54 protein-coding genes and 1 pseudogene (2 of these 55 cut by a window edge) are annotated in these 56,307 nt (G+C 71.3%); 26 read left to right on the top strand and 29 right to left on the bottom strand.

All coding sequences use genetic code 11. From position 1 onward, the window contains the following. The 5 genes from Q0818_RS01875 to Q0818_RS01855 form a co-directional block, all read right to left on the bottom strand. Positions 1–1,356, bottom strand: partial view of an acyl-CoA dehydrogenase gene (locus Q0818_RS01875; protein ID WP_298870706.1) — the 5' portion only. It extends 747 nt beyond the left edge of the window; 1,356 of the gene's 2,103 nt are visible here — the first part of the coding sequence; it begins with the start codon at positions 1,354–1,356; the stop codon falls past the left edge of the window. Between the two features lie 324 nt (positions 1,357–1,680). Next, a complete protein-coding gene (gene recQ / locus Q0818_RS01870) occupies positions 1,681–3,717 on the bottom strand; it encodes a DNA helicase RecQ (protein WP_298870704.1) in 2,037 nt (678 codons plus the stop codon). An 86-nt stretch (positions 3,718–3,803) separates the two neighbouring features. Next, positions 3,804–7,808 (bottom strand): type VII secretion protein EccCa, encoded by a 4,005-nt coding sequence (gene eccCa / locus Q0818_RS01865; protein ID WP_298870701.1) that lies wholly within the window; start codon positions 7,806–7,808, stop codon positions 3,804–3,806. Continuing rightward, positions 7,805–8,845, bottom strand: coding sequence for an FHA domain-containing protein (locus tag Q0818_RS01860; protein ID WP_298870698.1), 1,041 nt, complete (start codon positions 8,843–8,845; stop codon positions 7,805–7,807). The genes eccCa and Q0818_RS01860 overlap by 4 nt, the downstream gene beginning before the upstream one ends. Further along, on the bottom strand, positions 8,842–10,206 hold the full coding sequence (locus Q0818_RS01855; RefSeq protein ID WP_298870695.1) for a hypothetical protein: 1,365 nt from the start codon (positions 10,204–10,206) through the stop codon (positions 8,842–8,844). Before Q0818_RS01855 ends, Q0818_RS01860 begins: the two co-directional genes overlap by 4 nt. 292 nt (positions 10,207–10,498) lie before the next feature. Between Q0818_RS01855 and Q0818_RS01850 the strand changes: the two genes are divergently transcribed. From Q0818_RS01850 to Q0818_RS01805, 10 genes are all read left to right on the top strand, one after another. After that, positions 10,499–10,810 carry a WXG100 family type VII secretion target gene (locus Q0818_RS01850; RefSeq protein WP_076673401.1) on the top strand — a complete coding sequence of 104 codons (312 nt, stop codon included), beginning with the start codon at positions 10,499–10,501 and terminating at the stop codon, positions 10,808–10,810. Between the two features lie 28 nt (positions 10,811–10,838). Further along, positions 10,839–11,126, top strand: a complete 288-nt coding sequence (locus tag Q0818_RS01845; protein ID WP_076673399.1) for a WXG100 family type VII secretion target — start codon at positions 10,839–10,841, stop codon at positions 11,124–11,126. Between the two features lie 116 nt (positions 11,127–11,242). Continuing rightward, on the top strand, positions 11,243–11,641 hold the full coding sequence (locus Q0818_RS01840) for a hypothetical protein (RefSeq protein WP_076673397.1): 399 nt from the start codon (positions 11,243–11,245) through the stop codon (positions 11,639–11,641). Continuing rightward, positions 11,638–12,939: a S8 family serine peptidase gene (locus Q0818_RS01835; RefSeq protein WP_298870687.1), complete on the top strand. Its 1,302-nt coding sequence runs from the start codon at positions 11,638–11,640 to the stop codon at positions 12,937–12,939. The genes Q0818_RS01840 and Q0818_RS01835 overlap by 4 nt, the downstream gene beginning before the upstream one ends. Further along, on the top strand, positions 12,936–14,471 hold the full coding sequence (locus Q0818_RS01830; RefSeq protein ID WP_298870685.1) for a hypothetical protein: 1,536 nt from the start codon (positions 12,936–12,938) through the stop codon (positions 14,469–14,471). Before Q0818_RS01835 ends, Q0818_RS01830 begins: the two co-directional genes overlap by 4 nt. Before the next feature lie 41 nt (positions 14,472–14,512). Next, positions 14,513–14,830, top strand: coding sequence for a WXG100 family type VII secretion target (locus tag Q0818_RS01825; RefSeq protein WP_298870683.1), 318 nt, complete (start codon positions 14,513–14,515; stop codon positions 14,828–14,830). Position 14,831: 1 nt separating this feature from the next. After that, entirely contained in the window at positions 14,832–15,119 is a 288-nt protein-coding gene (locus Q0818_RS01820) for a WXG100 family type VII secretion target (RefSeq protein WP_298870681.1), read from the top strand. Positions 15,120–15,275: 156 nt separating this feature from the next. Beyond that, positions 15,276–16,610, top strand: coding sequence for a type VII secretion integral membrane protein EccD (gene eccD, locus Q0818_RS01815; protein ID WP_298870679.1), 1,335 nt, complete (start codon positions 15,276–15,278; stop codon positions 16,608–16,610). 4 nt (positions 16,611–16,614) lie between these two features. Then, positions 16,615–17,943, top strand: coding sequence for a type VII secretion protein EccB (gene eccB / locus Q0818_RS01810; RefSeq protein ID WP_298870676.1), 1,329 nt, complete (start codon positions 16,615–16,617; stop codon positions 17,941–17,943). Then, positions 17,940–19,283, top strand: a complete 1,344-nt coding sequence (locus tag Q0818_RS01805; protein ID WP_298870673.1) for a S8 family serine peptidase — start codon at positions 17,940–17,942, stop codon at positions 19,281–19,283. Before eccB ends, Q0818_RS01805 begins: the two co-directional genes overlap by 4 nt. A gap of 189 nt (positions 19,284–19,472) precedes the next feature. Here the strand turns inward: Q0818_RS01805 and Q0818_RS01800 are convergent, their stop codons facing one another. Beyond that, complete coding sequence (locus tag Q0818_RS01800) at positions 19,473–20,735, bottom strand: FHA domain-containing protein (protein ID WP_298870671.1); 1,263 nt, start codon at positions 20,733–20,735, stop codon at positions 19,473–19,475. 114 nt (positions 20,736–20,849) lie between these two features. Beyond that, positions 20,850–21,044 carry a hypothetical protein gene (locus Q0818_RS01795; protein ID WP_298870668.1) on the bottom strand — a complete coding sequence of 65 codons (195 nt, stop codon included), beginning with the start codon at positions 21,042–21,044 and terminating at the stop codon, positions 20,850–20,852. Positions 21,045–21,069: 25 nt separating this feature from the next. Here Q0818_RS01795 and Q0818_RS01790 point away from each other — a divergent pair, with 25 nt between their 5' ends. From Q0818_RS01790 to Q0818_RS01780, 3 genes are all read left to right on the top strand, one after another. After that, on the top strand, positions 21,070–21,585 hold the full coding sequence (locus tag Q0818_RS01790) for a CGNR zinc finger domain-containing protein (protein ID WP_298870665.1): 516 nt from the start codon (positions 21,070–21,072) through the stop codon (positions 21,583–21,585). A gap of 135 nt (positions 21,586–21,720) precedes the next feature. Further along, positions 21,721–22,032 (top strand): GNAT family N-acetyltransferase, encoded by a 312-nt coding sequence (locus Q0818_RS01785; RefSeq protein WP_298870662.1) that lies wholly within the window; start codon positions 21,721–21,723, stop codon positions 22,030–22,032. Next, positions 22,029–23,051: a pirin family protein gene (locus tag Q0818_RS01780; RefSeq protein WP_298870659.1), complete on the top strand. Its 1,023-nt coding sequence runs from the start codon at positions 22,029–22,031 to the stop codon at positions 23,049–23,051. Before Q0818_RS01785 ends, Q0818_RS01780 begins: the two co-directional genes overlap by 4 nt. Here the strand turns inward: Q0818_RS01780 and Q0818_RS01775 are convergent. The 5 genes from Q0818_RS01775 to Q0818_RS01755 form a co-directional block, all read right to left on the bottom strand. Continuing rightward, positions 23,026–23,619 (bottom strand): hypothetical protein, encoded by a 594-nt coding sequence (locus tag Q0818_RS01775; protein WP_298870658.1) that lies wholly within the window; start codon positions 23,617–23,619, stop codon positions 23,026–23,028. The two genes, Q0818_RS01780 and Q0818_RS01775, sit on opposite strands and share 26 nt — an antisense overlap. Further along, positions 23,616–23,954: a hypothetical protein gene (locus Q0818_RS01770; protein WP_298870655.1), complete on the bottom strand. Its 339-nt coding sequence runs from the start codon at positions 23,952–23,954 to the stop codon at positions 23,616–23,618. The genes Q0818_RS01775 and Q0818_RS01770 overlap by 4 nt, the downstream gene beginning before the upstream one ends. Positions 23,955–23,959: 5 nt before the next feature. Beyond that, entirely contained in the window at positions 23,960–25,750 is a 1,791-nt protein-coding gene (locus Q0818_RS01765; RefSeq protein WP_298870653.1) for a TIGR03767 family metallophosphoesterase, read from the bottom strand. A 69-nt stretch (positions 25,751–25,819) separates the two neighbouring features. Beyond that, the gene (locus tag Q0818_RS01760; RefSeq protein WP_298870651.1) at positions 25,820–26,965 is read right to left on the bottom strand and encodes a M15 family metallopeptidase; all 1,146 of its coding nucleotides are present in this window, start codon (positions 26,963–26,965) and stop codon (positions 25,820–25,822) included. A gap of 128 nt (positions 26,966–27,093) precedes the next feature. After that, positions 27,094–27,786 carry a hypothetical protein gene (locus Q0818_RS01755; protein ID WP_298870649.1) on the bottom strand — a complete coding sequence of 231 codons (693 nt, stop codon included), beginning with the start codon at positions 27,784–27,786 and terminating at the stop codon, positions 27,094–27,096. Positions 27,787–27,915: 129 nt separating this feature from the next. Between Q0818_RS01755 and Q0818_RS01750 the strand changes: the two genes are divergently transcribed. Next, entirely contained in the window at positions 27,916–29,019 is a 1,104-nt protein-coding gene (locus Q0818_RS01750; protein ID WP_298870646.1) for an Rv2578c family radical SAM protein, read from the top strand. Positions 29,020–29,166: 147 nt separating this feature from the next. On the opposite strand, the gene Q0818_RS01745 is transcribed toward Q0818_RS01750, so the two are convergent. Next, the gene (locus Q0818_RS01745; protein WP_298870643.1) at positions 29,167–31,455 is read right to left on the bottom strand and encodes a DEAD/DEAH box helicase; all 2,289 of its coding nucleotides are present in this window, start codon (positions 31,453–31,455) and stop codon (positions 29,167–29,169) included. A 560-nt stretch (positions 31,456–32,015) separates the two neighbouring features. On the opposite strand from Q0818_RS01745, the gene Q0818_RS01740 reads away from it, so the two are divergent. The 3 genes and pseudogenes from Q0818_RS01740 to Q0818_RS01730 form a co-directional block, all read left to right on the top strand. Then, positions 32,016–32,639: an antibiotic biosynthesis monooxygenase gene (locus tag Q0818_RS01740; RefSeq protein ID WP_298870640.1), complete on the top strand. Its 624-nt coding sequence runs from the start codon at positions 32,016–32,018 to the stop codon at positions 32,637–32,639. Beyond that, positions 32,636–33,541: an aldose 1-epimerase family protein gene (locus Q0818_RS01735; protein ID WP_298870637.1), complete on the top strand. Its 906-nt coding sequence runs from the start codon at positions 32,636–32,638 to the stop codon at positions 33,539–33,541. Before Q0818_RS01740 ends, Q0818_RS01735 begins: the two co-directional genes overlap by 4 nt. 241 nt (positions 33,542–33,782) lie before the next feature. Continuing rightward, positions 33,783–34,406 (top strand): annotated as a pseudogene (locus Q0818_RS01730) (DUF998 domain-containing protein); the annotation flags it as partial. A gap of 565 nt (positions 34,407–34,971) precedes the next feature. On the opposite strand, the gene Q0818_RS01725 reads toward Q0818_RS01730, so the two are convergent. The 5 genes from Q0818_RS01725 to Q0818_RS01705 all read right to left on the bottom strand — a co-directional run bounded on the left by Q0818_RS01725 (position 34,972) and on the right by Q0818_RS01705 (position 40,338). Beyond that, positions 34,972–38,142, bottom strand: coding sequence for an efflux RND transporter permease subunit (locus tag Q0818_RS01725; protein WP_298870634.1), 3,171 nt, complete (start codon positions 38,140–38,142; stop codon positions 34,972–34,974). An 82-nt stretch (positions 38,143–38,224) separates the two neighbouring features. Beyond that, positions 38,225–38,590, bottom strand: a complete 366-nt coding sequence (crcB, locus tag Q0818_RS01720) for a fluoride efflux transporter CrcB (RefSeq protein WP_298870632.1) — start codon at positions 38,588–38,590, stop codon at positions 38,225–38,227. Then, positions 38,587–38,949: a CrcB family protein gene (locus Q0818_RS01715; RefSeq protein ID WP_298871682.1), complete on the bottom strand. Its 363-nt coding sequence runs from the start codon at positions 38,947–38,949 to the stop codon at positions 38,587–38,589. Before Q0818_RS01715 ends, crcB begins: the two co-directional genes overlap by 4 nt. 148 nt (positions 38,950–39,097) lie before the next feature. Next, complete coding sequence (locus Q0818_RS01710) at positions 39,098–40,063, bottom strand: DNA topoisomerase IB (RefSeq protein ID WP_298870627.1); 966 nt, start codon at positions 40,061–40,063, stop codon at positions 39,098–39,100. A 5-nt stretch (positions 40,064–40,068) separates the two neighbouring features. Beyond that, entirely contained in the window at positions 40,069–40,338 is a 270-nt protein-coding gene (locus Q0818_RS01705; RefSeq protein WP_298870625.1) for a Rho termination factor N-terminal domain-containing protein, read from the bottom strand. Positions 40,339–40,576: 238 nt separating this feature from the next. On the opposite strand from Q0818_RS01705, the gene Q0818_RS01700 reads away from it, so the two are divergent. The 3 genes from Q0818_RS01700 (at position 40,577) to Q0818_RS01690 (ending at position 42,503) form a co-directional block, all read left to right on the top strand. Further along, the gene (locus Q0818_RS01700; RefSeq protein ID WP_298870623.1) at positions 40,577–40,741 is read left to right on the top strand and encodes a hypothetical protein; all 165 of its coding nucleotides are present in this window, start codon (positions 40,577–40,579) and stop codon (positions 40,739–40,741) included. A gap of 311 nt (positions 40,742–41,052) precedes the next feature. Then, positions 41,053–41,898: a DUF4097 family beta strand repeat-containing protein gene (locus Q0818_RS01695; protein ID WP_298870621.1), complete on the top strand. Its 846-nt coding sequence runs from the start codon at positions 41,053–41,055 to the stop codon at positions 41,896–41,898. After that, a complete protein-coding gene (locus Q0818_RS01690) occupies positions 41,898–42,503 on the top strand; it encodes a PadR family transcriptional regulator (protein ID WP_298870618.1) in 606 nt (201 codons plus the stop codon). The genes Q0818_RS01695 and Q0818_RS01690 overlap by 1 nt, the downstream gene beginning before the upstream one ends. Before the next feature lie 4 nt (positions 42,504–42,507). Here Q0818_RS01690 and Q0818_RS01685 read toward each other — a convergent pair whose 3' ends face one another. Continuing rightward, the gene (locus Q0818_RS01685; RefSeq protein ID WP_298870615.1) at positions 42,508–43,023 is read right to left on the bottom strand and encodes a universal stress protein; all 516 of its coding nucleotides are present in this window, start codon (positions 43,021–43,023) and stop codon (positions 42,508–42,510) included. Between the two features lie 176 nt (positions 43,024–43,199). Here Q0818_RS01685 and Q0818_RS01680 point away from each other — a divergent pair, with 176 nt between their 5' ends. Next, entirely contained in the window at positions 43,200–43,382 is a 183-nt protein-coding gene (locus Q0818_RS01680) for a DUF3073 family protein (RefSeq protein WP_136586128.1), read from the top strand. Positions 43,383–43,513: 131 nt separating this feature from the next. On the opposite strand, the gene Q0818_RS01675 is transcribed toward Q0818_RS01680, so the two are convergent. From Q0818_RS01675 to purM, 3 genes are read right to left on the bottom strand one after another with little or no spacing between them, the layout of a single operon-like run. Continuing rightward, the gene (locus Q0818_RS01675; protein ID WP_298870608.1) at positions 43,514–44,731 is read right to left on the bottom strand and encodes a CynX/NimT family MFS transporter; all 1,218 of its coding nucleotides are present in this window, start codon (positions 44,729–44,731) and stop codon (positions 43,514–43,516) included. Next, a complete protein-coding gene (gene purF / locus Q0818_RS01670; RefSeq protein ID WP_298870605.1) occupies positions 44,728–46,203 on the bottom strand; it encodes an amidophosphoribosyltransferase in 1,476 nt (491 codons plus the stop codon). Before purF ends, Q0818_RS01675 begins: the two co-directional genes overlap by 4 nt. Before the next feature lie 6 nt (positions 46,204–46,209). Next, positions 46,210–47,352: a phosphoribosylformylglycinamidine cyclo-ligase gene (gene purM / locus Q0818_RS01665; protein WP_298870602.1), complete on the bottom strand. Its 1,143-nt coding sequence runs from the start codon at positions 47,350–47,352 to the stop codon at positions 46,210–46,212. Positions 47,353–47,444: 92 nt separating this feature from the next. Here purM and Q0818_RS01660 point away from each other — a divergent pair, with 92 nt between their 5' ends. Continuing rightward, complete coding sequence (locus Q0818_RS01660) at positions 47,445–48,056, top strand: zinc-binding alcohol dehydrogenase (RefSeq protein ID WP_298870600.1); 612 nt, start codon at positions 47,445–47,447, stop codon at positions 48,054–48,056. A 3-nt stretch (positions 48,057–48,059) separates the two neighbouring features. Here Q0818_RS01660 and Q0818_RS01655 read toward each other — a convergent pair whose 3' ends face one another. The 4 genes from Q0818_RS01655 to Q0818_RS01640 all read right to left on the bottom strand — a co-directional run bounded on the left by Q0818_RS01655 (position 48,060) and on the right by Q0818_RS01640 (position 50,915). Further along, on the bottom strand, positions 48,060–48,395 hold the full coding sequence (locus Q0818_RS01655) for a potassium transporter Trk (RefSeq protein WP_298870596.1): 336 nt from the start codon (positions 48,393–48,395) through the stop codon (positions 48,060–48,062). Positions 48,396–48,709: 314 nt separating this feature from the next. Then, on the bottom strand, positions 48,710–49,030 hold the full coding sequence (locus Q0818_RS01650; RefSeq protein ID WP_298870594.1) for a hypothetical protein: 321 nt from the start codon (positions 49,028–49,030) through the stop codon (positions 48,710–48,712). A 250-nt stretch (positions 49,031–49,280) separates the two neighbouring features. Continuing rightward, the gene (locus tag Q0818_RS01645) at positions 49,281–50,039 is read right to left on the bottom strand and encodes a hypothetical protein (RefSeq protein ID WP_298870591.1); all 759 of its coding nucleotides are present in this window, start codon (positions 50,037–50,039) and stop codon (positions 49,281–49,283) included. Between the two features lie 21 nt (positions 50,040–50,060). Beyond that, positions 50,061–50,915 carry a DUF4062 domain-containing protein gene (locus tag Q0818_RS01640; protein WP_298870588.1) on the bottom strand — a complete coding sequence of 285 codons (855 nt, stop codon included), beginning with the start codon at positions 50,913–50,915 and terminating at the stop codon, positions 50,061–50,063. 122 nt (positions 50,916–51,037) lie between these two features. Between Q0818_RS01640 and Q0818_RS01635 the strand changes: the two genes are divergently transcribed. Next, complete coding sequence (locus tag Q0818_RS01635; protein ID WP_298870586.1) at positions 51,038–52,096, top strand: DUF3800 domain-containing protein; 1,059 nt, start codon at positions 51,038–51,040, stop codon at positions 52,094–52,096. Positions 52,097–52,194: 98 nt separating this feature from the next. On the opposite strand, the gene Q0818_RS01630 is transcribed toward Q0818_RS01635, so the two are convergent. Then, the gene (locus Q0818_RS01630) at positions 52,195–52,527 is read right to left on the bottom strand and encodes a hypothetical protein (RefSeq protein ID WP_298870582.1); all 333 of its coding nucleotides are present in this window, start codon (positions 52,525–52,527) and stop codon (positions 52,195–52,197) included. Between the two features lie 45 nt (positions 52,528–52,572). Here Q0818_RS01630 and Q0818_RS01625 point away from each other — a divergent pair, with 45 nt between their 5' ends. Then, the gene (locus Q0818_RS01625) at positions 52,573–52,857 is read left to right on the top strand and encodes a hypothetical protein (protein ID WP_298870580.1); all 285 of its coding nucleotides are present in this window, start codon (positions 52,573–52,575) and stop codon (positions 52,855–52,857) included. Between the two features lie 576 nt (positions 52,858–53,433). Here Q0818_RS01625 and Q0818_RS01620 read toward each other — a convergent pair. Beyond that, on the bottom strand, positions 53,434–53,790 hold the full coding sequence (locus Q0818_RS01620; protein WP_076673345.1) for a sterol carrier family protein: 357 nt from the start codon (positions 53,788–53,790) through the stop codon (positions 53,434–53,436). A 299-nt stretch (positions 53,791–54,089) separates the two neighbouring features. Here Q0818_RS01620 and purD point away from each other — a divergent pair, with 299 nt between their 5' ends. Both purD and Q0818_RS01610 read left to right on the top strand, forming a co-directional pair. Next, positions 54,090–55,361 carry a phosphoribosylamine--glycine ligase gene (gene purD, locus Q0818_RS01615; RefSeq protein WP_298870574.1) on the top strand — a complete coding sequence of 424 codons (1,272 nt, stop codon included), beginning with the start codon at positions 54,090–54,092 and terminating at the stop codon, positions 55,359–55,361. Positions 55,362–55,372: 11 nt separating this feature from the next. Next, a complete protein-coding gene (locus Q0818_RS01610) occupies positions 55,373–55,966 on the top strand; it encodes a class I SAM-dependent methyltransferase (protein WP_298870569.1) in 594 nt (197 codons plus the stop codon). A 171-nt stretch (positions 55,967–56,137) separates the two neighbouring features. On the opposite strand, the gene Q0818_RS01605 is transcribed toward Q0818_RS01610, so the two are convergent. Then, a protein-coding gene (locus Q0818_RS01605; protein WP_298870564.1) for an MFS transporter crosses the window boundary here: on the bottom strand, positions 56,138–56,307 show its end. 1,408 nt of this gene lie beyond the right edge of the window; only the last 170 of its 1,578 coding nucleotides appear in the window; its start codon lies beyond the right edge, outside the window — the gene reads right to left on this strand; the stop codon is at positions 56,138–56,140.

The following is a 56,307-nucleotide window of genomic DNA, read 5'->3' as shown; positions in this document are numbered from 1 at the left end:
GAAGGTGACGTAGATGTCGAGATCGGCGCGCAGGCCCACCAGACGGTTCTCGAAGAGGAAGCCCTGGCCGCCGCACGCCTCTCGCGACTCCTGCAGCGTGTCGAGCGCGTGCCAGGTCGACAGGGGCTTCAGGGCGGCCGCGAGCGTCTCGAGGTCTTCGCGGTCGGCGTCGGTGTCGAGCGCGCCGCTGAAGACGCCGTCGAACTTCTGCAGGAACTCGTCGTGCGCGAAGATCTGGGCGTACGTCGTCGCCAGACGCGGCAGAAGACGTCGCTGGTGCTTGCCGTAGTCGAGCAAAGTCACCTCGGGGGAGCCGCTGCCCGAGTCGAACTGACGGCGCTGGTTGCCGTAGGTGATCGCGATCGTGAGGCCGATGGCCGACGCCCAGGCGGCCGCGCCGTCGAGCGAGACGCGCCCCTGCACGAGCGTGCCGAGCATCGTGAAGAACCGGCGGCCGGGGCTCGCGATCTCGCTCGAGTACGTGCCGTCGGCAGCGACGTCGCCGTAGCGGTTGAGGAGGTTCGTGCGGGGGACGCGCACCTGGTCGAAGTGCAGCCGCCCGTTGTCGATGCCGTTCAGACCGCCCTTGAGGCCGTCGTCCTCGCCGCCGATGCCGGGGAGGAAGTTCCCCTCGTCGTCGCGCAGCGGCACGTAGAAGCAGTGCACGCCGTGGTTGACGCCCTTCGTGATGAGCTGGGCGAACACCGTGGCGGCCTTGCCGTGCAGAGCGGCGTTGCCCAGGTAGTCCTTCCACGCGCCGCGGAACGGCGTGTGGATGACGAATTCCTCGGCCTCGGGGTCGTAGGTCGCGGTGGTGCCGATGGCCGACACGTCGGAGCCGTGCCCGGTCTCGGTCATGGCGAACGCGCCGGGGATCTCGAGGCTCATGATGCCGGGGAGCCACTTGTCGTGGTGCTCGCGCGTGCCCAACTGCAGCACGGCCGAGCCGAACAGGCCCCACTGCACGCCCGACTTGATCTGCAGGCTGGGATCGGCGGCGACGAGTTCTTCGAAGCCGGCGATGTTGGCGCCGTTGTTCTCCTCCCCGCCGAAACGCTTCGGAAAGGCCCGGTGAACGGCCTTGTTCTGCACGAGGAGGTGCAGCTGGCTGAGGGTGCGCTCGCGGTGCGCGTCCATGCCGAGGCTGTCATCGCGCCAGAGCGCGGGGTCTTTGATCATCTCGCGCGCCTCGCGGCGGATGTGGCCCCACGTACCGAGCAGCAGATCGGTGACCCGCTCGGTGTCGATGCGGGCTTCGGCGGCCTCGGCCGCGGTGTGCGCGGCGGTGGGCGCTCCCCCGACGGGCGTGCGCGTGCTCGTGGCGGGCGTGGTGGGACGGACGGCGGCGTCGGTCATTCTCGGCACCTTTCGACGTTGCAAAGGGATGCCACCCACGGTAGGTGTCCCACAACGACCGCTCAAACATCCTGTGTGATGTTCACAACGCGGCCGGCCGCCCGCGCCTGGAGTCGTTGTGGGGGGTCAACATTCCCGGGAGTGCGCTGAGCGCGAGGATGGCGCGGCGGCAGCGCGGTGGCGGGCGGCGGCGGGCGCGGCACGGACGACACGGCGCGGACGACACGGCGCGGCGCGGCGCGGACGACACGGCGCGGCGCGGCGCGGGCGACGTAGCCGGAGCCCAGAGGGTGCTCCGTGGGCGCGACCCGCCGGCGGGCCGCGTCAGTTCGCCGCGACCACCGTCAGAATGCCCTCGCCGTACGCCTCGCGCTTCTTGGCACCGATGCCGGTGATGCCGTCGAGATCGCCGACCGTGGCGGGTCGCGCCGCGGCGATCGCGCGCAGCGTGGCGTCGCCGAAGACGATGTACGCCGGCACCCCCTGCTCGCGCGCCTTCTCGGCCCGCCATGCGCGCAGCGCCTCGAAGAGATCGCGATCGTCGGGGGCGACATCGTCGGCGCTCGATTTGCGCTGACGGCTCCCCCCGCCGCCACCCGTGCGGCCGAGGGCGTCGCGACGCAGCGGCACGGGGGTCTCTCCGCGCAGCACCCCGGCAGAGGCCTCGCTCAGTGCGAGCGTGCCGTAGTCGCCCTGAGCAACGATGATGCCGCGGGCGAGCAACTGCCGGATGACGCTGCGCCAGTCCTGATCGGACAGGTCGGCTCCCAGACCGTAGGTGCTCAGACGGTCGTGGCCCTGCTGCGCGATGCGCTCCGTCTTGGCTCCGCGCAGGATGTCGATGAGGTGGCCCGCGCCGAACGCCTGCCCGCGCTCGCGCTGCAGACGCACGATCGTCGACAGCAGCTTCTGCGCGGCGATGAGGCCGTCCCAGGTGTCGGGCGGGGTGAGGCAGGTGTCGCAGTTGCCGCACGGCTCGGAGCGCTGACCGAAGTAGTCGAGCAGGTTCTGGCGTCGGCATCCGACCGTTTCGCACAGCGCGAGCATCGCGTCGAGATGCTGGCCCAGGCGCATCTTGTAGGAGCGGTCGCCCGGGGACTGATCGATCATGCGGCGCTGCTGAACGACGTCACCCAGGCCGTAGGCCATCCACACCACCGACGGGTCGCCGTCGCGGCCCGCTCGACCGGTCTCCTGGTAATAGCCCTCGACCGATTTGGGCAGATCGATGTGGGCGACGAAACGCACGTCGGGCTTGTCGATGCCCATGCCGAACGCGATCGTGGCGACCATCACCACACCGTCGTCGCGGAGGAACCGCGACTGGTGCGCCGCGCGCACGGACGCGTCGAGACCCGCGTGGTACGGGAGGGCGTCGAGACCCTGAGACGCCAGATAGGCGGCGGTCTGCTCGACGGTCTTGCGGCTGAGGGCGTAGACGATGCCCGCCGATCCCTCGGGCTGCGAGCGGATGAACTGCACCAGCTGACGACGCGGGTCGACCTTGGCGTCGATGCGGTACTGGATGTTGGGCCGGTCGAAACTCGCGACGAAGCCACGGGCGTCGCGCAGCCGCAGACGCTCCACGATCTCGCGCGCTGTCTCGGGCGTCGCCGTGGCGGTGAGCGCCATGCGCGGAACGCCGGGGAACCGGTCGGCGAGGTCGCCGAGCGCGAGGTAATCGGGGCGGAAGTCGTGACCCCACTGCGACACGCAGTGCGCCTCGTCGATCGCGATGACGCTGAGGCGGCCGCGGGCGAGCAGCCCGAGGGTCTGCGCGCCGTTCAACCGCTCGGGCGCGACGTACAGGAGGTCGAGCTCGCCCGCGAGGTACGCCTGCTCGACGGCCTGGCGCTCGGCGGGCGCCTGCGTCGAGTTGAGGTAGCCGGCGCGCACGCCGTTGGCAATGAGCGCCTCGACCTGGTCGTGCATGAGGGCGATCAGGGGGCTGACGACCAGGCCCGTTCCGGGCCGCACGAGAGCGGGCACCTGGTAGGTGACGCTCTTTCCTCCACCGGTGGGCATGAGCACCACCGCGTCGCCGCCGTCGATCACGTGCTGGACGATCTCGGCCTGGTCGCCCCGGAACGCGTCGTAGCCGTAGACCTCGTGCAGCACCGCGCGCGGGTCGTGACCGGTGAAGTCGCGGACGGCCGGCAGCTCGCGGGCCGTTCCCGCGGCGGCGGCCGCGCGGGCGAAGGCCGACGCGGGGTCGACCGGCGGCGGCGGCGCGTCGAGATCGTCGGGCGGCGCGAACTGATCGGGGTCCCACTGCGCGCCGGCGTACGGATCGTCGGGGACGTCGTACGACTCGGGCGGCGCGTCGGCGTACGACTCGGGGGCGGCGCCGGGATATGTCACGCCTCCACGGTAACCCGGGCCGCCGACACCGACACCGCCCCGCCATCTGCTGGGGATGACGGGGCGGCTGGGGAGGAGCGGCTCGATCAGTGCGTCGGCGGCGAGAACACGAGCTGGGATGCCACGAGCCCGTGCTCGCGGCTGACGATCTGCGCGCGGCCGGGAGCGGCGCGCTCCGGCTTGACGCGGCCGATCAGCGCCCCCTCTTCGGGGTTGCCGCCGAGCAGGATGCCGGTGACGCCGAGGTCGGTGAACCGCTGGATGATCGGGTCGTACGCCGCGCGGCTCGCGCCGCCGGAGCGTCGGGTGAGGATCACGTGCAGGCCGAGGTCGCCCGCCTGGGCGAGCAGCGGCTGGAGGACGGCGAGAGGGTTCCCCTGGCTCGTGGCGACGAGGTCGTAGTCGTCGACGAGGATGAACCCCTCGGCGCCCTTCCACCAGCTGCGCTCCCGCAACTGCGCCGGGGTGACGTCGGGCCCCGGGATGCGCGTGGAGAAGTACTGCGCCAGGTCGTTCATGCCGCCGGTCGCGAGATCGTGCGAGGTGAGGTAGGCGCCGAGGTAGTCGTCGGGGATCTCCCCGAGGAGCGCACGGCGGTAGTCGACCACGAAGATCTTCGCCTCGGCGGGGGTGTACAGCCTCTGGATCTCCTTCGCCACCGCCCGGAGGAACGACGACTTGCCCATGCCCGAGTCGCCGTACACGAACAGGTGCGGCTCGACGCGGGGGTCGATGCCGAAGGGCGCCAGCTGAGCCTCCTCGATGCCGAGCAGCATGCGGCCGTCGCCGGGCTCGGTGAGCGCGCGCACCTCGTCGAGCGTGATGTTCTCCGGCAGCAGACGCAGCTTCGGTCCGGGCTCGCCGTGCCACGCCGCCGCGACGCGGCCGATCATGTCGGCGACGCCGTCGGCGATCGTGGCGGGATCGTCGGCTCCGTCGACGCGCGGCACCGCGGTGAGCATCTGCAGCTTGGACGCACTGAGACCACGACCGGGCTGACCGACGGGCACGTTCGCCGCCTGCTTGCGGTCGACGTCGGAGTCGGTCGGGTCGCCCAGGCGCAGTTCGAGGCGCGTCTGGATGAGGTCCTTCAGGTTGGCGCGGATCTCGAGCCAGCGGTTCGCGGTGACGACGACGTGCACGCCGAAGCTGAGGCCGCGGGCGGCGATGGTCTGCACCCGCGCCTCGAGCGGCTCGAACTCCGAGCGCAGGGTCGACCAGCCGTCGATGACGAGGAAGACGTCGCCGAAGCCGTCGTCGAGGCGTCCCTCGCGGCGACGCGAACGGTACGTCTCGATGGAGTCGACCGCATTGCGGCGGAAGTACTGCTCGCGCGCGTCGAGCACGGCCTCCACCTCGGCCACGGCCCGGCGCACCGCCTCGGGCTCCGTGCGCGTGGCGACGCCCGACACGTGCGGATGCTGCTGCATCGCGGTGAAGCCGCCCCCGCCGAAGTCGAGGACGAAGAACTGGAACTCCCGCGGAGTCCCGGTCAGCGCGAGGGCCGAGACGAGCGTGCGCGCGAGCGTCGACTTGCCGCTCAGGGGCGAGCCGACGATCGCCACGTGACCCGCGGCGCCGCCGAGCGACACGGTGAGGTGGTCGCGGCGCTGTTCGAGCGGGATGTCGACGAGCCCGATCGGCACGGTCAGCGCGCCGGCGCCGCGCCAGCGGTGCGACACGAGTCCGAGCTCGGGGTCCTCGGCGAGATCCGGCATGAGGGCGTCCAGCGGCGACGGCTCCGCAAGAGGGGGCAGCCACACCTGGTGAGCCTCCGGGCCGCGGTCCTTCATGCGGTCGACAGCGATCTGGAACGTGGAGCGCTTCTCCGCCGCGGGGGCCGCGATCGCCGCGGGCGCGGCATCCGTCTCCTCCGGCGACCCATCGTCGTCGGGCTGGGCCAGAGCCGTGAACACCTCGACGCGGGCGGGGCCGCCCGAGACGGACTCGGCGCCTCCGACGTCGACACCGGCCGTGCCCCGCGGGCGCCCGGAGACGTAGGCCGCGCGGAACTGCACGAGGTTCTCGGTGTCGCTCTTGAGGAAGCCGACGCCGGGCTCCTGCGGGAGCGTGTAGGCGTCGGGGGTGCCGATGATGGTGCGGGATTCGGATGCCGAGAACGTCCGCAAGCCGATCCGGTACGACAGGTAGGTGTCGAGGCCGCGGAGCTTCCCCTCTTCGAGGCGCTGGGATGCCAGGAGCAGGTGCACGTGCAGCGAACGGCCGACGCGGCCGATGTTGAGGAAGCTGTCGACGAACTCGGGCTTGGCCGTGAGCAGTTCGGAGAACTCGTCGACGACGATGAGCAGGGCCGGCAGCGGCGCCAGGTCGCCGCGCCCACCGCGACGTGCGGCCTCGTACTCGCCGACGTTGGCGAAGTTGCCCGCCGAGCGCAGCAGTTCCTGGCGGCGCACGACCTCGCCCTGCAGGGCGTCCTGGAAGCGGTCGACGAGCGCGAGCTCGCTGCCGAGGTTGGTGATGACCGCCGACACGTGCGGCATCTCGGCCATGCCCGCGAAGGTCGCTCCCCCCTTGAAGTCGACGAGGACGAAGTTGAGCTGCTCGGGCGAATGGGTCATGGCGAGAGCGAGCACGAGGGTGCGCAGCACCTCGGACTTGCCCGAACCCGTCGCTCCGACCATCACGCCGTGCGGGCCCATGCCCTGAGAGGCGGACTCCTTGAGATCGAGCACGAGCGGGGCGCCCGAGGGCTCCTGCCCGATCGGCACGCGAAGGCGGTCGCGCTCGAGGCGCGGCGTCCACGCCTGATCGAAGTCGACGGCGCGCACGTCGGGCAGGCCGAGGAGCTCGGTCAGCTCCGCCTGGCCCTGCGCGGTGGGGGCGTCGACGACGACCATCGGGGCGGGGCGCAACGGCATGAGGCGGCGCGCGGTCGCCTCGGCCTCGGCGATGGACATGGCATCCGGGACGAAGGACTGCGCGCGACCGGCGCCGTCGATGAATTCGGCGGGGGCGACGGCGGGCACGGCCTCACCGCGACGCGTGCGGACGGCGACCGGGGCGTCCGCCAGGGCGACGCGGGCGATGGCCGGGTCGTCGAGCTCGTCCCAGCGCGTGGGCAGGTCGATGACGGTGACGCCCTGCGCGCCCTCGAGTCCGGTGAGCGGGGCGTTCGAGGAGGCCTCGACGCCGTCGACCACCAGGACGACGTGCGGGGTGATTCCACCGCCGGGGGTGAAGCGGGCGCGCGAGGCGAGCTGAGCGGGCAGCATGTCCATCAGCTCGTCGGGGGATGCCGCGATCATGCGCGCGGGGCCGAGGCGGTCCTGCACGCGCGACGACATCGCGTGCGGCAGCCACTTCACCCAGTCCCAAGCGCCGATCTGCGCGGGCCCGGCGAGGACCGCGATGATGACGTCTTCGGGGTCGTGCAACGTCGCCGCCGACGCGACGAGCGAGCGGGCGAGGCTGCGCACGGCCTCCTCGTCGGGACCGACGAGCTCGATGCGCGCGTACTCGCCGAGCGGGAAGCCCAACGGCAGATCGCGCTGGATCTCGTGCGTGAGCATGAAGCGGTGCGCCGCGGAGGCCGCGACGGGGTCGAGCTGGGCCAGGGGCGGCAGCTCGGGAGCCTCGAGCGTGAGGCTGAGCGGCTGATCGGCCACGCCGATGCGGGCCAGCAAAAACGTCTCGTCGCCGGGCTGACGCTCCCACACGCGCGAGCGCTCCTCGGCGATGAACGGCAGGGCCGAGGGGGCGGGCATGATCCACCCGCCGTGACGACGCTGCTTGCGCGCGGCCACGCGCACGGTCTCGCGCAGCTCCGACAGATAGGCGAGGTACTCGCGCCGGTTGCCGAGCACCTCGGCGTTGCGCTGCGCGCGCTGGCGCCACCCGTTCACGGCCACGAAGCCCAGCGACGACAGCAGGAACATGCCGCCGATGAGGAAACCGGTCGGGCCGCTGTTCGAGATCGTGACCATGACGATCGCGCCCACGCTGCCGAGCATCGGCAGGAGGGAGGTCAGGATGCCGCTGCCGCCCTCGTTCGGAACGAGCTCGGGCGGCGGCTGCAGCACGACCCGCCCGTTGGGCAGCGATGGCGGGGCGATACGCGGACCCGTGCTCACACCGGACCTCCGATCAATCGGCTCAGGGTGAACACGCGCTCGCTCAGACGCACCCGGGTGCCGTCTTCGAGCAGCGTGCGCGCACCGGGCTGCAGGGGGTGGACGGCTCCGTCGTCGTCGATGAGCTCCGAGCCGTTCGTGGAACCCGCGTCGATGACCCACGCGGTTTCGCCGTCGTGCTCGAGGCGCAGGTGCGTCTTCGAGATGAGCCGATCGGGATCGTCGACGGCGATCAGGACGTCGCCCGGCTCGCTCGCGACCGGCGCGCGCCCGAAGTTCACCGAGGCGGGCAGGTCGATCTGCTCGCGCTGACCGGTGTCGAAGATCACGAGCAGCTGCGCGCGGCCCACGCCGCCCGTGACGATCGGCTCCTCCGCCGCCCGCGCGGGCGGTGCGGCGACGGGGGCACGCCCGCCCGCCGCAGCGGGGGCGTCGACGGCGGCCGGAACGTCGGTCGCAATCGGCGCATCGACGGCGAGCAGCGGGGTGTCCCACGCCGGCGCGGTGGGCAGCGCGGCGGCGGCGGCGGACACGCGCAGAGGTTCGCGGCCGGCGGAGGGGCGCGCGTGGACGGTGGGTTCGGCGAGCGCGGGGGCGTCGTCGGCATCCTGATCCTGCCGCCCTCGGGGAGCGACGACGAGGACGGTGCCGGCCGCGCGGTCGGCCCAGGAGCGTCGCAGACCCGAGCGGTCGAAAGCGGCCGACGCGACGACGACCCAGGCTCCGGCGACGAGGACGAGACCTCCGAGCAGCACGAGCGACCCGCGCACGAACGCCCTTCCCGCGCCGGGCACGAGCGGTGCCTCGGCGCGCGAGGTGCGCAGACCGAACAACAGCGCGCCCGGGCCGAAGCCGAGACGCGCCTGGAGGATCCACAGGCCCAGCAGCGCCTCGGCGGCGACCGCGGCCCCCAGGACGGGCGATCCGAGGAGGGATGCCGCGCCGGCGGCGATGACCACGAGGGCGGCGTCGACGCTGAAGGCGCCCAGGCGCACCCCCACCGTCGCGGGCGCGCCGAACGGCGGCGAGGGCGTCATGCCGCCATCATCGCACGCGCGACCTCGATCGCTCCGGCGGCCACCAGACCCGCCGGGAGCGACAGGGCCGTCGCGAGCGCCTCGAACACGTCGCCCGTGCGCGACCATCCCAGCGACCTCAGGCCGCGCCCCACCGGGACCACGAGGAGGGCAGCGGCGAGGGCGGCGACCAGGATGACGCCGGCGACGACGACGAGCATGTCAGACGCGATCGTGGGCACGAGGGCCGTCAGCACGGCCGCCGTCACCGCCACGGCACCGAATCGAGCCACCCATCGCAGGAAGGGCACCGTGCTCTTTCGCGAACTCAACAGCAGCGCGAGCACCACCGTGACGGCGAGGGCGATGCGCCCGCCGAGAACGACAGGGTCGGCGACCGCGAAGGTCGGCAGGGCGGCGAACGCACTGGCCGCCCCCGCCGCGACGAGGAGCACGACCCCGACCGTCAACCGTGCGGTCGAGCGCTCGACGAGGGCGTCGGCGTCGTCGGCTTCGATCGTGCGCACCTCGTCGGGCAGGCTCTGCCGCACCGTCCATCGGGTGCTCTGGAAGCGTGCGTAGTCGATGAACGTGCCGGGCTCGACGTCGACGAGGCTCGACTGCAGGATGCGCTGGGCCACGGGAACGAGTCCGAGGGTCACGGCGGCGGGGGCCGAGGGGTCGAGGTGCAGCAGGAGCGCGAGCGCCCACACGGCCGCGAGCACGGCGGTGACGATCGTCGCGGTGCGGCTCTGGGCGCGCAGGGTCTGCGTCGCCCCCAGGACCCCGGCGACCCCGGTCACCACGGCCGCGGCGAGCAGGCCCGTGAACACCGCGACCTGCGCCGACGACGCGGGCAGGTCGGGCACGATGGCGACTCCCCCGCCGAAGGCGAGGGCGGCGACGGCCACGACGGGAGCGAGGGTCGCCGTGCGCGGTCGCGCGCGCAGCGAGAACACCGCGACGGCGGCGAGGGCCGCGAGCAGGGCCAGCGCGGCGACGGGAGTGCGCACCTCGCCCGGAAGAGTGTCGGCGCCGAGCAGACGGAGGAAAGCCAGGATGCCGCCCGCCGCGGCGATCACCATCCACACGGCCGTCGCGCGCGCCGCGATCGGCACCCGTGTCGCGCGCCGATCGACCGGATCGACCGTGGCGGCGGGGTCGACCAGGACGAGGACGACTCCGTCCTCGAGGGCGGTCATCGTCGTCGAGCGGTCGATCTCGCGCCCCGAGAGCCCCACCACGCGCACATCGCGCTCGAGCGGGCTGCCCGCGGCGCGAAGAACATCGCGGACTTCGGCACGCAGCGGCACCACGAGGTCGAATCTCGACGCGCCATCGATGAGAGCGACGCGTCGCCCCTGCATCACTTCCGCGCTCAACGGTCCCCCTCGTTCTCGCGCCACCGACCCGAGGGCCGGCTCAACCGCACCAGCGTATCCGCCCCGCGGAGACTGTCGCGTGTTTCCATTCATCACCGGGGATAAAGATGAGAGTTTTGTCATCTTTCAAAAAGCGCAAGAGGGTTGTCGCTTCGTCGAGCATTACGTAAGTTCAAAAGTCGGTGGGGGGCTCCGGTCACTCCATCGATCCCGCGCTCGGGGCCGATCCCCGTGCGTGCAGACACGATCCGCAACGCCCGGGCGCGCCCCGGAGGAACATCGAGGAGACAACGTGGCAGATCTCATCGCAGCCCAGGAGGGTGCGCTTCGTCGCGGGGCCGAGGCGGTCAACACCGCGAAGTCGGGCATCGACGAGCAGGTGCGCAAAGTCCGCAGCGAGCTCGACCAGGTGGCCGGCTTCTGGACCGGCGCAGCGGCCGGCTCGTACACCCAGCTCATGCAGCGGTGGAACGAAGAGACCACCAAGCTCAACAACGTGCTCGTCACGCTCGAAGACGCCCTGCGCGGCACCGAGCGCGACCAGGCGGCGTCGGAAGAGTCGCACCAGCAGACCATCGGCAACCTGGGCTCGCTGCTCGGCTGACCCGCTCGACACGAAAGAAGGAACTCTCATGCAGTCCATGTCCGTTCGTCCCGAGCAGGTCATCGCCCTCTCCGGTCAGATCCGCAACGGCGCCTCCGGCATCCGCACCCGTCTCGACGAGCTCGAGTCGCAGGTCAACGCCCTCCGCGCGTCCTGGGATGGTGAGGCGCAGACCGCCTACGACCAGGCCCAGGCGCAGTGGACCCAGTCCATCACCCGCCTGAACGAGCTGCTCCAGCAGATCGCCGGCAAGACCGACGAGATCGCCCAGGGCTACACCTCGACCGACAAGTCGGCCGCGGGCCGCTTCGCCTGAGCCACTCCGGACCGGCGGTCGCTGCGGCGGCCGCCGGTTCTCTGGGCTCGTGCGCCTTCGTCGCTCGCGTGCCCGATCCCCTCGCATCCCGATCACAGAGAAACGAGTGATCCCCCATGGCCGACTCGATCTTCCTCAACCTCGACCTCGCCATCCAGCGCGTCCTGCAGCTGACGCAGGTGCCGGAGGAGCTCCCCTCCGCGGGCGCCATCGAGATCGTCGACGGCAACGGCACCGAGCCGGCCGCGGCGGCGTTCACCGATCGCGTCCGCCAGCGCGCGCAGGAGCTGGCCTCGGAGGTGGAGAAGCTGCGTCAGATGGTGGCCGGGAGCGCCGACGCCCTGTCACAGGCTGCGCAGTCGCTCCAGGACACCGACACCTCGGGTTCGGCCATGGCGCAGAACGCCCTCTCGATCGTCGAGTCGGCCTCGGAGCCCACCGCGGCGCCCGCTCAGCCGGCGCCCACCGGCGGTGCGGCGGGCGTGCGCTCCGTTCTCGGCGGAGGACCCCAGTGACCCGACGCCGTCGCCGGGCCCTGCGCGCGCTGGGGGGCGCGCTGATCGTCGGCGTCTTCGCCGGCGCGGGCGTCGCACCGGCTGCGCAGGCCGCGGCCGGGGGCGACTACGACTGGTGGTACGACACGTACGAGGTGCAGGCCGCGCACGACTCCGGAATCACCGGGGCGGGCGTCAAGATCGCCGTCATCGACACGCAGATCGATCCCGACCTGCCGATCTTCGAGGGACGCAACCTCACCGTCAGCGACACCCAGATCTGCGAGTCCCGCACCGAACCGGTGTCCGAGACGGCGACCGAACCCTCCATTCACGGCACCACGATGGCCGCCCTGCTCATCGGCAACGGCGCCGGCGCGAGCGGCATCCGCGGTATCGCCCCCGACGCCGATGTGACCTTCTACGGATACGGCACCCTCGACCTTCGGGAGGAGGATTATTGCCGCCCGAACACGGACGACGACGTCTCGATGTTCGGCTACGCGGTGAAGAAGGCCGTGGACGAGGGGGCCGAGATCATCACGACGTCGGTTCAGAGGAGGGCGTACGAGAACGACGCACCGGCCATCGCGTACGCCCTCGCGCGCGGGGTGACGATCGTCGTGGGCACACCCAACGCCGACACTCCCGTGGACAGCGGAACGGACGTGGCGAGCTTCAACGGTGTCATCGCCGCCACCGCGATCGACCGTGAAGGCGCCGTCCAGACCGACGGGGCCGGTGCGCCCTTCGTCGTGCCCACGACCGATGTCGTCGCTGCGGGCGTCAATCTGCCGACCGTCGGGATCGACGGCGACTGGAACTCCTCGCGTGCAGCCGTGGGTTCGTCATTCGCCGCGCCCATGGTGGCGGGCATGCTCGCCCTCGCCGCGCAGAAATACCCCGACGCCACCGGTGACCAACTCGTTCAATCGCTGATCGCGACCACGAACGGCACGCAGCACGATCCGGCGCGCACCGAAGACGGTTACGGCTACGGGGCCGCGTGGCTCCCGACTCTGCTCAGCGTGGACCCGACCACCTTCCCGGATGAATCGCCTCTCCTGAGCAAACAGGTGGGTGTACCGACGCCGGAGCAGATCGACACGGCGAAGACCGAGGGCTTCGTCCCCGTCACCATCCCTCGCAGCATGGATCAATACGGAGACACCGCTCCGCCGTCCTCCGGTTTCGACATGGCTTCTCTCGTCGTCTGGGTCGTCACCGGCATCGGCGTCCTCATCGTGGTGGCCGCCGTCGTGGTTGTGCTCATCGTCATCGCCCAGCGCCGCAAGGCCGGAAAGGGGAACACACCGTGACAGGTACGTGGGAACAGCGCCTGCAGAACCTCGCGGAGGGTGGCGTTCCGTGGGACATGCCAACCCGTTACGAGCTGGCCAACGCCCTCGAAGCGCTGAGGCAGGTCCTCGATGCGGCGTCGAAAGACACCGGCATCGGCGGGGATGCCGGAGATGCGGCGCGAGCGAAGTTCGCGGCCTCGGTCACCGAGGTCGATGCGCAAATCCAATATCTGCGCGACCATGTCAACGAGCGCCTCATCGATGCGAACGATGTGCGTCGCCAGGCGCGGGACTCGGCCGCGTCACTGCCTCCGGGCGAGATGAACGGCAACCAGGAGGCGATGGTCCGCGGGGCGGCCGCGGGCGCGTCGATCGTCTTCGGACCGGTGGCGTTCCTCGCCGGTGAAGGCGCAAGTCATGCCATCAACGGATACATGGCCTCACAGCGCGAAGAGGCCGCACGTACGGCCGTCGAGAAGCATTCGGATCAGATGGATGCCATCGAGATGAGGGAGCCGCCGGCCTTCTCGTCGACGGTGATCTCCTCCGAACCCACGAGCTCACCCTCTTCTTCGGAAGTACCGGCCGGCGGATACGGCGCCCAGCAACGCAGTTTCGAGTCTTACCCCGACTGGGACATGTCCGGCGGCGGCGCTGCCGGTGGCGGAAACGGTGGCGGCACCGCCACTCCGCCTCCCGGGGGCGGTGGCGGCGGCGGCGGCATCCAGCCTCCCCCGAGCGAGTACGGGCCGTTCCCGAACCCTCCCGGCCAGACCCCGGGTGGGCAGCCACCCATCGACATCGGCAACGTCCCGCCCGACCCCACACCCGACGGCCCGATCAGTGGGAGCCCCACTCTCCCCGGTGGCATTCCGATGGTTCCCGGCGGCGGGGGCGGCGGACTCGTCGGGACGCCCGGCAGCCCCGGGGCCGGTCTCGGTTCGGGCCTGGGAGCGGGGCTCATCGCCGGCGGCGGCGGGGCGCTCGCGCTCGGACGCGTCGGCGGCGGAGCAGGAGCACCGGGCGTGCCCGGTGGCCGTCTCTTCGGCGGACCCGCGGGCGGTTCGGTTGGCGCAGGTGGCGCCGGCGGCGCACGATCCGGCGGTCTGCTCGGACGGCCCGGTGCCGGCGCCGGTCTCGGAACGCGCGGCGTCGGCGGTCTCGGCGCGGCGGGCACGGGTTCGGCCAACTCGGCAGCGCGTGGCGCGGGTGCGCGAGCGGGCGGCCTCGGCGCCGCGGGCACGCGCGCCGGTGGTGTCGGCGGAGCGGGTGGCTCGGCCACGGGCACGTCCGGCGGTCGTGCAGGTGCGGCGAACGGACGTGCCGGCGTGGGCGCCGCTGGTGGTTCCGGCGCCGGAGCGGCCGGAACCGGTCGCACCGCGGGTGCCGGATCACGCGGCGTGGGCGGCATGGGCGGCCCCGGCTCCCGCTCCGAGCGCAAGAAGGACGAGGCACGCGGCCTCGCGGGTCCGATCGCTCCGCGCATGGAAGACGACGAGCAGATCGGTCCCCGGTCCGAGAACGCCCAGGCCGGCGGCCGCGACGAGTGACCCTCGTCGCCCGATGACCCTGACCGACAAGAAGGAAGACGATGTCTGATCGCATCTCCGCCCAAGAGGGCGCGCTCGTCCGTGGCGCCGAAGTGGTGATGGGCGCGCACGCCGACATCAGCGACAGCGCCCGCCGCGTGCTCGCCGAGCTCGACGAGCTCGCCGCCAACTGGTCCGGCGACGCCGCGAGCTCGTACAACGCGCTCGTGAACCAGTGGACGGCCGGGGCCACCCGTCTGAACGACGTGCTCGTCACCCTCAGCGCGGCCCTGCGCGCGACCGCGAGCGACCAGGAAGCGGTCGAGGAGCAGCACCGCACCACCATCCAGGGCCTCGGCTCGCTGCTCGGAGGAGAGTGAGATGGGCGATCTCCGCGTCACCCCCGAAGCCCTGCACGCCGCCGCCGCGCGGCTGCGTTCCGAGAGCGCGCGCATCGACGCCGCCCTCGGCGGACTGGATGCCGAGGTCTCGCGCTTGCGCGGGAGTTGGGAGGGCACCGCTCAGGCGGCCTACAACAACGCCCAGCAGCAGTGGAGCGCGACCCTCGAGCAGATGCGCGACGCCCTGTCGCGCATCTCGAACGCCACCGACTCGATCGCCGACGACTACGTCTCGGCCGACCGGGCGTCGGCCGCGCGCTTCCAGTGACCGGCTCGGCGCTGAGCGGCCGATGCCGAACACGCAGCGCTGAACGCCGAGCGGTGAGCGATCACCGCTCGGCGCTCGACCGCCGCCGCGACCCGCGGCGATAGGATTTCGAGGTCTGACCGCAGGGGGCTTCGGTCCGGAAAGAGGGGGCCGCGGATGGCTGACGTCATGAACGCGACACGAGCGCTGCTGCGACTCTCCGTGCAGAGCGAGGGGCGGCGGCTCGACATCGCCATTCCCGCTCAGGTGCCCGTCATCGAGTTCCTGCCCGGGTTCGCCCGCTCGCTCGGGGTTCTCGACGCGTCGATGACCTCCGCCGGGTACGCCCTGCAGCGCGCCGACGGGTCCACCGTCGATCCCTCGCTCGGCGCCTCGGCCCAGGGCATCGTCGACGGCGAGGTGCTCACCCTGGTGCGCGGAGGACTCGTGGCGCAGCCCCGCGTCTACGACGACATCGTCGAGGCGGTCATCGACGCCACCGCGCAGCAGAACCGCCCGTGGACCACGCGCGACAACGCCCGCACCGCGCTGGCCGTCAGCCTCGCCCTGCTCGGGGTGTGCGCGGTGCTGCTGCTCGCCGCGGGCCGCGCCTTGCCGCTCGGGGCTCTCGTCGCCGGTGGCGGTGCCGTGGTGCTGCTCGTCGTCTCGGCCGTGGTCGCCCGGCTCGGTCAGCGCGAAGCCGGCCAGGGGCTTGGCATGGCGGCATCCGTCTTCGCCGCCGTCGCGGGGTTCCTCGCGATCCCCGCCTCGTTCGACATGTGGGGCTGGCCGCTGGCCGCCGCAGGAGGCGGGGCGTTCGTGATCGCCGGCGTCGCCCTGGCGCTCACCCGCGAGCGCGCCGAGCTGCAACTGACCCCGCTCGTCGCCGGGGGCGCGCTCGGCGTCACCGGCACGCTCGCCGCGTTCTTCCCGGCCCCGACGGTGTGGACGCTCATGGTCGGAATCGTCGCGACGCTCGCGGGGGCTCTGCCGTGGCTTGCGATGAGCACCACACGCCTGCGCGTGGCCTCCCCGCAGAACGACGTCGAGATCTTCGCCGACCCGCAGCCGATCGACGCCGATGACGTCGCCGCCCGCGTCGCGCAGGGCAAGCGCATCCTCATCGCGCTGCGCCTGGCCCTCGCGGCGGCGATCCTGGTCGCCACTCCCCTCGTCGCGGCCCAGAACGCCACGGGTGCGCTCGTGTGCGCCCTCGCCTTCGCCGGCATGATGTTCCCGTCACGGCAGACCTATGCGCGCTCGGGCGTCCTGACCGTCATGGCCACCGGCATCCTGGGGCTCGTCGTCGCGGGCGTCGTGGCCTCTCTCGCGCAGCCGGGGCTGCGGGTCGGCATCCTGGTCGTGCTGCTCATCGCGACCGTCAGCGTCGTGACCATCACCCTGCTCGCGCCGAAGACCCGTCTGCGCCTCATCCGTGTGGCCGACACCGCGGAACTGCTCGTGCTCGCCGCGCTGCTGCCGCTCGCGGTCATCTCGGCCGGACTGGCCTGACGCGATGGCCACCAAGGGCGACCTGATCGAGGCGCAGAACTTCTCGCGCCGCCGCCTGCTCACCGCCTTCGTCAGCGGAGCCCCGGGCGGCAAAGAACTGCAGCCCACCGCTCCCCTGCGCGCCGTCATCGCCGCGATCGCGCTCACGGTCATCGTGGTGCTCGTCGGGGTCTTCTACGGGCTCATCCGCCCGGGGCTTCCCACCGGATGGGAGAACGGCAAGCTCGTGCTCGTCTCCGACACCGGCGCCCGTTTCGTCACCGTCGACGGCACCCTGCACCCCGTCATCAACACCGCCAGCGCCCGCCTGCTGCTCCCGGCGAACGAGTACGGCGTGATCTCGACCGACCAGGCCACCCTCGCGGGTACCCCCGTCGGCGACACGCTCGGCATCACCGGCGCCCCCGACGAGCTGCCGCCCGTGTCGGGCCTGGTCAACACGGGGTGGAGCGCGTGCGTGTCCGACGACGCGTCGCTCGACGTGCGCGTCTCGACGTCGACCGGCCCCACTCCCGCGCCGGAACGAGCCGTCGTCGTCTCGGTCGACGGCATCCTGCACGTCATCCGGGGTGAGCGGAGCTTCGCCGTGTCGAGCGAGGATCCCGACGCCGTCCTGCGCGCCGCGGGCATCTCCGCGCTCGACCCGATCACGGTTCCGGCGTCGTGGCTCGACCTCTTCACCGCGGGCACCGCGCTGACCCCGATCACGCTGAAGAACTACGGCGAGAGCGTCTCGGGCACGTCGCTGCGCGTGGGCCAGGTCGTGCGTCAGGCGGGCGCCCCCGAGGACGAGCGGTTCCTCGTGCAGACCGGTGGGGTCCTCGAGACCCTGTCCCCGCTCGCGTGGCAGCTGTATCAGCTCGGCAGCGGCAGCGCCCTCAAGGGCGAGGTCACCGAGGTGACCGGCAGCGAGATCCGCGGCCTGGCGACGGCTTCGAAGGGCATCGGCGACCAGTGGCCGTCGACGGGCTTCGAGACGGTCCCGAGCGGACAGCGCCCCTGTGCCGTCCTCGAGGGCGGCGAGGGGCAGGCCGTGACCACCCTGGCCACGCAGCCGGTCTCGACGACCGTCTCACCGGGCGTGCGTGTCGACCCCAGCCATGGCGCCCTCGTGCGCGCGGGCGGACGCGGCGACCAGAGCACCAGCGTGCTGACCCTGGTGGATGCCACGGGCACCGCCTATCCGCTACCGAACGCGAACGACGAGACCATCGCCCGGCTGGGCTACTCGTCCGGCGACATCGGCTCGATCCCCGACGGGTGGACGGCCCTGCTGGCGACCGGCCCGTCGCTGAGCGAGAGCGCCGCGCAGCGCACCCCGGAGGCGAAGTGATCCGTCGCGTCGGGGCCGCGCGTCTCGGCGCGCTCGCCCTCGTCGTGGGGATCGCGGTCTCGGGAGCGCCCTCCGTCGCGAACGCCGCCCCGATCGCGAGCCGCATCGGCACCGTTCCCGTGCTCGCGGCCTCGGATGACGGCTGCGTCGCCTCGACGCGCGTCTCCGACACGCCGCCGGCCCTCGGGCAGCTGCAGAGCGCCGCCGCGTGGGAGATCACCAAGGGCGCGGGCGTGGTGGTGGCCGTCGTCGACTCCGGCGTGGCCCCGAACCCCCACCTCGACGCCTCCGTGCTCCCGGGGATCAATCTCGTGCCCGACGGGACCGACGCCGTCGCACGGACCGACTACTACGGCCACGGTACGGTCATCGCCGGTCAGATCGCGGCGCAGATCATCCCGGATTCGGGGGTGCAGGGTCTCGCTCCGGATGCCAAGATCCTCCCGATCCGCGTGTTCGCCGGCACGTCGCAGCAGCAGAAGGACGCGGGGTTCGGCCCCAACACCGCGCGCATGGCCGACGGCATCCGGATCGCCGCCGACCTCGGCGCGCAGATCATCAACGTCTCGATGAGCACGACCGCGGAGGACGGGAACCTCGCCTCGGCCGTCGCCTATGCACGCGATCGCGGCAGTCTCGTCGTCGCCAGTGCCGGCAACCGCGACTCCGAAGCGGCCGTCGAGGAGGACGACTCCGACGGCGTGCGCTACCCGGCCGGTTTCCGCGGAGCGATCGGGGTCGCGGCCACCAACTCGGCGGGCGTCGTCACCAGCGCGAGCATCCGAGGATCGCACGTGAAGCTGTCGGCCCCCGGCCAGGCCATCGCCTCGTCGTGGCCGCAGGGCGGCGACTGCGTGGTGTCGGGCGATCAACCCGCGACCAGCTACGCGGCCGCGTACGTGTCGGCCGCCGCCGCGCTTGTCGCGTCAGCGCACCCCGACGAGACGCCCGACCAGTGGGCGTACCGCCTCGAGGCGACCGCGGTGCGGGGGCAGCCCGACGCACGGTCGAACACCTCGGGATGGGGCGTGGTGCAGCCTTACGACGCGATCGTGCTCGTCCCGGGATCGGGCCTTCGCGGACCCTCGAGCCCGTTCGTCTCCTCGTCCGCCTCGCCCGAGCCGAGTGGAACCCCGACCCCGGTGAGCATCGCGGTGGGTCCGGGCCCGGATGCCGCGGCCATCACGATGGCGACCGGCATCGGCGCGGGAGCGCTGGTGCTGCTGGGCGCGATCGGGGCGATGGCGGTGTTCGTCAGTCGCCGGCGTGACGACACGGCCTCCCGTCGTCCGGCGCCGACCGGGCGCGGGCTGTACGGCGACGACACCGCCACCGACTGAGATCCGGCGGCACGTCCGCTGCCCGGTGATGGCGACCCGGCCGCACGGGAGTCCGCGCCATTCAGCGCGACCCCGCGCCTCTCGTCGCGTCCGGCGCAGCCGCGCCGACGGCTCGCGTCATCGACACGTCCGTCGAGCAGACGCGAGGGCGACCCCGTGATCGACCCCGCGGCCATCGTTGCGCCGCGCTCAGCCCGCCGTCGGGCGGAGCCGGAGGTCGGCGTCGCCGAGACGGAAGCGGGTCGGCACAGGAGCCGTGGCGCCGCCGGGGAGGCGTTCGACGCGCCCGTCGTCGTGGACGAGGGTGACGCCGTTGGTGGAGTCGAGGTCGGTGATCGTCCAGCCGGTGACGGTCCAGTCGAGGCGGGCGTGCTCCTTCGACATCGTGCGGCTGTCGTCGAGCACGGCGACGTACTGCACCGCCTCGTCGGCGTTCGAGGGCTTGCGCCCCAGGACCACGGTGCGGCCGGCGAGGGAGACCGAGGCTCCGTCGGGAAGAGCGAGGGTCCACTCCCCCCGGCGGCGCGAGCGTGGACGCGCGGTCTGCGTCGACTCGTCCACGGGAGCGGCGACGTCGGTGCGCCCGGCGGAGCGTTCGGCCGTGGAGTCCGTGGTCTCCGACACGTGGTCGCCGCGACCGTCGGTCAGGTCGTCGGGCTGCGCGCCGGAGGGCTGCGCGTCAGAGGGCTGTTCGCCGGAGGGCAGCGCATCGGCGGCCGCGGGCGGCGCCGCGGCGAACCCCGTCGACACGGCTTCGGGGATCCGCGTCACCGGAGCCGCCGGCGCAGCTGCAGCGATCGACGGAGCCGCCGTGGCAGGCGTGGCGCTCGACGACGTCGCGGTCGCTCCCGCCCCACCCGCGAGGTCGGTCGTCGCGGCCGGCTCGACGATCGCCGCTTGCGCGCCCGCACCGATCTCGCGGGGCCCGGGCAGGGCGGGGGGCGCGTACGGCTCGTCGTGCTCGGAGGCGCCGCGTCGGCCGCCCGCGGCGGCGGCAGCCGGAGCTCCGGGGACCGCCGCGATGGGTCCCGCGGTCCCGACGGCGGGGTCCGACTCGTCGAGGGCGATCTGCGGGCGCGCCGAGGGCTCGGCGTCCGTCGTCTCCGAGGTCCGCGCGAGGACCATCGCCCACGCGGGCGGCAGGACCACGGCGAGAGCCGTCGTCCCGGCCCCGCGACCGCTGGCCCGGCCGAGCCGGTTCGCCGCCGTCGCCTTCAACACGAGCCCGTACACGTTGACGAACGGGACGATCAGCAGCACGGCCCGCACCGGATCGAGGCGGCCCAGACGGAAGACCTCCGCCTCGTTCACGAGCGGCACCCACGCGCGCCACGGTTCGCCGCCGTGCGCGGCGATCACGCGCGACAACCCGATCGCGTACCAGACGTGCAGCACGAGGGCGATCACCAGCACCGCTCCCGCGATCGTGGCGAACAGGCTCAGGGCATCCATGCGTCCTCCGTCGACGGTCCTCCTCGACGCTACCGTGCGGGTGGCCCCGACGGGTGGCGCCTCACACAGCCGCGAACCCTCCGACGCCGAGCAGCAGACGACGCCTCGTCGACGTCACTTGATGACACGCGAGACGGCGGTGGGCGGTATCGCCGCCGCCTCATCGGCATCCACGCGCCAGGCGTCGCACCCCGCGCAGCGCACGTATCGCACGCGTCCGGCGCTCGTGGCGTGCACCGATTCGGTGACCCAGCCGTGCTCGTGGACGGATGCCGCGGCGGCGGCCGATCGGGTTCGGGAGGCGGTCATGATCCCAGCGTGTTGTAATGCCCTTATGCATCTCAACCCTTACGGGGAGTACGCGGTCCTGCTCGCCGCCTCGCTCGCGAACGAGTGGCCGGATGACCGCGCGGGGATCGAGGAGCGGACGATCGAGATGGGGATGACGATGCGCTTCCCCGTGGCATCCGACGATCACGAGAGGACGCGAGCGGTCGTCGACGAGTGGCTGCGCGTCGTGGATGAGGCCGACCCGGCCGGACGGGCCGCGCTGCTGAACGAGCAGATGGCCGCCGTCGCGGCGTATCCGCGTCTCACGGATCACGACGGTGAGGGGTGGCACCTGCACTACCGCGACAGCGACGAGGCGCTGCCGCGCGTGCTCGCGGCCGTCATCTCGGTGGGGACCTCGCTGCACCTCGTCACCCGCGGGATGGACCGCCTCGGCCGCTGCGCATCGGAGCCCTGCGACCGGGTGGTGGTCGACGTCACGCGGAACGGCCGTCAGCGCTACTGCTCGGTGCGGTGCGCGAACCGGGCCGCCGTCCGGCGGCATCGCGCCCGCTCCTGAGGGGCGCCACGGTCTGGACGTGGCGGGCGGCCGCCCGCGGCCGAACGGTGATGCTCAGCGGCGCCCGTGTCCAGGGATGGCGGAACATCCATGCCAGCGCATACGTTGCTGTGAGCACCGACGACAGGAGACCCCATGGCCGACGACCTGACCGTGACCCGCAACGACGAGGCGCACCGCTACGAGATCCACGTGGGCGACGAGCTCGGCGGGTTCCTCGAGTTCGAGCCCGCGGGCGACCGCGTCGAGCTCCCCCACACCGAGATCGACCCGGCCTTCAAGGGGAAGGGTCTCGGCTCGAAGCTCGCGAGCGAGGCGTTGAGCGATCTCGCGCGGCGCGGCGACACCGTCATCCCCTCCTGCCCGTTCGTGGCGCACTACCTCGGCGAGCACGACGTCGAGGGCCTCTCGGTGGAGTGGCCCGAGGGCGTCGACGAGGCGTCGTGACCCGCCTCGACGTCGCCCCGCCCGAGGCGGAGGGCCCCGTCGAATGCGACGGTCCGCGCGCGCTCGTCGTGGAGGCGCGCGAGGTGCCGCTGGGTGGGGTGCGCGGCATGGAGGTGCACCGCACGCTCCCGCACCGTTCGCTGCCGATGGTCGGCGCATGGTGCTTCCTCGACCGGTTCGGTCCGCAGGACACCCTGATGCGCGTCGAGCCGCACCCCCACATCGGTCTGCAGACGGTCACGTGGCCGATCATCGGCGAGGTGCGGCACCGCGACACCGTGGGCAGCGACGTCGTCGTGCGCCCCGGCGCGCTGAACCTCATGACCAGCGGCGCGGGCATCGCCCACTCGGAGTACTCGGTCGGCGAGGGCCCCATCCCCCTCGACGCCCTGCAGCTGTGGGTGGCGCTCCCCGAATCACGACGGCACGGCGCCCCCGCGTTCGAGCGACACGACGACCTGCCCGTGCTCGACCTCGGCGGCGGCGCCGACGCGGTCGTGGTGATGGGCGAGTTGGACACGGTGGTCTCCCCCGCGACCGTCCACACGCCGATCGTGGGCGCGGAAGTGCGCCTGCCCGCGGGAGCGAGGGTTCGCGTGCCGCTGCGGGACGACTGGGAGTACGCCGTCTACGGAATGACCGGTACCGCCGAGGCGGTGACCGGCGTGGATGCCGTCGACGCCGATGCCGCGAGACGACCGGCGCCGGCGCTCGAGGCGGGGTCCACGGCATCCGTCGATCACACGCGGTTGGTCTACCTCGGCACCGGTCGCGATCACCTCGAGCTGCGCAGCGACGAGGGCGCCCGGGTGTTCCTGCTGGGCGGCGAGCCCTTCGAGGCCGACATCGTCATGTGGTGGAACTTCGTCGGCCGCACGCACGACGAGATCGTCGCGGCGCGCGAGGAGTGGGAGGCCCGCGGGGCGCGGTTCGGCGAGGTCGTCGACCACGGTCCCGAGCGCATTCCGGCGCCTCCGCTGCCCGCGGTGCGCCTCACCGCGCGACGGCGTCGGGTCTGACCCGCGCGAGCGGCTGATCCGTGGGGCGCCGACGCGCGGCGAGCCGCGCCCAGGCGTGTACGAGCACGGCGACCAGCGCCCCGCCGACGACCCAGGTTGCGAAGGCTCCGAGCCATCCCGTGACGAGGAAGCCGAGCAGGAGAGCCGCGACGCCGATCAGCGCGACGGCGATCGCCGTCGCCACCGCCAGCAGCACGGCCCGCACGGGGTGGCGGACGAAGCACCTCGGCCCGCTGTTCGGGCCGGCCCCCTGGGTGCCGAGCGGCGAGACGACGACCAGGGCGACGAGCACCGACGGAACGAGCGTCGCCGTCGAGAGCACCGCGAGGGCGCCGACGACGGTCGCCGCCACGACGACCGCCGCGATCACCCGCCCGGCCCGGGGCCGTCCGCCCGTGCCGGCAAGGATCACGAGCGCCACCGCTGCCGCGAGCATCGTCACCGTCGACGCCGCGAGAAGCCCGAGGAACACAGGGGATGCCGCGACCGTGACCCCCGGCATCACCAGCGCGGCCTGCACCGCGGCGTTCACGACGACCACCGCGGTCGTCAGCAGTATCCGCCTCACGACCCCGCCCCTGCCGCCGCGTCGATCACGGCGCTCACGCTGCCGGCGAAGACGACCTCCGACGACACGGCGACCGTGAAGGAGTCGGGATCGGATGCCGGCGAGGTCGAGGCCACGGCCTCCCCCTCGCTCGTGGTGCCCGCGCAGGCGACCGTTCCGTCATCGCCACGGGTGCACGTCGGGACGTCTTCGAGCACGACCCCGCGCTGCAGCAGCACGTCGATGGTGGCGAACCGCACCTCGGTCAGGTGGTTGCCGCCGACCGGGGCGATCGCCGCGATCTGCGAGCACCCCGCGAGGCCCACCACCGCCAGCAGCGGGAGGATCGACAGCACGCGCCTCACAGTCCGCGTCCCGTCTCGTACGCGAGGATCCGCGCGCGCTCGGCGACATGCTGGGCCTCGAGCTGCGCGTCGGTGATGACCTCCAGGTCGAACGGCGCCGGCAGCAGCAGCTCGGTGTTGCGGTCGAGCGGCGACCCGCGCCGCATGAGCGGCGTTTCCGCCCAGTCGTTGGCGGCGAGCTCGCGGCTGCGGCTGGCGAGGTCGGCGACCGAGCCCGACGATCCGGGGACCGCCGGCGAGGCGTGGTCGAGCACCGTGGTGAACAGCGAGAGCGTGCCGTCGCGGTTGTCGACGATCTCGACCACCTGCTGCTGCTGCGGGAAGTCGATGCACGAGGCGGTCGTGATCTCCCAGAATCCCCCGGTGTCGTTCGTGTGGGCGAGGATCTGATTCAGGTGGGTGTGGCCGTTCAGCCAGCCGACGACGACGGGGAACTCCAGCAACAGCGCGACGAGGTCGTCGGCGCCGTACAGCTTCTCGTCCGCACCGGGGCGCACCGCACGGTTCTCGAGCGTCAGGCTGTTGTGGTGGCTGAAGATCAGCGCCAGCACCTGGTCGCGCTGGGCGATCTCGAGCTGCCGGCGCAGCCACCGCATCTGCGACTCCGGGACCGCTCCGTCTGGCCCGGCGACGACGTTGCACGTGTCGAGCCCGAACGCCCGCACGCGCGGGCTCAGATCGGCGTGCCACCACGTCTCGCCCGAGGTCAGGTTGTGCGCGGTGAAGCCGTGCCCGATCGGGCCCGGGGTGGATTGCGTGCGGAAGTGCTCCGCCATGAACTCCCGGCGCTCGAACAGGTAGCGGTCTCCGTTCGCGGGCACCTCGCGCAACCCCGCTCCCCCGGATGCCAGCCCAAGGGCCGCGAGGGCCTGTGAGAGCAGGCTGGTGCTCGAGGCCCATCCCTCCAGGGCCGTGCTCGCCGTGGCATCCAGGGTGTAGGACTTCTGCGACCCCACGGCGAGCGCGCGCAGCTGCGGGCTGATGTCGAACGTGCCGAGCAGGAGCGTGTCGTGGTTGCCGTAGACGGCGTACCAGGGAGCAGGCAGGCCCACGGAGTCGACCTTCTGCGCGATCGCCTGCGCGAGCAGGTCGGGCAGGCGGGGGAAGCCGTAGTCGCCGAAGGCGCCACCGCGCGGATCACCGGGGCGGTAGGCCCAGGTCGCCTCGTTCCAGGCCTGCACGCCCTGCCACGTGGGTCCCCCGGTCGCGGGATCGACCGGGAGGCCATCCATGAGGTCGATGTACCAGCGCAGTTCGAGGTGCGAGTGCATGTCGGCGCTGTCGCCCGTGACGATCGCCGCGCTCATCGGCGCGCCGGTGAGCGGGCTGTACCGGGCGTCGGAGAAGGCCTGCACCATCGCCGCGGTCGCGTGCGGGCTGAGGGGATCCTGGGGATGGAAGGCGCTGCCCCACGCCGCGTGGTCCTGCACGATCATCGGTTCGATGCGCCCCGGCGACTGCGCCTCGATGACGTGCAGGTCGGACAGGTGTCCGAGGTAGAGGAGCGACCGCCGAGATGCCGCGCGGGCAGCCGAGGGGGTCTTGCGCAGGACATCGGTGCGAGCGATGTACGGCTCCCCCGGGCCCGTGGTGAGCGCACGGTAGCGCCCCGACACGACAGAGCCCTGCCGAATCGTCTGCAGCAGGGTCGACGGGATGCCGGCGGCGGTCGCCGCGGGAGTGGCGGCGCGCGCCGAGTCCGCGACGAGGGCGTCGAGGCCGATCCCCGTCGCGGCGGCGGCGGTGGCGGCGACGTGGAGGAACTGGCGGCGGGACAGACCGGTCACGTGATCATCCGTTCGGGCGGAGGAAGAACACGAATGTAGCGCCTCGTCCCGTGGCGCGTCGAGATGCGCTCAGTACGTCGGCGCCGCCGGCAGCCCGAAGAACTCCTCGAGCGTGGTGTAGCCGCCCTCGTGGTACGCCTGCGCCAGCTCCGGTCCGATGTAGCGCAGGTGCCACGCCTCCGGCTCGTACCCGCTGTAATCCTCGCGCCCTTCGGCGTAGCGCGTGATGAAGCCGAACTCCCACGCGTGCTCGCGCACCCAGGCACCCTGCGCCGACGCAGCGACGTCGTCGAGCGTTCCGCACGAGCCGTTGCACGGGACGACGTCGACGGCTTTGCCCGTCTGGTGCTCGCTGAACCCCGGCCGCGCGCTCTCGCGATCTGCTTCGGCGACGCCGCCCACGGCGACGCGGCCGGCATAGGTGGACTGCTGCGTGGAGTAGGAGCGGAAGGCGCTGAGATAGCCGATCTCGCCGGCTCCGGCGTCGGACGCGGCGCGGACCATCGCGCTCAACGCCTCGGCGGGAGCGGCCCTCAGCGCCGACTGCTCGAGGGCGCGGACGTTCGACGGCATCACGAGGTCGCCCGGGTAGTAGTCGATCGGGTCGAGCGGGCGCTGCTTGTTGACCACGAGCCACTCGCGATCCGGGTCGCTGAGCGAGACGCAGGGGGCGATCCCGGATGCCACCGCGGAGCGGAACGCCGCCCCACCGCCCGCCGCGGCGATCGCGGCGGTGTCGTCGCCCTGGGCGAGAGCGGTGGTGAAGTCCGGGTCGTCGCACGGGGTGGCGGTCGCGGCGACCGCGGCGACCTGGGGCACCGGCAATCCCTCGTCGGAGATCGCCGGGGGGCCGGCCACGGCGGCGGTGACGGTGTCGTCGACGGATGCCGAGGCCGCGACATCGTGCGCCGAGCCCGCGGCCGCGCCGATCGCCACCGCGACGCCGACGACGACCGCGACGGCCGCCCCGGCCACGACGGCGAGACGTCGGCGGCGGTGCGCGGGAAGGGCCGCGATGAGCTGCGGAAGACGGCGCCAGGTCGCACTGCGCGCCTCGGTCTGCTCCTCAGCGTGGAGCGCATTCGCACTCGCCGCCTCGCGCAGCTGCCGCCGGGTGGGGGCGGGAGGCGGGACCTGCGCGACCGCCGCCGTCGCGAGTCGCTCGGCCTCCGCGCGCGCGGCGCGGCGGGGGGACAGCTCGGGATCGGGGGACATGAGTGCTCCCATTCTCCCCCGGCGGCGCGCCGCGGTCGAGCCCGCCGCTCGATCGACGCTGTCACGGGGCGGGAGACGCCTCCGCCTTCTCGCCGCCCGTCCGCTCGGACAACCCGGTTCCCGGAACGCTAGGCGAGGCCGCTCGACGCCACCTCAGCCGCCGCGAAGAGCGCGACCACCATGCTCAACAGCCCCGCGACCAGGAGGAGCGAGGGATGCGCGAGCCCGATCACGAGGCGCCGGGTGCGCGGCAGCTCGGTGAGGAATTCGTCGGGGATGCGGTGGCGCTCGGGCACCCCCGCCCACCCGCGAAGGCGGGCGATGTAGCCGACGCAGCGGAAGACGAGCACGGCCCAGAGCATCGCGACGACGAACGGCACGACGGCGCCGAAGATCTCGAAGGCCTCGACCCACGCCTTCTCGGGGTCGGCCCCGGTGTCCTCCGCCAGCTGGACGGCCACCGCGGCACCGAGGACGACCGATCCGACCCACAGGATCAGCGCGCCGAGCACGGCGAAGAACCGCGCGAAGAAGTGCCCGAGGATGGACTCCTCGTACTCGAGGTGCGTGCGCGGCGTCTGCGCGAGCACCAGCAGCGTCGCTCCGAGTGACGGCAGGGCCCCGAGCAGGGAGACGACGACCCCGGCGGTCTCGTCGTCGACCCAGAGCTCGCAGACGACGAGCAGCACCACCGCTGCGGCGAGCCAGATCCACCCCGAGAGGGTGGGATGCCGCACCAGGAAGAGCGGATGCAAGGACTCGACCCGGCGCGCGGATCCGTTCACGAGGGCGTGGCCCCACACGTGCCGGTCCGCATCCATGTCCGCCCCCTGTCGACCCGCGCGGCGAGCGGGCTTCGCAGTCACAGTAGCGGTTCTCCGTTCGCCCATGCGGACGCATGTGGAAAGGGCGACCTTGCGCTGAGGTAGAACATGTGTTCGACTGTTCGCATGAGATGGCGGGGTCAGCAGCTGGGCGTCGACGACGCGGCGGCGCTGCCCGGCATGGAGCGCATGGACGGTCTCGTCCGGTCGGTCACCACTCCTGAGTTCGCGGGGATGACGTTCCATGAGGTGCTGTGCAAGACCGCCCTCAACCGCGTTCCCGGGGCATCGGCCATGCCGTTCGACTGGACCGTGAACCCCTACCGGGGCTGCAGTCATGCGTGCTCCTACTGCTTCGCCCGCAAGACGCACGAATACCTCGACCTCGATTACGGCGCGGACTTCGACTCGCAGATCGTCGTGAAGGTCAACGTCGCCGACGTCCTCCGCACCGAATTGCAGCGCGGATCCTGGGCGCGCGAGCCGGTCATGCTCGGGACGAACACCGATCCCTACCAGCGGGCGGAGGGCCGTTATCGCCTGATGCCCGAGATCGTCGCAGCCCTCACCGACAACGGCACGCCCTTCTCGATCCTCACGAAGGGCACGCTCCTGCGGCGCGACCTGCCGCTGCTCACCGAGGCCGCCCAGCAGGTCACGGTGTCACTGGCGATGTCGATCGCCGTCTTCGACGCCACCCTCCAGCACTCGATCGAGCCGGGCACCCCCAGCGCCGAGGCCCGACTCGAGACGGTTCGCGCCGCGACGGCGGCGGGATTCCGCGTGACGGTGTTCCTCATGCCGATCCTCCCCCACCTCACCGACTCGATCCCGGTCCTCGACGACGCCCTGGCACGCCTGCGTGCGGCCGGCGCCGCAAGGGTCGTCTACGGCGCGTTGCACCTGCGCCCGGGCGCCAAACAGTGGTTCTTCGAGTGGCTCGAACGTGAGCACCCGCACCTCGTGTCGTCGTACCGCGGCCTCTACCCGGGCGTCTCGGTGACGGCGCCGAAGGCCTATCGCACCTGGCTCGGTAAGCGCATGCGTCCCCTGTTGCGGATGCACCGCCTCGACGGGTGGGACGAAGACGACCACCCCCGCGGCCGCCCGCAGCCGGGGCTCGCCGCCCGCGCGCCGGCCACGAGCACCCTCGGTCCGATCCGCAGCACCGCAGGCCTGGCATCCGGTCGCCCGCGGGTCGCCCCGGCGAGCGAGCCGACGCTGTTCTGACCGGCGGATCGGCGAACCGCGATGAGCCTCCGTGAGGATCCTCGCCCGGCCGCCAGCGACCACGCCCCTCGAGATGCCGAAGGGCCTCCGGGTACGAAGAAGCCCCCGCCGCGACAGGCGCGGACGGGGGCCTTTCAGCAGAACGGGTTACGACGTGACGTCGGCGAGCTGACGACCCGAGAGCTCCTCGAGCACGTCGTCGCCGAGCTGGGTCTCCTCGAAGGGGGCCTCGATCTCGGCACGATCCAGCAGCTCGGTCATGCGACGACGGCGCTGACGCGTGATGAGCGTCACGACCGTGCCGCTGCGACCGGCGCGACCGGTGCGGCCGGAGCGGTGCAGGTAGGTCTTGTACTCGTCAGGGGCGTCGGCCTGGATGACCAGGTCGATGTCGTCGACGTGGATGCCGCGAGCGGCGACGTCGGTGGCGACGAGCACGTTGACACGACCCGAGGTGAGCTTCTCGAGGTTCCGGGTGCGCTTCTGCTGGTTCAGGTCGCCGTGCAACGCGACCGCGGCGATCCCGGCGTCGTCGAACTGCTCGGCGAGCATCTCGGCGTAGGCGCGGGTGCGGGCGAAGACGAGCGTCTTGCCCTCGCGGTCGACGAGCGAGTCGAGGATCTGCGCCTTGTCGCGGTGCTCGATCACGAGCACGCGGTGCTCGATCGTGCTCGACTCCTGGTCTTCACCGGCGACCTCGTAGACGGCCGGCTCGACGAGGAACTCGTCGACCAGGGCCGCGACCTCGCGGTCGAGCGTGGCCGAGAACAGCAGCTTCTGGCTGCCCTTCGCGGTGGCGCGCAGGATGCGCTGCACTGGCTCGAGGAAGCCCAGCTCGCACATGTGGTCGGCCTCGTCGAGCACGGCGACCGTGACCTCGGAGAGGTTCAGCTTGCCCTGGTTGAGGAGGTCTTCGATGCGACCGGGGGTGCCGATGATGATGTCGACGCCCTTCTTGAGCGCACCCACCTGGCGCGCCTGGGGAACGCCGCCGTAGATCTGCGTGGTGAAGAGACCGACGCTGCGCGCGATCGGCTGGATCGTGCGGTCGATCTGCAGAGCGAGCTCGCGCGTCGGGGCGAGGATGAGCGCCTTCGGGGCACGGCCGAACTCGCGGCGCTTGCCGGCCTGTGAGCGCAGGATGCTCTCGACCAGCGGCGCACCGAAGGCGATGGTCTTGCCCGAGCCGGTGCGGCCGCGGGCGAGCACGTCACGGCCCTCGAGGATCGGGGCGACCGTGGCCGCCTGGATCGGGAAGGGGCTCGCCGCGCCGAGGTCGGCGAGGGCGCGGACGATGTTGTCGCCCAGGCCCAGCTCGGAGAACCCGGCACCGGTTACGGTCGCGGCGTCGACGGCCTGAGCCTGCAGGCGCTCGTGCACGACGTCGACGCGCTGCTCGTGCTCGGCCGAACGCTTCGGGGTGGCGTTCCAGTCGCTGCGGTTCGGCGCCTCGGTGCGACGCGGGCGGTCGTCGAACGACCGGGCGGGACGCTCGTCGCGGGCCGGACGATCGCTGCGGTCGAAGGAACGCGCGGGACGGTCGTTGCGGTCGAAGGAACGCGCGGGACGGTCGCTGCGTTCGAAGGAGCGGGCCGGACGATCGGCGCCGTCGCGGCGCGGACGGTCGTCGAACGACCGGGCGGGACGCTCGGTGCGATCGAAGGAACGCGCGGGACGGTCGTCGCGGGCGGGACGGTCGTCGCGGGCGGGACGCTCGCTGCGGTCGAAGGAGCGGGCCGGGCGGTCGTCGAACGACCGACGCGGACGCTCGTCACGGTCGAACGACCGAGCGGGACGGTCATTGCGATCGAACGACCGCGCCGGACGGTCATCGCGCGCGGGACGCTGGTCACGGTCGAACGAGCGCGCGGGGCGGTCGCTGCGATCGAACGAACGGGCGGGACGGTCACTGCGGTCGAACGACGGGGCCGGACGGTCGCTGCGATCGAACGAACGCGCGGGGCGGTCGTCGCGCGCGGGACGCTGGTCGCGGTCGAACGAACGGGCGGGACGCTCGCTGCGGTCGAAGGAACGGGCCGGACGATCGTCGAACGACCGACGCGGGCGCTCATCACGGTCGAACGATCGAGCCGGACGGTCACTGCGATCGAACGAACGCGCCGGACGGTCATCGCGGCCCCGGGGGGCGGCATCCCGTTCGGGGCGGGAGTAACGGTCATCACCGCGGGCCTGGCTGCGGATGCCATGAGCCTCGTCGCGACCGACGCGATCCTGCGCGCTCCAGCGACGCTTCGCGGGGGCGGCGTCGGCCTCGGGGGCGCGGTAACCGCGGTGGCCGGGGCTCTTGCTGCCGGGCTTGTCGGCGGCGGCACCCTCGGGGCGACGCTTGCGGTCCTGGAACGAGGTCTTCGCGCCGTAGCGGGGCTCGAAGTTCTTGGCGGCGCGGCCGCCGGCGGGCTTCTTGTTCTTGGGCATGGAGGACTTCCTGGGTTCTGTTCGCGCGAAACAGCGACACCGCTCGTGGCGGTGCGATACCCGGACTGTCGTCGGCCGGGGGCCATTCACTGATGATGGTCGAGGCCGCGATCGCGTCCTGTCCATCGGCCCCTTGGACTCACAAACCCATCCGCGCATCACACGCGGCGTCCAGAGCCGACCGCCCTACATTACAGCCCGCGCCTGGGAATGGCATCCATGTCGCTCCCATCGACCCTCGTCCCACTTATGGCCGGTCCCGGCACCCCACACCCACCACAACCGGGACACGCACCGCCATAACTGGGACAACCCCCGGAACACCCCTCGTCCCACTTATGGCCGGTCCCGGCACCCCACACCCACCACAACCTGGACACGCACCGCCATAACTGGGACAACCCCCCGGGACACCCCGCGTCCCACTTATAGCCGGCGCCAGGCACCCCACACCCACCACAACCGGGACACGCACCGCCATAAGTGGGACGAACGCGCCGACACCGCGCCGACGCGACGGAGCGCCCGAAGACCATCGCGCCGTGCACGAAACTAGACGCATGGCAGACACCGACGCCCACCCCATCACGGTGGCGATCGAGCGGCGCATCGACCCGACGCGCACCGCCGAAGCGACCTCCTGGATGCAGGCCGGCACCGACCTCGCGACCGCCTTCCCGGGCTTCCTCGGCTCGGGGTGGGTGCGCGCGGGGGAAGACAGCGACCTCTGGTACATGCTGTACCGCTTCCGCGACATCACCACGCTCGAGCAGTGGGAGACGTCCTCGCAGCGGCAGTGGTGGCTCGACTCCGGGCGCCCCTTCGCGCGCGAGGAGCGGACCGAACGCCGCACCGGCATCGAGGGGTGGTTCGACGCCGCGTTCGGTTCGGTGCTGGCTCCGACGGATGCCACGACCTCCCCCGTGCAGCAACCGGTGCCGCCGGCTCCCCCGCGGTGGAAGCAGGCCGTGACGATCTGGGTGGGCTTCTTCCCCACCAATCTCCTGGCGTCCTGGCTGCTGGGATTCGTGCCCGGGTTCGCCGAGGTGCCCCTCGTGCTGCGCGTACTCGCCACGACCCTCATGCTCACCCCCGTCATGACCTACGCGGTCCTGCCGTGGGTGACCCGTCTGCTCCGCCCCTGGTTGCAGCGTCCGCCCCGCCCTCGAAAGGCCTCGTCATGACCGCTGATCCCACCGGCCGGCGCTTCCACCTGCGCGGCCCGCACTCGTCCGCCGAGATCGCCCAGGTGGGCGCGGCGCTGCGCGCGCTCACCGTCGACGGCGTCGACCTCGTGCCCCGCTATCCCGACGACGTCCCCACTCCCGCGGCATCCGGGGTCGTGCTGGTCCCGTGGCCGAACCGTATCCGCGACGGGCGCTACTCCTTCGACGGCGCCGACCTGCAGCTGGCGATAAGCGAGCCGAAGTTCGGCAACGCCAGCCACGGCCTCCTGCGCTTCGGCACGTACGAACCGATCGAGCAGTCCGACGAGCGACTCGTCCTCGGCGCCGACGTCGTCCCGCAGACCGGCTACCCGTTCCACCTGCGCACGCGGGTGACGTTCTCACTGCAGCGCGACGGACTCCACGTCGCCCACGACATCGAGAACATCGGCGCGACCACGGCGCCTTTGGCGCTGGGCGTGCATCCGTACCTGCAGATCGGCGGCGTCGCCACCGCCGACCTCGTCGTGCGCTCGACGGGCACGACCACGCTCGTCGTCGACGACCGCAACATCCCCGTCGACGAGGTTCCCGTCGGCACGGGAACCGACCTCCGCGCGGGCGTGCGCCTAGGAGACGCCGCCCTCGACAACGGCTACCGGGGATTGCAGAGGGATGCCGAGGGCCGCGCGCGGCACACCCTCACCGCCCCCGATGGGGCGCGCGTCGAGCTCTGGCAGGACGAGGGGTTCCGCTGGGCGCAGGTGTTCACGACCGACCGCTACCCGGGCCAGCCCCTCGCGGTCGCGATCGAGCCGATGACGGCCCCCGCGAACGCCTTCGCCACGGGTGACGACCTCGAGCGGCTCGAGCCGGGACACATTCTGCACCGGGAATGGGGCGTGCGATTCACGGCATGAGATTCCTTGTCCCCCATTTGGGGGACAAGGAATCTGGCATATGACCTGGGAAAAGCTGGGACAAGCCCTTTCCTTTTTCGGCGGCGCGAACGATATCATCCGTGTTGACGGTTTTCCGTCAAGGCCGGGGGCGGCAAAGGGTCAAGGTTCGCCCCGGTTCATACCCGAATGAGCCGACGGGGGCCGAGGGTCTCGCGATGTGGGGGGATCCTCGTTCCGTCACGAGGAAAGATCCCCCATCATGAGCAGCGCGCTCCGCTCCGCCGTCCCCTTCTCCCCGTCGACGACGCACCTGACCGGCCTCACCCGCCGTCTGCGCACCCTCCCGTCGCTGCACGTCGGCGCCGCCGCCCTGACCGTGCTCGTCACCGGCCTGCTGCTGGCGATCGCGACGACGAGCGACCCGCTGTGGTGGCAGCTGCACTTCAGCCAGCTCGGGATCTTCGGCGACCTCTCGAGCGCGTTCTTCAACACCACGCTGAAGGTGAGCGGCCTCATCGTCGTCGTGTTCGCGTTCTGCGTGCGCCGCGACGTCCGTCGACTCGGGCGGGGCCCGGTGCGCCGCGGGGCGGCGACCGTGGCATTCATCTGCCTGAATGTCGTCGGCGTCAATCTCGCCCTCGTCGGCTGCATTCCTCTCAACACCGACAAAGACCTCCACGACCGTGTCGCAGGCTCGATGGTGCTCGGATTCCTCGCTCTCCTGATCAGCGCTCCGATCATGTTCAACCGCCTCGGAAAGCGCATGGCGCTGAGCACCGCCATCGCCACCGTGTGGTTGATCATCTCGATCGCGCTCTTCGTCTCGGCCACGATCAATCTCGCCCTTTTCGAGACCATCTCGTGCACCGCGATGTTCGCCTGGTCGGGAATGTTCACGCACGTTCTCGCCGGCGCCGCATCGCGCACCACCGCTCCCGCGCCCGCCGGATCCCCGCGCTCGTCGGCGCACGTCGCGCCTCGCCGTGCGCGCCGCCGCAGCCTGGCCTCCTCCTCCACGGTCGCCGCCACCACGATCGCCGGGTCGCCCGCGCCGCGCACCCGCGCCCCGCGCGTCAGCGGCCCCGGTCGCACTGCGCGCCGCATCGCCGCGCTCGCGCTGCTCGCCGACCGGGCCGCCCTACCGCTCTCGCCCCTCGGCGCAGCACGCCGGTCCACCGCTTCGCCCGTCACGTCCCTCCCCGACGCTCGCCGGTCGACAGCGGCAGCGCGGGCACACGGAATCCTCGAGGCGTCGACCCCGATCAGCGCTGACGCGCCGACCTCCCCGCGCGCGAAGGCGCACCGCGATGCCGCGATGACGGCGACTCCTCGTCCGGCGCGGGGCACCGCGGCATCCGCCGCACGCCCCGACACCATCGGTCACGCGACCGGGTGCGGGCCGCGCCACGGACGAGCCGCCGCGACGCCCGACGCGGGCTCGCGTGCCGTCAGTGCTTCTCGCGCAGCTCGCGTCGGCTCAACGGGTGGCCGTCGTCCGCAATCGCGGCCGACGACGCGGACCCAGCCTCGTCGCGCTCGGCACGCCGCGCCCGGCGCCGTTCGCTCGCTCCTTCGATGAGGTTGTAGAGCGTCGGCAGCACCAGCAGCGTCAGGAACGTCGACGACACGAGACCGCCGATCACGACGACCGCGAGCGGTTGCGAGATGAACCCGCCGTGACCGGTGATGCCGAGGGCCATCGGCACGAGCGCGAAGATCGCGGCGAGCGCCGTCATCAGGATCGGCCGGAGGCGTCGCGCCCCACCGACGATCGTGGCGTCGTGGACGCTGAGCCCGCGGGCGCGGTACTGGTTGACGAGGTCGATCAGCACGATCGCGTTCGTCACCACGATGCCCACGAGCATCAGCGCGCCGATCATGCCGGCGACCCCGAGCGGCACGCCCGTGATCAGCAGCAGCAGGATGGCGCCGGTCGCGGCGAACGGCACCGACACGAGCAGTTCGAGGGGCTGGCGGAGCGACTTGAAGGTCGCGACCATCACGACGTACACGATGAGGATGGCGGCCAGCAGGGCGAGACCGAGCTGTCCGAACGCGTCCTGCTGATCGGTGACCACGCCGCCCACCTTCGCGTCGGCGCCCTCGGGCAGCTGCACGTCGGCGAGGGCCCGGGTGACGGCGGCCGAGGAGCTGCCGAGGTCGTCGGAGGTGGGCGTGACGGTGATGGATGCCGTGCGCAGTCCCCGCGCGGTGGTGATCGAGGGCGGCGTCTGGCTCTGCTCCACCGTGGCGATCTCGTCGAGGCGCACATTCCCTCGGGCGCTGGGGATCTCGAGGGCGCGCAGGTCGTCGATGGTCTGCGGCGGGTTGGCCGTGGCGAGGTACACCGTGACGCCGCGACCGTCGATCTCGACCGTGCCGGCCTGGCGAGGCTGCTGGGCGCCAGAGACGAGGGCGCCGACCGTGCGCTCCGACAGCCCCCGCTCGGCGGCGGCGTCGCGGTCGACGCGCACCGACACGAAGGGGAGGGAGGCCGAGAGGCTGCTGGTGACCTGGCCGATTCCGTCTTCGCCCTGCAGCTGCGCCACGACCGCGTCGTTGGCCTGCTGCAGCGACTGCCCCTCGGCCGCGGTCACGTCGACGGTGATGTCGGTGGAGCCGAAGCCGCCGCCGGAGGCGGCCACCTCGATCTCGCCGGCATCCGTGAGCTTCTCGAGCTCGGTGCGCACGCGTTCGCGCAGCTCCACCTGGTCGGTGCCCGACTGCGACGTGATCGAGTACGTGATCCCCGAACCGCCGCCCGAGAACGCGTCGCGCAGCGCCGATCCGCTCGAGCCGATCGAGGTCTGCACGGTCTGGACGCCCTCGGTCTCGAGCAGCACCGCCTCGACCTTCTGCGCGGCCGCATCCTCGGCATCCAGGCTCGGGGCGGAGCCGATCCTCTGCGTGACGGTGAAGGTGTTCTGGCCCGAGTCGCCGAGGAAGTCGGTCTTGAGCAGGGGAACGGACGCGAGGGTGCCGCCGAGCACGAGCACGGCGAGGCCGAGGGTGACCCACGAGTGCTTCAGCGTCCAGCTCAGCACCGGAACGTACGCCTTCTGCAGACGGGTCGGGGGCGCGTCCGCGGCCTCGGGGTCGATCGCGTTGCCCTCGGCGTCGCGCACGACCTTGCCGGGCTTGAGGAACCACGACGCCAGCACGGGCACGATCGTCAGCGAGACGAGCAGGGACGCCGCCATCGCGATGGTCACGGTGAGCGAGAACGGGCGGAACAGCTCGCCGGTGACGTCGCCGACGAACGCGATCGGCAGGAACACCGCGACGGAGGTGATCGTGGATGCCGTGATGGCGGCCGCAACCTCGCGCACCGCCCGAATGATCGTGGGGATCTTCTCGGCGTCGCCGACGTAGTGACGCTTGATGTTCTCGATGACGACGATGGAGTCGTCGACGACGCGGCCGATGGCGATCGTCAGGGCGCCGAGCGTGAGGATGTTGAGCGAGTACCCGAAGGCCTGCAGCCCGACGAAGGTGATGAGCACGCTTGTGGGGATCGAGATGGCCGTGACGAGCGTGGATCGCACCGACATCAGGAAGATCAGAATGATCACGACCGCGAACACCAGGCCCAGCAGGCCCTCCTGGGCGAGCGCCTCGATGGACTGCGTCACGAACGGCGCCTGATCGAACACCACCGTGAAGGTGGCGCCCTGGCCCAGCGTCGACTCGAGGCCGGGGAGCGCCGCGAGCACGCCGCGGGAGACGTCGACGGTGTTGGCGGCGGGGAGCTTGGTCACGGCGATGGTGAGGGCGGGCTGTCCGTCGACGCGCGAGAGGGTCGTGACGGGATCGGCCTGCAACTCGACGGTGGCGACGTCGGCGATGGTCGTCTGCCCCGCCTGGAACTGCGCGGCATCCGTGGGCACGAGCGGAAGCGCGGCGATCTCGTCGACGCTCGTGAGCTTGGTGCCCGTCTGCACGGTGAGGGTCTGATCGCCCTCGGTGAGCGAGCCGCCGGGGAAGAGCACGCCGTTCGCGTCGAGGGCGTCGGTGATCGCCTGCTGGCTGAAGCCACGCTCGCCGAGCTTCGTCGTGTCGGGGGTGATGGTGACGCGCTGGCCTGTGCCGCCGACGATCTGGGCGCCGTTGACGCCGTCGACGTCTTCGAGGTCGGGGATGACGCTCGTCTGCAGGATCGACTGCGTGGCCTGCGCGTCGGTGAAGCCGGTGACGGCGAGCTGGATGACGGGGAAGTCGTCGATGCTGGCGGAGGCGACGGTCGTGTCGGCCGACTCGGGCAGCTGGTCGTTGATGCGGGCGATGGCGGCGAGGATCTTCTGCTGCGCCGCCGCCAGGTCGGTGCCGTACGTGAACGAGGCCGACACGATCGACGAGTTCGTCGTGCTCGTCGCGGTGGTCGACTCGAGGCCGTCGACACCGCGGATCGCGCTCTCGATGGGGGTGGACACGTCGGCCTCGACCACCTCGGGAGAGGCGCCCGGGTAGGTCGTGACGATCGCGAGCTGGGGGAACTCGATCGAGGGGATGAGCTCCTGCTTCAGGCTCGTCAACGCGAGCCCGCCGAAGATCGCCGCGACGATCGTCACCAGGGCGATGAGGGCACGGTTCTTCAGGCTCAGAACGGCCAGGTACGACACGAAGGACCCTCCGGGATCACCACTCGATACAGGGATGTATCGAACGCCCAGTATCCCACGCCGCTCCGCGCTCGGGCGCGGGTCAGAGCAGCGAGCCCACCGTGAGTCCCACCGCCGCGGCCACCACCGAACCCACGAACGAGAGCACGGCGTACGACACCGCCGCCCGGGTGCGCCCCTCCTCGGCCAGCAGGGCGGTGGTCACCGCGACCGCGCTGAAGGTCGTGTACCCGCCGAGCAGACCCGTTCCCAGGATCCACCGCCAGGCTTCGTCGGCGGGAAGGGGACTCAGGATGCCGAGCACCAGCGCCCCGGTGAGATTGACGACCAGGATGCCCCAGGGGAACCGCTCCCCCGTGCGGCGGCGGATCGCGAGGTCGAGGAGGTAGCGCAGCGCCGCGCCGACGCCGCCGGCGAGGGCGACCACGAGGAAGACCAGCGGGGTCACCGTACGCGCCCCCCGCGCCCGAGCAGCACGCCACCCCAGGCGGCCGCGGTCCCGACGACCACCGTGGCCACGCCCCACCACAGCAGGGCGAGATCGGCCGACTCCACGGCGAGCGCGCTGTAGGTGGTGAAGCCGCCCAGCACACCCGTGCCGACGAAGAGCTGCACCCGTTGTGCGCGCGAGGACTCCGGCATCCGGGCCCGCCATCCGAACAGGATGCCGATCGCGAACGCCCCCACGACGTTGATGATCGGCACGAGAGCCGAACCGAGGTCGTCGCCGAGCGCGAGGGTGAGCCCCGCGCGGGCGGCGGTGCCGATCGCACCGCCCACGGCGACGAGGACCGCGTCACGCCACATGCTCACCGCGCCACCCTACGCCGCGAGCACGAGGAACCGCTCCCCCGAGGTCCCCTCGCGATCGGGCAGCCACGGCACGCGGATGGCCCTCGGAATGCCCCCGGCGCTCCGGACGCGCGGACCCGCCGGGCCGCACGGGCCGACGCCGTCACTCTCCGAGGATCAGGCGCCGGATCGCGGCATCCTTCGATCCCCCCAGGTCCATCGTGCGACCCTTGCGGTACAGCGAGAAGACCCGGGGATCGATGTAGCTCGCCCGCGCGACCGCCGGGGTGTTGCCGAGGGCCTCGGCGGTGCAGCGGACGGCGGCGAGCTCGGCCTTCTTGCGCTCGTTCTTGCCGCCCACGGCTCCGGCCTTCGCCAGCGATTCGGCGGCGAGGATCGTGCCGCGCAGGGTGCGGAAGTCCTTCGCGCTGAACGGACCGCCGGTCAGCGAGCGCACGTAGGCGTTGACGTCGCCCGGCGTCAGCGGCACACGTCGGCGTCCGCGCTTGTAGCTCAGCAGCGCCGCGCGCGAGCGTCCGAGCGCGAGTTCTTCGATGAGGGATGCCAGTTCGGCGTCGTGCACGCGCAGGTCGGCGCGCTTGCCGCTCTTGGCCGGGAACGACAGCCGGATGAGATCGCCCTCGATCGTGGCGTCCCTGCGCTGGAGCGTGGTGAGCCCGCGACTGCCGTTGGTGACGAAGTAGCGCGCGTTGCCGACGCGCGGTGCGACGAGATCCAGCAACCGGAACGACACCGCCAGCACGCGCTCGCGGTCGATGTCGCTCCGGCGCAGCGATTGCGTCACCCGTGCGCGTGCGCGCGGCAGGGTCTCGGCGAGCTGCAGCGCGCGCGAGAACTTGCCCTTGTCCTGCCGCTTCGACCAGTCGGCGTGGTACGTGTACTGGCGCCGGCCGGCTTCGTCGGTGCCGACGGCCTGGATGTGCGCGTTGGGCTCCCGCGCGATCCACACCTCGCGCCACGCGGGCGGGATGACGAGACCGCGCGCACGCTCGGCATCGCGTTCGGAGATCGCGGCGCCGGTGTGGTCGACGAACCGGAATCCCGACCCCGAGCGCACCCGGCGGTAACCCGGATCCTCGTAAGGCCGGACGCGGATGAACCGCGCCATGCGCGTCAGTGGGAGCGGAGCATGTCGATCAGCTCCGCCTTCTTCTTGCCGGAGTATCCGGTGATGCCGAGTTCCTTCGCGCGCTTCTTCAGCTCGTCGACGGTGCGGTCCTCGTAATCCTCGGCGTGCCCGCCCTTCTCCCCGATGGTGTCGCGTCCCTGCGCCGCGGCGGCATTCGAGATGCGGGCCGCCTTCTCCTTCGAGTCGCCCTGCTTTCGCAGCTCCTCGTACATCTCGGGATCCTTGAGGCTGTTGGACCCTCGTCCCTGGGGCATGATCGGCTCCTTCCGTCGGGGAATCCGACGCTACGGGCGCGCGCATCCCGGCGTCCGCGGGTTGACATCCGCGCGGGTAACAGCCGGTTTCGCGCAGCGTCAACCCCGCTGACCGAGACCCTCGTCGGTGGCACCGTGGAACTCAGCCCCCGTTGCGTGCTGCGCTCGTCGCAGAGCGGAGCGGGTGGACCACCTCGCCAGGTCCCGCGCCCGCGCGCGGGGAAGAAGGAGCCCCCCAATGAACATCTTCCTGATCATCATCATCGTCGCCGCGATCGTCATCGCCATCTTCAGCGGACTCGGCCAGGCGGCCAACTTCCTGCTGTGGATCGCCATCATCGTCGGCCTTATCGCCCTCATCGTGCTGCTGTTCCGCCTCATCAGCGGACGCAAGCCCGTCTGACCCCATCGAGCAGGCGACGCGTTTCGGGTGCGCGTCGCCCTCGACTCCCGGCGGGTTCTCCCGCCCCGGATGCCACGTCCTCATCGAGGGCGTGGCATCCGTCGTCTCCGCCCGTCGCGGTCCCTTCGACAGGCTCAGGGACCTCCGCTTCATGGCGGCTGAGCCCGCCGAAGCCACCGGCACCCTCGCACCCAGGTGGCTGAGCCTGTCGAAGCCACCGGAACCCACTCGGCTCCGCCGGGGTTGACGAACTCGCGATATATCGCGATACTCGACTTAACGCGATATATCGCGAGTGAGGAGAACCCCCCATGGAGAAATGGATCGTCCATCCCGGTGAGACGCGCGTCATCGACGTCGCAGCCCTGCGCGAGCTCAAGATCGGCCTCGTCGGAGGGCAGATCGACGTCATCGCCCATGACGAGACCGATGCCCGCATCGAGGTGCACGGCGTCACCGTCAAAGACCTCCGCATCGAGATGGTCGACGACCGCCTCGAGATCGACCACCCCCAGCTGCGGTGGGACAACTTCCTCGAGGTGTTCCGCAACTTCGGCGCGGGCGGCCCCCGGGCCGAGATCAGCGTCGCCGTGCCGCGCACCGTCGCCCTCACGCTCGGCGTGGTCAGCGCCAGCGCGCTGGTCGCGGGTCTGCGTAGCGACGTGCGCCTGAACACCGTGTCGGGCGACATCATCGTCGACGGCCTGGAGGGCGACGTCGACCTCAACGCCGTCTCGGGCGACCTCCAGGTGCGCGAGCTCGACGGTGCACTGAGCGCCAACAGCGTTTCGGGCGACGTCGCCGCCACCGGCCGCATCACGAAGGCCTCCATCGACACGGTCTCCGGCGCGATGCTCGTCGACTCCACCGGTCCGACGCAGTCGATCTCGCTGAACTCCGTCAGCGGCACCGCGACCATCCGCCTCGATCGCTCGCTCCCCGCGAACTACGTGTCGCGCTCGGTGAGCGGCCGCGTGCAGATCGACGGGTCCGTCCGCTCGGGCAAGGGCCCCACCAACTACACCGGTTCGACGGGCACGTTGGCCGGACAGTTCGTCGACGTGCGCGCCAACACCGTCTCGGGAGAGATCACGGTGCTGCGCCGCGGCATCTCCGGTCTCCGCCCCGAGGAACTCGCCGGAGAGGAGGAGTGGTGATGCCCCCCGTCTTCTCCCACGGCGATCTGCGCCTGTACATCCTCAGCCTGCTCGATGAGGCACCCCGCCACGGCTACGACCTCATGCAGGCCCTCTCGGAGCGGACCGGAGGCACGTACTCGCCGTCCGCCGGCACCATCTATCCGCGCCTGTCGAAGCTCGAAGAAGAGGGTCTGGTGACCAAGTCCGTCGACGGCCGCAAGACCGTCTACGAGATCACGGATGCCGGACGAGCCGAGGTCGCGGAGCGCTCGGGCGATCTGGAGGGAATCCAGGCCGGACTCGCCGACAGTGTGCGCCTCATCGCCGACGAGGTACGCGGCAGCGTGCGCGACGCGATGCGGAGCCTGCGGGCCGACCTCGCCGCCGCGTCCCGAGAGGAACGCGAACAGGCGCGAGCGACCCCCGCCGACGACGCCCGCTCGCGCAGTCGCGAGCAGCTGTCGCGCGCCGATGCGGCGATCACCGAGTTCCGCGGCCGGGTGCGTTCGGAGCTCCGCGCGCACGTCGCCCGCGGCGGCGAACTGTCGGCATCCGGGGTCGACGGGATCGAGGAGGCGCTGCGACGCGCGTCGGACGCCGTCGCCCACGCACTGCGCGGCTAGAGCCTCACTCCCACGGCAGCTGATCGTCGGCGCCGGCCGGCTCCCCCAACGGGACCACGAGCACCGGCCGGCGCTGGCGATGCGTCAGCCGCGCCGCGACCGACCCGGTGAGGAACTCCCGCAGCGACTCGCCCAGGCCGCGCTTGCGCGTACCCACGACGAGGAGCGACGCCTCGATCTGGTCGGCGAGGTGGATCAGCGCGAGCGCGGGGTCGCCGATCTCCTGACGCACGCTCCAGCTCACCTCCTCGCCGGCCAAGGCTGCGGTGGCCGCCTGGCGCACCTCGTCGAGCGCCGCCTTCGACGCCGCCCCCGCCACGTCGACCGTGGACGAGTGGACGTAGCCGTCGGGGTCTTCGAACGCGACGAAGCGGGTCGTGTCGACGTGCACGATGACGAGAGGTGCTTTCGCGAGCGCGGCGTAGCGCGCGGCCTCGCGCACGACCCGCGGCGACTGCCCGGGAACGACCCCGGCGATCACCGCTCCCGCGGCGACGGGCGAAGGGGACTGATCGGTCATGCCTGCTCCTCTCGACACGGGCGCCGACCACCCCGCGGCCGCCGGCCGGTGGGCCCGGACGGCTGGGCCGGAATGCGCCGTGATATCCTGGCTGTTACTCTTACCGGCTCGGTCCGGAACCGCAATACGCAGGGCCCGCAACGCGGCCCTCGACGTCGATCGTGAGGGGGTCTCGCATGGGGCGTGGCCGTCAGAAGGCGAAGAACACCAAGATCGCCCGTGAGCTGAAGTACGACACCTACTCGGTGAACTACTCGGCACTCGAGCGCGAGCTGGGCGCACCCGCGGCGGGTGAAGACGCCTACGTCGACAAGTGGGCCGACCAGTACGCCGACGAATACGAAGACGAGAAGGCCTGACGCCTTCCGCTCCCGCCGACGCCTCCGCGTCGAGTGAGCGACAGCGCTTTTCGCCGACCCTCGACGTCGAACGGCGGTGACGTGATCGTCACCGCCGTTCGCATGTCGGCAGGCATGAGGGCGCCGGTCCGTCACCAGGTGCGACCGGTGCGGCGCTCCCACGCGTCTTCGATGGTCTCGCGCCGCGCCACGACGAGGCCCGCCGGAACGGCGCAGACGACGGCCGCTCCGAGCAGCACGAGGGCCGCGGTCCATCCGCCGGTGAGCTCGTGCGTCAGACCGATCGCGAGCGGCATCAGCGCCGCCAGGCCGTAGCCGACGCTCTGCACGAGACCGCTCAGGGCCACCGCCGTGTCGTGCGCGCGCGTGCGCAGGCCGAACAGCACCAGCACCATCGGGAAGAGCAGGGGTGGGATGCCGATCAGCACCACCCACAGCACGGTCGCCGCCTCGGGGGCGAACAGCAGGCCGCCGGCTCCGAGCAGACCCGAGATCACGGCCGCGGCGTAGAACGGCGTGGTCCGGCCGATGCGCTGCACGAGCAGGGGCACGATGAGCGACACCGGCAGCCCCATGAACGAGAACAGCGCGAGCAGACCGCCGGCCGCGGCGGCATCCACTCCCGCCACATCGATCAACAGGGGCGGAAGCCAGGCGAACAAGCCGTAGGCGATCGAGGAGTTCACCGCGAAGGTGACCACGAGCGCCCAGGTCTGCGGCACCCGCACCACGCGCGACAGCACCGAGGTGCGCGGCTCCTCGACGAGGTCGGCCCGAGAGGCCCGCGCGCGCAGACTCATCGCGATCCACGGCACGACGGCCGCGAGCGCGACGACCGCCCAGGTCACGAACGAGCCGCGCCAGCCCACCGCCGCGGCCAGCGGGACGGCGACCAGGGGCGGGGTGAAGGTGGCCACGGCCATGGTGGTCGTGTACACGGTGGTCATCAGGCCGATGCGCTCGGGGAAGTACTTCTTCACGACCGCGGGAATCAGCACGTTGGCCACGCCCACCGCCGCGAACACCCCGGCCGTGGCCGCCAGCAACGTCCACGCGTCGACAGAGGCCGCCCGCAGGGCCAGCATGACCGCCGCGACGACGGCGGCGATCAGCACGCTGCGCTCGAGACCGAGCCGACGCTCGATCGCGGGAGCGACCATCCCCGAAAGCGCGAAGGCCACGGGCGGGGCCATGCCGATGAGCCCCACGACCGCCGCCGGCAGAGCGAAGTCGCGCCCGATGACGACCAGCAGCGGCGACAGCGACGCCACCGCGATGCGCAGCGTCAACGCCAGCAGCACGATGGCCGCGGCGGCCAGTGCCAGCGTCCCCGCCGCGCGGCGGGTCAAGATTCCTGGCTGCCCTCGACCCAGGCGAGGTACTCCTCCGACACGGTGCCCGTGACGTACCGACCATCGAAGCAGCTCATGTCGAGGTCGACCAGGTCGGTACCCTCCATGATCGCCGCCTTCAGGTCGTCGACCTCCTGATACACCAGATAGTCGCAGCCCAGCTCTTCCGCGATCTCGGGGATCGTGCGGCCGTGCGCGACGAGCTCGTGACGCGAGGGCATGTTGATGCCGTAGACGTGGGGGTAGCGCACGGGCGGGGCCGCCGAGGCGAACGTCACGCTCTTGGCCCCGGCATCCCGGGCCATCTGGATGATCTCGCGGCTCGTCGTGCCGCGCACGATCGAGTCGTCGACGAGGAGGACGTTCTTGCCCTGGAACTCGGTCGACATCGCGTTGAGCTTCTGGCGCACGCTCTTCTTGCGCACCGCCTGCCCGGGCATGATGAACGTGCGGCCGACGTACCGGTTCTTGTAGAAGCCCTCGCGGTACTCGATGCCGAGCTTGCGGGCCACCTGCATCGCGGCCGGTCGCGCCGAATCGGGGATCGGCATGACGACGTCGATGGCGCCCGCGGGAGTGTACTTCGCGACCGTGTCGGCCAGGCGCTCGCCCATACGCAGGCGCGTCTCGTAGACCGAGACGCCGTTCATGACCGAGTCGGGACGCGCGAGGTAGACGTACTCGAACGAGCACGGCGCGAGCATCGTCTTCTCGGCGCACTGCTGGGCGTGCAGCGTGCCGTCGAGGGCGATGAAGACCGCCTCGCCGGGCTCGACGTCGCGCACGACCTCGAAGCCGCCGTTCTCGAGCACGAGCGACTCGGACGCGACGATCCACTCGTCGCGCGGCTCGCCGCCGGGCACCTGCGCCGCGGGGCGCTTACCGAGGATGAGCGGACGGATGCCGAACGGGTCGCGGAAGGCGAGCAGGCCGTACCCGGCGATGAGGGCGATCGAGGCGTACGACCCCTCGACGCGCTCGTGCACGCGGCTCACGGCACGGAAGACCTGGGCGGGGTCGAGGTCGGGCCCGGTGATCTCGGACTGCAGCTCCGAGCCGAGGATGTTCACGAGCAGCTCGGTGTCGCTGCTGGTGTTGAGGTGCCGACGGTCCTTGCTGAACAGCTCGCGCGTGAGCTCGCGCGTGTTGGTCAGGTTGCCGTTGTGCACCAGCACGATGCCGTAGGGGGCGTTGACGTAGAAGGGCTGCGCCTCTTCTTCGTTGGATGCCGTGCCCTTGGTGGCGTAGCGCACGTGACCGAGGCCGATGTCGCCGAGGAGCGCGCGCATGTCGCGCGTACGGAACGCCTCGCGCACCTGACCACGGGCCTTGTGGATGTGGAAGACGCCGCTCGACTCGGCGGTGGCCATGCCCGTGGAGTCCTGTCCGCGGTGCTGGAGGAGGAGGAGCGCGTCGTAGATCTCCTGGTTGACCGGGCCCTGCCCGGCCATGCCGACGATGCCGCACATGGGGTGTTAGATCGCTCCGTTCGCCGGCGCACCGGCATCCGCATAGGTTCCGACGAGACGCACGGCACCGCCGTCGACGCCCTTCGCGCCCTGTTCGTAGTCGCCCTCCGGCCGGGCGTCGTCGCGTACGACGCCGACCTGCCAGGTGGCGATGCCATCGGCCTGCAGCGCCGCGGTCGCGGCATCCGCGATCTCGGGGGCGACGACGGCGAGGAAGCCGATGCCGAGGTTCCACGTGCCCTCGGTCGCGGTGAGGTCGAGTCCGCCGATGTCGGCGAGCACGCGGAACACCGGCGAGGGGCTCCAGGTCGAGCGATCGACGTCGACCCACGTGTTCTGGGGCAGCACGCGTGCGAGGTTGGCCGCGATGCCGCCGCCCGTGACGTGGCTGAGCGAGTGGATGCCGGAGCCCACCGCCGCATCGTCGAGCAGACGCAGCAGCGGCGAGGTGTACAGGCGCGTCGGCTCGAGCAGCGCCTCGCCCCACGTCGAGCCGAGCTCGGCGGAGGCGGAGCCGTAGGCGATGCCCGCTCCGGTGATGATGTGACGCACGAGCGAGTAGCCGTTGGAGTGAAGGCCGCTCGAGGCGAGGGCCAGCACGACGTCGCCGTTCTTCACGCGCTCGGCGCCCAGCACGCGGTCGGCCTCGACGACGCCCGTCGCGGCTCCCGCGACGTCGTAGTCGTCGACGCCCAGCAGACCGGGGTGCTCCGCGGTCTCGCCGCCGACGAGAGCGGTGCCCGTCATGGCGCAGCCGCGCGCGATGCCCGCGACGATGTCGGCGATGCGCTGGGGCACGACCTTGCCGCACGCGATGTAGTCGGTCATGAAGAGCGGGCGCGCCCCCACCACGACGATGTCGTCGACGACCATGCCGACGAGGTCTTCGCCGATCGTGTCGTGCTTGTCGATGGCCTGGGCGATCGCGACCTTGGTGCCGACGCCGTCGGTGCTGGTCGCGAGCAGGGGCTTGGCGTAGTCGCGGAGCGCGGAGGCGTCGAAGAGACCGGCGAAACCGCCGACCCCGCCGAGCACCTCGGGCCCGTGCGTGCGACGCACGGCCGACTTCATCAGTTCGACGGCGAGATCTCCGGCGGCGGTATCGACGCCTGCGGCGGAGTACGGGTTTTCGTGGGGAGCGGAGGCCACCGCAACAGACTACCCGGGGTGACACGCGCGGGTGCGCCGGGGCCGACGCAAGGGCCGCCCCACCCGCTGTCCCGCCTCCTTACAATTGCGCCATGACGGGCGGCCAGCCGGAATGGGTGATCCGCGAAGACGCGGCGCAACCGGTGCTCGTCGCGCTCTATCTGCGCCAGGTGCTCGGCGTCCGCTCTCCGGAGGAGCTTCCCGCGCTGCGCCGAGTTCCCTCGCCCCTGATCGACGAGCGGACGGATGCCGCACAGCAGCGGCTCGAGCGCGAGTGGCGGAGCTACTGGGCGCTGACCGTGGAACCTCAGGCCCATCCCTCGCCGGTGCCGCTCGAGCTGGTCGACGGCTTCGACACGCTCGTCGCTCTTCCCGTGGAGGGTGCCGAGACGTTGCGCGGGGCGATCGGCCGGCACGCCGACGACGCCGTCGACTTCGCCCGCCTCGCCCACGATCGCTACGCGCGGGAGTCGGCCGCTCGCCCGGGGGTGTCGTATCGCGCGTACGCGAGTGCGATCGCGGCCCACGAACGCGTCGTCGGCCGTCGGGCGCACTCCTTCGAACTGAACGTGCAGGTTCTGCCGCTCGCTCAGCGGGGCGTGTGGTGGATCGGTTCGCTCACGGTCGCCGTGACCGACGGACTGCGCAGCGACGTGGTCGCGTTCGATACCGCGATCCACCCGATCATCGCCGAACTGGCGTGAGGGTCAGACCTCGAACTGCTCGTGGTCGACGGTCACCTGACGGGTGCGTCGACCGAGGACGCGCTCGAAGACGAGGGCGACGATCGCGGCGACCGCCACGCCCACCACGACGCAGATGAGCGCCGTGAAGCCGAAGACCTGCATCTGGGAGTACACGACCTGCGTGTAGGGGCTCACGTCGCTGCCGTCGATGGCGACCGTGAGGATGAGGGCCACGAGGATGCCGAGGAAGGCACCCGCGGCCAGGAAGACGCCGTACTTGGGAGCGCGGCGCACCGTGACGGTCTCGATGTCGTCGCGGACGTACACCGGTCGCTCGTATGCGGGCTGGTCGGACATATGCATATTGTCCCACCGCTGCGCCGCGCGTGGGGCGGCTTTCTCGGCGTCGAGGCACCGCCCGCGCCCCGCGTGGGGCGCGGTTCCACAGGCGGTGGCCCTCCGGCGGGCGAGGGCCTGCCTGCGAACAGACCGGCTTCGCGTGAGATGACCCGGCGATTCGCGCGAACAAGCGGGGCATCTCGGGCGTCGAGGGTCCGTTCGATGACGCGGCCGTCGGGCCCAGCTCTGTGGGATCCGAACGCCCCTACCCCTGCGATCGACGACGAGAAACCCGCCGCGTTGCCTGTCGCTATGAGCCACGGCTCATTCATTCAGGGCGGCCCGGGAGCATGGGGTGAGGCGACCGCCGCGAGCCAATCTCTGCTCGGGATGCCGAGGCCGGGCTGCGGCGCCTCGGCGCCTCGATCGTTGTTGCATCCCTGATGCGAGTGCCGGAAGTTCTCAGGATCCTCCTGCAGCTCGGGGTAGTCGCGCACGACGTAGTAATGGTCGAGGTTGTGAGAGTCGGTCGTGCTGTTGGGCGTCACGCTGTAGTCGATGGGGAGCAGGCAGAGCCAGCAATTCGCGGCGGGATTCCCGGCGGCGTCGAGCCGCTTACCTTCCTCGAAGAACTCCGCACGAAGGTCCTTCATGCGACGCGTATCGACGCGGGCCACTGGCGCCTCCGGTGGTGTGGAGTTGCCCCGCGGCCTCCACCCAGGAGCCGCGGGGGCAGCCGCGCCGGACCCTCGACCGGCACGCCAGGCCGCGGGCTGAGCCCCGGTGAAACGGAAGAAGCCCCAGGCCGAAAGGCCTGGGGCTTCATCTGGCGGGAGGAACACCTCCACCGCGTGCCGAAAATGTCGCACACGATTTCGTCGCAGTGGACCGCCCAGGGCGCGCTTAGACGTCACTTTCATGACGCCCGATTGGCTCTAAGGTCTGGCCGTCTTCCCACACCCTCTCGTAGTGATCGCGAAGGACATCGGTGGCAGTGGAGCCCATTCGTGTGATGACCGTCAGCTGCGTACCTCCCAGCGAGGTGCCCAGAATCATGGCATCTCCCTGGCCAGATGGCATTATCAGCCGGTCGTGCAGCTCGCGATCAGCAGAGCGCGCGAAACGGAGTTGCACGTCGGGACGCGCCCCTAGGGCGATGCCGAGCTTGGTCCGGCGGTCCTCGCGATCGAGACCTGCGGCACGTTGGTCGAGAGTAAGTACACGACGGATGTTGTCGAGGCGCAGCAACGCACGTAGGTCGTCGGGTGGAAGGTATGGGTCCACTACGATCGCGTCTTGCACGTCATTCACGCGGGTCAAGAGCTCCGCGTAGGTGAACGGGTCATTCAGTCTTCCGACGACCTCGATCGGCGTGCCTGGGACGGGACCGTCCGCGGCGAGCGCTGCGCTGTGGATGGCCTGGCCGACGGGAGTCATCGTGACCACGCCGCGGTCTTGAAAGAGGACGCCTGCGTCGAGGAGATACTCGACGGTGTCCCTTGACAGCTCTTCGCGAAGGGGATCCCAGTCCCATCGGTTGGTGCGCGCGTCGACGAAAGATCTGATCTCCTGGGCGGTCGGCGTGTGCCCATGGTTGGTCATCGTGTGCACGAAGTGGAGCGCGCGCATCGACTTTGGGCCGAGGAGGGCGGGGGTTGGCATGGGGGTCGAGTTGAACGCAAGTCAGCCGATGTGGAAATCCTTATGGCGTGACTCTTCAGCCTCGACCCAGTTGATCCTCATGATGGGATTCTCGGCGCCGGCGTACAGCTCGTAGTTCACTCGTCGAGTCTGCCCGGCGTGCACTACGGTCGGCTCGCCAGCCGTCATCAGCAGCAGACCTGAATCGCCCACTTGCTCGTAGGTCACCCCGTGTGCGTCCACGTTGCCGCTGTTGGTGATCGTCAACCAACGTCGCGTTCGATATCTGGGGCGGCCGGCCTTCGAGAAGCCGTTGGGCTGCTGTTCTTGGTCCGGCTGGACCATGAACTCAACACCAGATGGCTTCGTGGGGGCCGCAGGGGCGTCCTCCAACTTGAGGCTCTGAAGGTCGTGCTCGATAGCTTTCCAGACCTCGTGGTTCAGTTGCTCCGAGTTGCTGAACTCGCCCAAAATGCCTCGCTCTTGCATGCTTCGTTTGAAGTCGTTCAGTGCAGCGAGTTGGGCGGGATCCACGTCTCGTGGGAGCGGACCGTTCGAGAAGTAGAGGTGGACGGGCTTGCCGAGCTCGAGGGCACGGTCGATCTCTTCGACCGTCCCCGAGATTGCTTCCGGAGTTGGCGAACCCAAGCGCCCGCCGAACATGGCGAAGACGACGTCGGAGTCGTCCACGCCCTGCCCGTTGATGAGCGCCTGGGGGTGTCCCCCGAGTACCGGCACGGATGAGGTCTCCCATCGCCACGGCACGAGCACCACCTTTTTGTTGCGCGAGTTAGAAGCGTTCCAGGAGTAGAGGGCTCGCTCGACAGCATCGCGCGCTTCTGGAACATCGGAAGGCGAAGCGATCATGACGCGGAGGACGGTGGCGTGATACGACATGCGCTCAAGGTATCGACTCCGAGCGCTTAACCGGGTTATCCGCGGCAAGAGCCCAATCACTTGGCGGGCGAGGCGCTCGGCGCGGACTTAGTCTTCGGGAAGTCGCGTGCCACTATGGGCCGATGACTGCAACGAGTGGTGGGGGAGCGGCTGTCACGCCGCTTGTCATTGCGTGCGACGAATCGGGGAACGATGGGGAGAATCTCCTCTCTGGCAGCTCACCGGTCTTTGCCCACGCGAGCGTGACGCTGTCCGAAGCTGACGCTACGGCGATTATGGTCGAGGTTCGAAAGCGGACGGGAAGCTTGAGTGTGGAACTCAAATCGAAGACCTTCCTGCAGCCAAAGCACGAAGCCACGGTGAGATGGTTACTCGAGCATCCCGCGGTCGCGGGGCAGGCCTCCATTCATCTGACGCACAAGCGCTACTTCCTGGTGACCAAGCTCTTCGACATGACGGTCGAGGAGACTGCTTACGAAGACGGTTTGAACATGTATGAGGACGGTTCCGCGCTGGCTGGAGCGAACCTGCTGTTCTTCACAGCACCTGCGATGCACGGCCAGCGTTGGGACACCTTGTTGCAGACGCTGCAGCAATTCCTTCGAGCGAAGACTGCTGCGGATTCAGCTACCGAACTAGGAAATCTAGACGCCTCTTTCATCGACCTGCTGGGCGCCTGGACAGGTGAGCCGGACAGATTCCTGACAATCGCCCATCAAGGGGTCGAACACCTGAAGACGTACTCGCAGCTGCAGCTTGGTGACGGGATTGATCACCGATTGAGGGCCCTCGACCCGCTGGTCTCCGCCGTCGGCTCGGCTGTCATTCTCTGGGCTGAGATGTCCGGGCGACCGATCGAAGTGGTTCACGACGCTGCGAAGGAACTCACCCCGGAGCGCATCGAATCTATGAAGGAGTCGCTCGCGTCGCCGGAGATCGTCGCGGCGCATCGCGTCGGCCGAGGAGTCGAGTTGGTCGACGTGACTCTGGTGGATTCCAAGTTGGATGCGCGCGTTCAGGTGGCTGATTTGATGGCCGGCCTGGGGCGCGCTGTGGCCGAGTCTGGCGGGGCGCACGCTCTGACAGAAGAGGTGGCGGCGCTCGTGAGCAAGATGAGCATCTGGCCAAATCTCGAACTGATAAATCCTGCAAAGGCGCGTGCGGTATTGAACGACGCGTAATCCCGAGGCTCTTGGCGTCTCCTTCGTTCACGCAGTGAGGACGAGCACGCCGGCGAGGCCGACGGTAGTCAGCGCACGCACGGCGGGTCACGCTGTCTTCAGGAGCCATCGGCTTCGTAGCCGTTCATGGCGTTGACGAGGCCGGCGGTGCGGATCGCTTCGTTGACGCGGGCGGTCTTGTGGGGGCCCGGGCTGTAGGCGTCTTGCCGGTGGACGATGACGGGGCGGTGTGTCTTGCGGAGGCGGTCGATCGGGGCGGATGCCAGCTGGATCCGCTTGAGCGGCACGTCGTGCTCGCGAGCCCACCCGTTGGCTTGCTCGTAAGTTATCGCGCAGAGGTACAACGGCGCGCGGTCGAAGGGCGCCTCGGCCGGCTTCTCGCCCTCGAGCGCGGCGGGCTCGATACCGAGGTCGGTGGCGAGCGCGCGCATGGCGTCTTCGCCAGTCCAGGTGGTGTTGCAGTTGCAGTTGCGGCAGTGGACGCCGTGTTCGTTGCGCCATGGGCGGTGCCATCCGACGAGGGCGGCCTGTCGGACGGCGCCTTCGGGGTTGTCTCATGCGACGTGTCGCCAGTCACATTCGGGGCAGGGGTGGGAGATCTCGGCACCCTCGGGCGGGTGGAAAAGATCCATGATGCGGGTGCGGTAGTCGTCGAGGCGGTTGTGGAGGGTGTCGATCTGCGCCTGCAGGAGCGCGTCGTGGGCGTTGCCGACGGCGAGGGCGATCTACCAGGCGACGAGCATCTCCTTGGGGATCCGTAGGGGGTGCGGCTGGTGGCCTGGCGGTAGAGGTCGCCGATCTTGCGGGTGACGAACTCGTAGGGGGTGAACGCTGCGGCGTTGATGGGGGAGCGTTCGTTGGCGAGCTTGCCGCGCACGCCGGGTCCGCCCTCGCCGTCGGGGACGATGTTGGCGCGTAGCTGCTGCAGGAGGGCGGGCTGGACGAGGTTGGTGTCGGCGCGCTGGTCGTCGCGGGTGGTGAGGGCGAGGATGCGGACGAGGTTGGCGACGTCGTCGAGGGTGGGGGCTGTTCACGGGTGCTCCTGCGGTGGTGGGTGTGGTCATCGGCGGGTGAACAGTCGGCGGAGGGCTCCCGCGGGGCGCTGCGCGTGCTGGGCGACGATCGTGAGCTCGGCGGGGGCCGCGGCTTGGATCTTGCGCCAACTCTCGGCGTCGAGAGGGAGGCTCGAGCCGCGGAGCCGGTCGAGCTCTGTCTCTGCGGCGGTGAATTTGTCGACGAGGATCGCGTTGGGGTCGATGGCATCCGCGAGGCGGGCGTCGGTGTCGTTGAGGCCCGGGGCGGCGGCGCCGCGGGGCGGGCGGGGCGGAGGCGGGGGCCTAAGGGCGCAGCGGGAGCAGCGCGCTCAGGTCGGCGCGCACGCCGGAGGCGACGATGCGGCCGGCGGTCACGGCATCCGTCCAGTGCTCCTCGCCGGTGGCGACGGCGATCCAGGTCGCGGCGTCGGTCTCGACGACGTTGGGCGGGGTGCCGCGCGTGTGGCGGGGACCCTCGATCACCTGCACGGCGCCGAAGGGCGGCACGCGCATCTCGACCGAGTTCCCCGGCGCCTTCTCGGCCAGGAGCTGCAGCAGGTAGCGCACCGCGGTGGCGGTCGCCGGGCGCGGGGCGTCTCCGGCGGCGACGGCGGCGAGCGCCGCGCGTCCGTCTCCGGTCTCGATGCGGCGGGGAGGCATGGCATCCACGGTACCCGGGGCCGGTGGGCGCGCGGCGGGGCCGAGGGTGAGGCGGGGGCTCCGGGCGGCGACGATCGGGACGCGGCGGCTCCGAGGGGCTTCCGCGCACAACCTCAGCAATGCGCACAACCTCAGCTCCCCGACGCCCCTCCCGACGGAGGTTGCGCGCATCACGGAGCCTGCGCCCGCCCCCCGCGACGGCAGCCCGCGGCGAACCGACGCCAGCCCGCGGCGAACCGGAAGCGACGTCCCAAGAACCCGCGCGGGAGCCGACGCCCGCCGCTCGGTAGGCTGGCCGCGTGAGAATCCTGGTCCTCGGTTCGGGCGCGCGCGAGCACGCCATCATCCTCGCCCTGCGCTCGGAGGAGGCCTCGCACGCGATCTTCGCTGCGCCGGGCAACGCCGGCATCGCGCGCGAGGCGCACCTGGTCGACCTCGATCCCCTCGACCCCACCGCCGTCCTGACCTTCGCGAAAAACGAGGCGATCGACCTCGTCGTCGTCGGACCCGAGGCCCCGCTCGTCGCCGGCGTGGCCGATCCGCTGCGCGCGCACGGCATCCCGGTCTTCGGTCCGGGCAAGGCCGCGGCCCAGCTCGAGGGGTCGAAGACCTACGCGAAGCGCATCATGGATGCCGCGGGCGTGCCCACCGGACGCTCGGCGCGCGCGCACGACCTCGCCTCCGTCACCGCCGCCCTCGACGAGTACGGCGCGCCCTACGTGGTCAAGGCCGACGGTCTGGCCGCGGGCAAGGGCGTGATCGTGACCTCCGACCGCGACGCGGCGATCGCCCACGCCGAGACGTATCTGCCGACCGGCGCCGTGCTCATCGAGGAATTCCTCTCCGGCCCCGAGGTCTCGCTGTTCTTCCTCAGCGACGGCGACCACGTCGCGCCCCTCAGCCCCGCGCAGGACTTCAAGCGCCTGCGCGACGGCGACGAGGGCCCCAACACCGGCGGCATGGGCGCCTACTCGCCGCTGCCGTGGCTCTCGGAGCGCTTCGGCGACGAAGACACCTTCGTCGATCACGTCGCGCGCGTGATCGCCGAGCCCGTGATCCGCCAGATGGATGCGGAAGGCACCCCGTTCATCGGGCTGCTCTACGCCGGACTCATCCTCACCGAGCAGGGCGTGAAGGTCATCGAGTTCAACGCCCGCTTCGGCGACCCGGAGACGCAGGTCGTGCTGCCGCGCCTGGTCGACCCGCTGTCGCGACTGCTGCTCGCGGCCGCCTCGGGAACGCTCGAGGACGAGCCCCGCCCGGCGTTCGCCGAGGCCACCGCCGTGACCGTCGTGCTCGCGAGCGAGGGATACCCCGAGGCACCGCTCACCGGACGCGTGCTGACCGGTGTCGACGAGGCCGAGGAGGTCGACGGCGTGCACGTCGCCCACGCCGCCACCGCCGACCGCGACGGCGAGTTGATCGCGACGGGCGGACGCGTGCTGTCCGTGGTCGCGACCGGAACCACCTTCGCCGAGGCGCGCGAAGCGGCCTATGCGGGTCTCGAGCGCATCGGCCTCGAGGGCGGGCAGTTCCGCACCGACATCGCCGCGAGGGTCGCGCAGGACTGAGCCCCCGGACGATGACCTCGACCGCCGCGGCCTACGACGCCCGCGCCGCCGACTACATCGCGGCACTCGGGTCGATGGATGCCGTGCATCCGGTCGACCGGGCGACCGTCGACGCGTGGGCCGCGGCGCTTGCGGGCCCGGTGCTCGACGCGGGCTGCGGCCCCGGCCACTGGACGCAGCACCTGACCGACCTCGGCCTCCACGTGCGCGGAGTCGACCTCGCGCCGCGATTCGTGGAGCACGCGCAGGTCGCGCATGCCGGCATCCGGTTCGATGTGGGCACGATCGATCGGCTCGACGCTGCCGACGGCGTGTTCGGCGGCATCCTGTCGTGGTTCTCGACTGTCCACCACGAGCCCGAGGCGATCTCGGCGCCGCTGGACGAGTTCGCGCGCACGATGCGTCCGGGAGGGAGCCTGCTCCTGGGCTTCTTCGTCGGGCCCGAGATCGAGGCGTTCGACCACGCCGTCGTCCGCGCCTGGCGCTGGCCCGTCGTCGAGCTCTCCCGTCGGGTGGAGGCCGCCGGCTTCCGCGTGGACGAGACGCACACGCGCGCGACAGGCGGCGAACGTCCGGTAGGGGCGCTCATCGGCACGCGACGATGACGACGGGGATCGCGATCGAGCGGGTACGCGTCGAGGATGCCGCGGCCGTGGCGGCGTCCAGACCCTCGCGTGGCAGAAGACGTACCGCGGCTTGATTGACGGTGCCGTCCTGGTGCACCCGACGCCGAACGCCGCCACCCGCGCGGGGTGACGGCGTCCGGGGTCCAGGTCCTACTCCCTCGCGGTGGCGGGAGCGGCCTGCGCGGCCTGCTGTGCGGGGGCCGCATCGCGCGGCGCCCCGTGCGGGCGGATCACCGACGGACGACGCATGAACAGCACGGCGATCAGGCCGACACCGATCACGATGATCGGCAGCACCAGCGACTGGCCCATGGCGGTGG

The organism is uncultured Microbacterium sp. (assembly GCF_947489255.1).
Classification (GTDB): Bacteria; Actinomycetota; Actinomycetes; order Actinomycetales; family Microbacteriaceae; genus Microbacterium; species Microbacterium phycohabitans.
This window is presented reverse-complemented; position numbering and strand designations above follow the sequence as displayed.

Excerpts from the sequence above, each read along its gene's own strand:
- Q0818_RS01860 (WP_298870698.1), bottom strand. The coding sequence starts at position 8,845 with ATGACGCCCTCGCCGCCGTTCGGCGCGCCCGCGACGGTGGGGGTGCGC.
- Q0818_RS01845 (WP_076673399.1), top strand. The coding sequence starts at position 10,839 with ATGCAGTCCATGTCCGTTCGTCCCGAGCAGGTCATCGCCCTCTCCGGT.
- Q0818_RS01840 (WP_076673397.1), top strand. The coding sequence starts at position 11,243 with ATGGCCGACTCGATCTTCCTCAACCTCGACCTCGCCATCCAGCGCGTC.
- Q0818_RS01825 (WP_298870683.1), top strand. The coding sequence starts at position 14,513 with ATGTCTGATCGCATCTCCGCCCAAGAGGGCGCGCTCGTCCGTGGCGCC.
- Q0818_RS01820 (WP_298870681.1), top strand. The coding sequence starts at position 14,832 with ATGGGCGATCTCCGCGTCACCCCCGAAGCCCTGCACGCCGCCGCCGCG.
- eccD (WP_298870679.1), top strand. The coding sequence starts at position 15,276 with ATGGCTGACGTCATGAACGCGACACGAGCGCTGCTGCGACTCTCCGTG.
- eccB (WP_298870676.1), top strand. The coding sequence starts at position 16,615 with ATGGCCACCAAGGGCGACCTGATCGAGGCGCAGAACTTCTCGCGCCGC.
- Q0818_RS01800 (WP_298870671.1), bottom strand. The coding sequence starts at position 20,735 with ATGGATGCCCTGAGCCTGTTCGCCACGATCGCGGGAGCGGTGCTGGTG.
- Q0818_RS01795 (WP_298870668.1), bottom strand. The coding sequence starts at position 21,044 with ATGACCGCCTCCCGAACCCGATCGGCCGCCGCCGCGGCATCCGTCCAC.
- Q0818_RS01790 (WP_298870665.1), top strand. The coding sequence starts at position 21,070 with ATGCATCTCAACCCTTACGGGGAGTACGCGGTCCTGCTCGCCGCCTCG.
- Q0818_RS01785 (WP_298870662.1), top strand. The coding sequence starts at position 21,721 with ATGGCCGACGACCTGACCGTGACCCGCAACGACGAGGCGCACCGCTAC.
- Q0818_RS01760 (WP_298870651.1), bottom strand. The coding sequence starts at position 26,965 with ATGTCCCCCGATCCCGAGCTGTCCCCCCGCCGCGCCGCGCGCGCGGAG.
- Q0818_RS01755 (WP_298870649.1), bottom strand. The coding sequence starts at position 27,786 with ATGGATGCGGACCGGCACGTGTGGGGCCACGCCCTCGTGAACGGATCC.
- Q0818_RS01750 (WP_298870646.1), top strand. The coding sequence starts at position 27,916 with ATGAGATGGCGGGGTCAGCAGCTGGGCGTCGACGACGCGGCGGCGCTG.
- Q0818_RS01745 (WP_298870643.1), bottom strand. The coding sequence starts at position 31,455 with ATGCCCAAGAACAAGAAGCCCGCCGGCGGCCGCGCCGCCAAGAACTTC.
- Q0818_RS01740 (WP_298870640.1), top strand. The coding sequence starts at position 32,016 with ATGGCAGACACCGACGCCCACCCCATCACGGTGGCGATCGAGCGGCGC.
- Q0818_RS01735 (WP_298870637.1), top strand. The coding sequence starts at position 32,636 with ATGACCGCTGATCCCACCGGCCGGCGCTTCCACCTGCGCGGCCCGCAC.
- Q0818_RS01715 (WP_298871682.1), bottom strand. The coding sequence starts at position 38,949 with ATGTGGCGTGACGCGGTCCTCGTCGCCGTGGGCGGTGCGATCGGCACC.
- Q0818_RS01710 (WP_298870627.1), bottom strand. The coding sequence starts at position 40,063 with ATGGCGCGGTTCATCCGCGTCCGGCCTTACGAGGATCCGGGTTACCGC.
- Q0818_RS01705 (WP_298870625.1), bottom strand. The coding sequence starts at position 40,338 with ATGCCCCAGGGACGAGGGTCCAACAGCCTCAAGGATCCCGAGATGTAC.
- Q0818_RS01700 (WP_298870623.1), top strand. The coding sequence starts at position 40,577 with ATGAACATCTTCCTGATCATCATCATCGTCGCCGCGATCGTCATCGCC.
- Q0818_RS01695 (WP_298870621.1), top strand. The coding sequence starts at position 41,053 with ATGGAGAAATGGATCGTCCATCCCGGTGAGACGCGCGTCATCGACGTC.
- Q0818_RS01690 (WP_298870618.1), top strand. The coding sequence starts at position 41,898 with ATGCCCCCCGTCTTCTCCCACGGCGATCTGCGCCTGTACATCCTCAGC.
- Q0818_RS01685 (WP_298870615.1), bottom strand. The coding sequence starts at position 43,023 with ATGACCGATCAGTCCCCTTCGCCCGTCGCCGCGGGAGCGGTGATCGCC.
- Q0818_RS01680 (WP_136586128.1), top strand. The coding sequence starts at position 43,200 with ATGGGGCGTGGCCGTCAGAAGGCGAAGAACACCAAGATCGCCCGTGAG.
- purF (WP_298870605.1), bottom strand. The coding sequence starts at position 46,203 with ATGTGCGGCATCGTCGGCATGGCCGGGCAGGGCCCGGTCAACCAGGAG.
- Q0818_RS01660 (WP_298870600.1), top strand. The coding sequence starts at position 47,445 with ATGACGGGCGGCCAGCCGGAATGGGTGATCCGCGAAGACGCGGCGCAA.
- Q0818_RS01655 (WP_298870596.1), bottom strand. The coding sequence starts at position 48,395 with ATGTCCGACCAGCCCGCATACGAGCGACCGGTGTACGTCCGCGACGAC.
- Q0818_RS01650 (WP_298870594.1), bottom strand. The coding sequence starts at position 49,030 with ATGAAGGACCTTCGTGCGGAGTTCTTCGAGGAAGGTAAGCGGCTCGAC.
- Q0818_RS01645 (WP_298870591.1), bottom strand. The coding sequence starts at position 50,039 with ATGCCAACCCCCGCCCTCCTCGGCCCAAAGTCGATGCGCGCGCTCCAC.
- Q0818_RS01640 (WP_298870588.1), bottom strand. The coding sequence starts at position 50,915 with ATGTCGTATCACGCCACCGTCCTCCGCGTCATGATCGCTTCGCCTTCC.
- Q0818_RS01635 (WP_298870586.1), top strand. The coding sequence starts at position 51,038 with ATGACTGCAACGAGTGGTGGGGGAGCGGCTGTCACGCCGCTTGTCATT.
- Q0818_RS01630 (WP_298870582.1), bottom strand. The coding sequence starts at position 52,527 with ATGCGCGCGCTCGCCACCGACCTCGGTATCGAGCCCGCCGCGCTCGAG.
- Q0818_RS01620 (WP_076673345.1), bottom strand. The coding sequence starts at position 53,790 with ATGCCTCCCCGCCGCATCGAGACCGGAGACGGACGCGCGGCGCTCGCC.
- Q0818_RS01610 (WP_298870569.1), top strand. The coding sequence starts at position 55,373 with ATGACCTCGACCGCCGCGGCCTACGACGCCCGCGCCGCCGACTACATC.